A 56,365-nucleotide genomic window follows, 5' to 3' on the forward strand; every position below is an offset into this window, starting at 1 on the left:
TACAAGTTTTTTAAGACGTTTGGCGTCCTATGAGGTTGCCGGGAATTTCGCGACGCTCCGGCAGTAGCTTGGACCGTGCGCGTCAACGGCGCTGGCAAGAGGTGACCTGAAATGTCATCGGCAACCGTCAATCTGTTCGCGTCGTTCGCACTTGCTGGCCTCGGTGCCGCTGGACTTGCCTATACGCTCTCGCACCCTTCCCTCATCGCCGAATTTTTCGAGGACGGTAGACGCCCCTCGGCGATCGCTTCCGGCGCTGAGAATGCAACTAAGATCGACGACCAGGACGCGGATGCCGCGGCCCGTGTTCAACCTGGAACAATAACCCTGCCAGCAGGTCATAACGGCCACTTTTTCACTGCTGCTGAGATCAATGGCCGAGATATCGATGTCATGGTCGATACGGGGGCAACGCTCGTCGCGCTGACCTACGATGATGCGGCGAGAGCAGGAATCTTTGTCAAGCCGTCCGACTTCACCCAAACCGCCCAGACCGCCAATGGCATCACTCGGGTGGCGCCTGTGACCATTTCCCAGGTTCGAATTGGCGACATACTTGTGCGCAACGTGAGCGCCGTGGTGTCACATCGCGGGGCCTCGGAGCGCACACTTCTCGGCATGTCGTTTCTGGGCCGGCTGTCGCGAGTCGAAATGCGCGGCACTACGCTCGTTCTAGAAGAGTGACTATTCCACTTTTCCGCCCCGAACATTGCTGATAGAGCGGCGCCTGGAACCCCGCGCTTATGTGAGCGCGTTAGGTCCCCGAATGAACAAAGTTCGAGGAGAACCGCATGCTGCCTAAGCCGCGCGCCGACCTGAAGCCAAATACTGCAGACTTCGAGCGCTTCCCGCTCGTCAAGCCGACCGGTTTCCGTGAATACGACGCGCGCTGGCTGTTCCCCCAGGAAATCAACCTGATGGGGCTCAATGCGGTTGGTCTCGGAATGGCAACGCTCTTTGCGCGCCGGGGGGTGCCCAAGCGTATCGTCGTCGGGCACGACTATCGTTCCTACTCGGCGGCCGTGAAGCAGGCGCTGATGACCGGGCTGCTCGCCGGTGGATGCGAGGTGCACGATATCGGCCTCGCCCTGTCGCCAATGGCGTACTTCGCGCAGTTCGAACTCGATGTTGAAGGCGTCGCGATGGTGACAGCCAGCCACAATGACAACGGCTGGACCGGCATCAAGATGGGGTTATCGCGACCGCTGACGTTCGGGCCGGACGATATGTCGGAATTGAAGTCGATTGTTCTCAACGGCGACTTCGAGGCGAAGACGGGCGGCCGCTACATTTTTGTTCCCGATCTCGCCGAACGCTACGTGAAGGCCCTGACCAATCGCCCGAAGCTCAAGCGGCACCTCAAGGTCGTGGCCGCGTGCGGGAACGGTACGGCCGGCGCGTTCGCGCAGCAGGTGCTGGAAGGAATCGGTTGCGAAGTCATTCCGCTCAACACCGACCTCGATTACACCTTCCCGAACCATAATCCGAACCCTGAAGACATGAAGATGCTGCACGCGGTGTCCGCCAAGGTTCTCGAATCCGGCGCCGACGTCGGATTGGCATTCGACGGCGATGGCGATCGATGTGGCGTGGTAGCCAATGATGGGCACGAAATCTTCGCCGATAAGGTCGGCGTGATGCTGGCGCGCGATATATCAGCAATCCACAAGAAGGCGAAGTTTGTTGTCGACGTGAAGTCCACTGGTCTTTTTTCGACGGACCCGGTGCTGATCGCGAACGGCGCAACGACGAGCTACTGGAAGACGGGGCACAGCTATATCAAGCGTTACAACTTCGAGCACAAAACGCTTGTCGGCTTCGAGAAGTCGGGACACTTCTTCTTCAACGAGCCGCTCGGCCGAGGCTATGACGACGGCTTGGTGTCTGCCATAGCAGTGTGCGACATGCTCGATCGCAGCCCGGGCAAATCCGTCGCCGAGTTGCGTGATGCGTTACCCAAGACGTACGGCTCGCCAACGATGTCGCCGCACTGCGACGACGAGAAGAAGTATGGCGTTGTCGATCGCATCACCGAGCATTATCAGCGTCAGAAGGATACCGGCGGACTCGTCGCAGGCCAGGCCATTCGCGACCTGATCACCGTCAACGGCGTGCGTGTGATGCTGGAAGACGGCACCTGGGGTCTCGTGCGCGCGTCGTCAAACAAGCCCGAGCTCGTGGTCGTGGTGGAAAGCCCGACTTCGGAAGCCAACATGAAGGCGATCTTCAAGGACATCGATCAGCAGCTTTCGCGCTTCCCCGAGGTCGGTGAATACAATCAGAAAATCGCCGTCTAGACGCTCTAGGCCGGCGATGCTGCTGATGCCGTCGCCGGCATCTGGTTACGCGAGCAGGGTCCAAAGAAATCGGGCCACAACGGTCGTGATGAAGACTGCGAACGCGAGTTCGAGCGTGCGCTTCGACAAGACATGCGCCAGCTTCACCCCATAAGGCGCGGCGAGCACGGCAATGGGCGCAACGACGAGCGCGCCAAGATTGACGTAACCAACCGAGAGCGGTGGTAAGCCGTGCTCACCCCATCCAGAGATTATGTAGCCCGCAAGCCCAGGAATAGCGATCACGGCGCCTATGCCGGTCGCCGTGCCGACCGCTCTCAACAGCGTCATGCCGTGCAGCGTCAGCAACGGGACCGTGAATGTCGCGCCGCCGATACCCATGAGCGTGGAGATCAAACCAATCACAAATGCGGCCATCTCAAGCCACGGCGGCCTTGGAAGCACACTCGAGATTTTCCAGTCGTCACGGCCGAGAAACATCTTCAACGCGAGTGCCGTGCCGAAGAAGACCCAGATCCATCGCAGGAACTCGCTGCTTGCATAAGACGCGATCACGATGCCTGCGACGACGCCCAGGAAGATCCAAGGGCCCATGCGCTTCACGACGTCGATATCGACGGTTCCGCGGGCGCGAAACGCCGAGAAGGACCGAAACACGGTCGGTGCAATGACGCCAAGCGTTGTTCCAAGCGTGACGTGCATGCGGATGTCTTCCGATACGCCCGCCGCGCCGAAGACCTCATAGAGGACAGGCACCAACACGCCGCCGCCCCCAATTCCGAGGAGACCGGACAGAAAGCCGGCGAGCGCTCCAGCGGTTGCCAGAAACGCGAGCAGCTCAATCAAATACTGAGTGGAGATACCCGACACCGTCATCAGCGGGCTCAAGCGGCGTCAGGCTGATCTTGAGGAAGTCCGCCATTCTCGGCCAAAGCGATCGCTTCTTCGAGGACGTTCGCTCCCGCATCCGGTCGCGTGGCCCTTTCACTCAGCAGACGGCGAAAGGCGCGGCCGCGCGGGCGGCCGTGATAAAGTCCGAGCACATGCCGCGTGATATTCGATAAGCGGCCGCCGCTTGCGATATGACGGCTCGCATAGGGAAGCAATTGCGTGAGAGCATCGCCGCGCGTGGTTCCGCTCCCAGCCTCGCCGAATATCTCAGAGTCCACATCAGCAAGCAGGTAGGGGTTTTGATATGCGGCCCGCCCCAACATGACACCGTCCACATGCTCCAGATGCTTTTGAGCATCCGCGATCGTCTCGATACCGCCGTTGATGATGATCGTGAGTTCGGAGCGGCGCGCCTTCAGACGATACACGCGATCGTAGTCGAGCGGGGGGATCTCGCGGTTTTCTTTCGGAGAGAGCCCTTTCAGCCAGGCTTTGCGTGCGTGCACGACGAAGGTGCTGCAGCCCGCGGCCGCAACGGTATCGATGAAACGCGATAGATCCGCTTCGGCATCCTGATCGTCGATGCCAATGCGACACTTGACGGTGACCGGCAGCGGCTGGCTCTGAAGCATCGCGGAAACGCATTCAGCGACAAGGTCCGGCTCTGCCATGAGACAGGCGCCGAAGCGCCCTTCCTGGACACGATCGGAAGGGCAGCCGACGTTCAGGTTGATTTCGTCATATCCGAACGCGGCTGCGATGCGCGAGGCCTCTGCCAGCTTATCCGGAGCTGAACCTCCGAGTTGTAGAGCAATCGGGTGTTCCTCACCCGAGAAACCAATGAGCCGCTCGCGATCGCCATGAATCACGGCGTCGGCGGTAACCATCTCCGTATAGAGCAGCGCGCGCTTGGTAAGCGTGCGATGGAAGACGCGGCAGTGCCGGTCCGTCCAATCCATCATGGGGGCAACGCTGAATCTATGGGATTGATAATTCATTCAAAAACTCAGGATCTCGTGTCCGTCGGGACGTCGACACGCCGTTACGCAGCCCCTTTTAGCTGTTTTGGGCGGCGTTGAATTGGATATTAATGTCGCCACAAAAGGGCGCATCGGCGCATAAACTTCGATTCCTCCCGCAGGCAGGAACGAGCGAGGAAATGTTGAGACGGGCTCTTCGGCTACTACAGCGTCTGATCGTTTTCGCCGTCGGCCTCGTGAGCGTCTGGCTCATCGTCGATGTCTTCAGGTTTGTCGATCATCGCGTGCCGACAATCCTAGCGGTGAGCCTCACGTATGCGATCGGCGCTTACGTCATTCTTCCGAACGCCGTGCGCATGGGCCTCAAGATCCTTCAGCAGCGGCACGTGCCAAGCTTCACGATCACGGGCGACGGACTGCCGGGCGATCCGGTCAACATCGCGCTCGCTGGGACGCTCGACCAGCTTCGCTCCGCCTTCGCCACTGCCGGATGGGTCGAAGCTGATCGTCTCACGCTCGTGAGTTCCTGGAAAATGGCGCGCGCTTTTGTCTTAAACCAACCTTATCCTACGGCTCCGTTCAGCACGCTTTATCTGTTCGGGCGTGGACAAGACATCGGCTTTCAGAAAGCGATCGATAACAGCCCGCGTAAGCGTCACCACGTTCGGTTTTGGGCGCAGAACCTCGCCGCGGCCCAGTCGGGTGCCAACACCCTGGAGTTTTGGCTGAACACTGACCGGCCGAACGAGGATGACCACGTTCTGTGGGTCGGAGCAGGAACGCGCGACACCGGGTTTTCTCTGACGCGACTTACTTTCCAGATCACCCATGCGACGGCATCGGATACCGATCTGGAACGAAGCTTCATCGTGGAGGAGCTTACCCGTTGCGGGGCGATTTCTGGCGCCACCCTTTACAAGGAGGGCGAGCAACTTCGGTCGGGACGGGTCAACCATTACGTCACGGATGGAGAGGTTGCGATTGCCGAGATCGCATCGACACCTCAAACGCGAAATACCGCTTTGCTAACCTCCTAAATCTTGCGATCACTGCGCAATTGCTCCGTACAGAAATCGGATTGGCAGATGTCGCTTTACCTTTCAACGCTCCCGCTATGGCTTTCGGCACTAATCCTCGTCGTCATTCCTACCGCGGTTGCGATGTCCGGTCCTGTGATCATCCGGCGGCGCATCAGTCTCGAGCGGCTGACGACCAACAACGAGATCGCCGGATTTAAATTTGCGACGGTTGGCGTGATCTATGCGGTTCTGATCGCCTTTGCGGTCATCGTCGTGTGGGAAAGGTTCAGTGACGGTGAAAGCGCGGTTCTGCAGGAGGCAGGCGCCGCCGCCACGTTCTACCGCCTCACGGCAGCGCCGGCTCCCGATGTCGCTTCGACCCGGGAAGCACTCAGCAACTATCTAAAGCTCGCCATTGAACGCGACTGGCCGCAAATGGCGGAAGAACGGGAGAGTTCGGACGTCACGCGGGCGCTGAATGACCTCTATGCAGCGACCGTTCGTCTAGCTGACAAAGGTGTTCTCGCGCCCGCTGTCCTCAACGAAATGTTCCGACAGCTCGACACGATCACCCAGGCACGCCGAACGCGTCTGCACCTCGCGTCCGGGATCGTTCCCGACATTCTATGGATTGTCTTGTTCGTCGGTGCGTTCCTGACGATTGGGTTCACGTTCTTCTTCGCTACCGAGAATTTATCCGCGCAGATCCTGATGACGGGTGTACTTTCCGTCCTTGTGCTGATGGGACTGCTGGTGATCGTTTCCATCGACCATCCCTTCTCAGGCCCCGTTCACATCGAGAGCGAACCTTTAGAGCGCGTGATGCAAGATTTCGGCGGACGGTCTTGAAGACGGCTATGGGTGTTGCTCATCCCCAGTTTTGGCGGAGCGGCCGGTCGTGGAGTAAAGCGGCAGCGTGCCGGTCTGGAATGCGCGCGCATCGTAGTCGCGTAACTCCATCGCGAACGAGACTTGAGCCGGCCCATGGCGGAAGAATTTATCCAGAGGTCCAAAGTCGTCGACCTCGGCCTGATCCAGCACGAGGCGAAAATTATAGACGCCGGGCTCCCGGATGATCTGGTCGGGCTTTTGCTTCGGGCCGTTGGTATAGAAGAGCACAGTTGCAGTCTTGCTGGCCTTCCCGGCCAATGGCATCGGCGCAAAAGGCTCAAACCCGTTGGATCGCGCCTTTTCCATCGTCCAGCGACCAAGGTCGGCGGCGTAGAAACGCTTCGTGTCGCCCGTTTTCGGATTGCTGACCTCAAGGTCCATGGAGAGGACAGTTCCGGTCCTGCCGCCCTCGTTGAGAAGCGTGACGGGAACCTCCACGACTTCAAAATTGGTATTGTTGTAAGGCGCGCTAAACTGAATGACGGGAGGCACAAAGACCTTGAGGTCCGGTGCTTTCAGCGAGCTGTCCCACAGGCTGTAGCCGGAGAATACCAAGGCCAGAACGGAAATGATCGCAGAAAGAGATCCGCGGCCGTGCCCCACCGCGTGTTCGGCGGAAGCGCCCTCCACACCCTCGGCTCCCAGTTCCTGTCGAGGCTTAGCCATGTCTTGTTTCCCCTACCCCATCGGCGGCGGCAAGCAACCAGTGCGACGGCTGGACGTCAATACAGGAGAAAGTGCTTACCGCCTTTCTTGAAAGATGTGTTGTGTTGTCGAAATACTTCTTTCGCTCGCCGTCATAATGGAGATTTTCGTCTAGCCACGGAAATCCAAGGAGGACTCGCCGATGAATGATAGCCGCCGAACGGCCTTGATCGTGGGAGCCTCCCGCGGGCTCGGGCTTGCTCTCGCCAAAGAATACGCCCGCCGTGGTTGGCAAGTCATCGGAACAGTCCGCGCCGAAGCGGGCACCGGGCTCCATGACTTCGCGGCGGAACACAACGACGGCCTCGAAATTGAAAGGCTAGATATTGCTGCTCCTGGCGAAGTCAAAGCGCTGCGCGCGGGTCTTGAGGGACGAAAGATCGACCTGTTGTTCGTCAACGCTGGCGTCGCGAACGATCCGGACGAGACAATTGCCGAAGTCTCGACCGAGGAATTCAATCGCGTGATGGTGACGAATGCTCTGAGCCCGATGCGGGTCATCGAAACGTTGGGCGACCTCGTGACGCCGGATGGCACGATCGCAGTGATGTCCTCGGGATTAGGCAGCGTGGCTGATAACGCGCACGGCGGCTGGGAGGTTTATCGGGCCAGTAAAGCCGCTCTCAATACTCTCATGCGCAGTTATGCCGCGAGACATCGAAACGGACGCCGCTCCCTGCTCATCATCGCTCCAGGCTGGGTTCGCACCGATATGGGTGGTCCGCATGCGACGCTCGGCGTTGATGAGAGTATTCCGCGCGTGGTCGATACCATTACTGCGCAAACGGGAAAGCCCGGCGTGCAGTATCTCGACTATCTCGGGAGGACCGTTCGCTGGTGAGGCGGGTTATGGTGTCGCCTTCACCGTGGAACCCACGACTGCGGCCACCGCCTTGGAGTCCTGAGGTGTAGGCTCGCGGTCGCTCGGCTCGTCGGTCGTGGTTGGTCCCTTCTCGATCGCATCAAGCCATTCTGAGGTGCGCGCGTAATCGGGATCGGCGCGAAAGCGCTCGCTCGGCACAAACCCTTCGGCGCGGCTGATCGCTTGCGCGATCAATTTGCGAAATTCGGGGACGTCGAAATATGACGCGTGGACCAGTTCCTTCCACGTAAAATATGTGCTGATGGCGGTTTCGGCGCTGTGCGTTGGCACGGCAAAACGGATTTGGCCGATCGCTTGGCGAAATTTCGCGATCGACAGGCTTGCCGCCGAATTGCTGTAGTCCGTGATGAGCCCCGCTAGCGGAGCAGGCAGACGCGGCAGCGATTTCTCCACCCAGGTTGGTCGGTCCAGTGCTCCAATCGCCACCTCGCCTTCCGTATCGTTGCCGTAAGCAGCGCGCTTCACTTCCGAATTGGTGATGGCGTTGAGAATTTTCGCTGCGATCGCGCTGATGAATGTCGCCAGGCCCTGAATGAAAACCATCAGAACGAGGGCGAAGGCTCCCAGAATGATGGGAACGATGACGGCGGGCACGAACAATGACCAGAACCATTGCTTCCTGCGGTCGGCAAAATCAGCCGCGCCCAGCGCCCAAGACAGCTCGTCCGTGACGACGTGGAGAAGGAGAGCGCTGTTAACGGCCAGATCATGCCCTGCTCCGCACAATACTTCGCCGTCGCAAGGTTTCCCGCCTCTTTCAAAGAAGCGATGCTTGAAACGAATTCCACGCTCGATGGCGTCCAGGTTCGGGTAGGTCTGCTCAAGCTCCTGCCGCTTGGCCCTATATTCACGCCATGCGGCGCGGCGATCGGGAGGCGTTTGAACCGCACCACCGCTTTCGCTCTTCACGTCTTCGCCCTCTGCCTTGCGCGCCGCCATCAGCTGACTTCGTAGCTTGGTCAATGCTGCTTCCGCGTCCGGTGACGCATTGGCGTCGTAGATTTCCGTTTTCAGCCAATGCGCGATGCTGACCATCGTCGGCGGCGAGAGGAGGATCGCGAAATAAATAATCGGGAGAGCGATGACCGACAAAAGCGTAATCGAGGAAACCGCGAACGACCTGTCGAAGAAGTCCAGCCGCGCATCTGGCAGAAGTGAAAGACCTTGGATTGCCTCGTCATCCGGGTGCGATAGAGGCAGCCACCGCGCCGAGAAGTTCGAACTCGCCCGCCGTGTCGTTCGTCGATGATAACTCAGCATGCTGCGGCTATCGAGCCAGCTCAGCACAATGTAAAACACGAGCGCGGGAAGGCTTGCCAGCAACCCGGTGAAGATCCAGACCCTCGGAAAGGTCGTCCCGAAGATCGAGCGTTCAGCGCCCAGCTGCGTTGCGGTCAGATAGACGATGAACATCAGCAGCAACATCATCGACGCGACGAAGATTACTTTTCGCATGAGGCTCAATCGCGTGAGCAGCCAGAGTTCTTTCCTGAGCTTCAGGAACGGCGTCCCGACGGTGATCCAGCGTTTCAGATTGGCGAGCGGGCGACGGCGAGCGGCGCTGGCCAGCAGCGCATCGCCAATTATGGACCCACCGTGGCTGTGCCCGACGATGCAGTACGGCTCGCTTTTGGTTTCAAGCTCGCGCACGAGCTTTGTCAGCCGTTCACCCGCATCACGGCGCTCGGTCTCGCTGTTGTTGCCACCCCAAGGAAAAGGCACGAAGTTGAGTTCGCCGTCGCGAGCTTCCACGAACTGGTGCATGTCCTTCTCGAAGGCGCTCCCGCTCTCCCACCATTGCAACTCGGGCATGACGCCGTCCGCCCCCGCCGCCGTCGGCGCGGCAAATGTGCCATGAACGGTGATGATCGTTGCCATGAGGCCTTCCCTGCTCGGTCATGTTTTGCGACGCCGACGCGACCGCGTTTGTCCGCCAGGCAAGGCTGCGCGGCTGCGGAAAACCATCGGATCGGCGGTGGATGATGGCTTATCCCTTTGAAGGTGACATCGCGGCAAAGCTGAATTTCGGCGCGAATGCGTCAGCCTGTGGCTACGAATCACCGGTCCAAGCCGTCACGCGGATCTTGGTGCCTAGCCGTCGGTCAATCGATGCCGGTTTGTTCTCGCCGCGAGGACAAATCCCGGCCGCCCGCCAAATTTCAAAATCTCCCTCACGTCCGATTTTTACCCCCGGATCAGAAGAGAACGGGTCGGCGTTTTATTGTTTTCTCCACTGAGTATTCGCGTGCTGATCAAAAAGTCAGTCGTTCATGTGAAGGGACCATTCAACAATGAGCCAGCAACCGGCCCCCCATCTTCAGCGATCGGTCATTCATCTTCTCCGCCGCGTCGATCAATGCGCCACGCAGCTTTATTCGACCGAGACGGCAGACACCGACCTGACGTTGCGGCAGCTTGCCATCCTTACGGCAATTTCACGTCAGGAAAACTTGAGCCAGACGGATCTCGTGACGATCACGGGCATCGATCGCTCTACAGTTGCGGGTATCGTCAGCCGTCTTCTTCGCAAGGGTTTGCTTGAACGCAAGCGGTCGCCTCTCGACGGCCGAGCGTATTGCGTCCGCCTTTCAAAGAAAGGCCAGAAGGCGATTGCGGGCGCGGACCGCATCTACTCCCGTGTCGAAAAGAAACTGCTCGCGGGCGTTCCGGCGTCGGAAGCAAACCAATTTGCCTCAACCCTGCGTACGATCCTCTCCGCGCATGTCGACGAGGCGATGACCTCCGCATAACAGGGTTATGATAACTCTGATCGCCGCCGAAGGTTCCATCTCCACGCGCATCAGCGGTTCATCTTTCTTTGCGTTTGACCTCGCGCCCTCTCCACGTATCATCGATGCGCGGGGAGGGAATGAGTTCGATGTTGCGCGCGCTTAGTGCTCCGGTTCGAGTAGCCGGAGATGATCTTATAGATTGGTCGATTTCGACAACGGATGTTCATCCGCGAGATCGGTTCGACTACTGGTTCGAGACGAGCCGACAGGTTCTTGGCCCGTACGAAACGCGCCCCGATCACCCGGCACGTTTTGAAGGCGACCTCCGCTATCTTCGCGTTCCGGGGATGGCGTTTTCAATCTTCCGCTGCAATGGCATGCGCTCGTGGCGCACAAAGCACCAGGCAGCTTTGCTGTCCGACCTCGTCCATATCGTCATTCAGCTCAGCGGCACCTTGAAAATCGATCAGGACGGGCGACAAGCCGAGCTGCGGCCGGAAGACATTTGCCTTCTCGATCTTGGGCGGCACGCTTCATTCGTCCAATCGCGTGATTTCCACTGTCTCGTCATTGAGGTGCCGCGGCGCGATTGTGAAGCAAGGCTTGGGCCGTTGCGGCGTTGGACCGCTCGACCCGTCAACGGCCATTCCGGAAGCGGCGTGCTGGCATCGACCTTTGCCAAGTTGCTGCCGGATCAGATCAGCGTTCTCAGTTCCACCTCACAAGCCCAAGTGAAGCACCAGTTGCTTGAACTGATGGCCATGGCCCTGAAGGACGCTGAGGGCAACACGTGCATTCATTCGTCAACGCGGCTCGCATCGCTGTTGAGGCTCAAGACAGTCGTCGATGCCAACCTCTCGAACCGGGCGGCAACCTGCGAAGACCTAGCGAGCGAGGCCGGCATCTCTGTGCGTTATGCCAATCAGCTGCTCGATGCCGAGCAGACCTCATTGCAGCGGCTATTGTTCAGCCGGCGTATCGAGAAGTGCCAAGCCGCCCTGGCAGATCCGGCTCAGGCACATCGGCAAATCAGCGACATCGCCTACACATGGGGTTTTGGCGACGTGTCCCACTTCGGCCGGCTGTTCAAGTCCGTTGTCGGCATGACGCCGCGCGAGTTCAAGAAGCAGACGCTTGGACGCGTTGACCGAATGTGAAGACATTCCTGTCATAATGCAAAAGGCGGAACCTCACGCCATTCTTAAGGGTTTTACAGGGCCGCTTCCTTGCGCAAGCGGTCGACATTTTGCCTTACGTTTGTGGTGAGGTCGCTGTCGTCAGATCGCGGGGATAATTTCGTTAGACAGCCGACGGCGCGTTAGCCTCGGGGTATCAGCGAGTGGGTCCGGACGTGAGCGCGGAAGAGGAAATTCATGCCCGTCTCTCGGCGCTTTATGCAAGGGCCGCGGTAAGGGCCGATGCGCTGGCGGTACGTGTCTCTGTTCTCCTGTCTAAAACCGTCTTAGCCGGTCTTCTTCTCCTGCCCTTTTGCCAACCTGGCACGTTCTACATCGTGCGGGTCGGGCATCTCACAACGCCGCCGGAAGTCGAGTTGCATGCGCGCGTGGTGATCCCGCCGAGCGCTCCCAGTATTCCGGCTTCACCCGGTTCTTCGAGTGATCACGTCTCGCTGTCGGAAGCTGACGATAAACGCGGGCCGACGATCGCGGCCTCCAACGCGCCGGGCTCGAATGTCCCGGCAACGAGCGCTCCGGGAGCGACAGTTCCCGCGCTCCCGGCCGAAAAGGAGGCTCCTGCGAAGCCGGTACCTCCCGCCCAGCAGACCGCCCCACAGTGGACGCAAGACGAGGTCGCGGCGGCGAAGAAGGATTGCGAAAGCCTGCTCGCCAAGATGGCGGTGGACTCTGAGGAGCTTCCTCCGGCGAGGGAAGGTATTTGCGGTGCGCCGGCGCCGCGACTTCTCAAGAGCGTCGGCGACAGCAAGGTGCGCATCGAGCCGGCCGCCACACTCAATTGCAAGATGATCGCCGGCATGAACAGCTGGATCTTGGACAAGCTGCAGCCGGCCGCGAAAAAGAACTTCGGTTCCCCGATCGTTCGGGTGGTTGCGGAATCCTACTCATGTCGCAACCGGTATGGGCTTGCTCGTGCGCCGATCAGCGAGCACGCGCTTATGAATGCCGTGGATGTCTCCGCGTTCGTTCTGGCAGACGGGAAAATCATCCGCGTATCGAAGAACTGGGGTCCGACGGCAGAGGAGCTGAAGAAGTCGCAGAAGTCGAGCGATGCCGGCGGCGACAAAGCGAAATTCCAAGTCGCCGCTTCGAAACTCGGAGCTCACGACATCGCGAAGAAGAGCGATGATCAAGACAAGGCCGACGACAAGGCAAAAGGCGACGACAAGCACAAGAGCGACGAGAAGGTGAAAGCCAGATCGCCCGAGGCGATCAAGGAGGAACAGGCCAAGCAGGCGATGTCCGCGTTCCTGCACGAAGCGCATGACGGCGCTTGCGACTTATTTGGAACCGTTCTCGGGCCGGACACGAACGAAGCGCACCACGACCACTTTCATCTCGATATGAAGGAAAGAAAGCAGCACCGCGCGCTGTGCGAATGATGCTCTTCCTTTGGACTTGCTAAGCCGGCCCAGTCTTGACCGCGACGACTTCCATGCCACTGCGATGTCCCTGACCGATGTCGTATTCCTGCAGCTTGAAACCTTTGGCCTTCAGCAGCGCCACGAGCCCGGATCGCGTGAAATTGTGATAGCGCTCCAACTCAGCCCAATATGGATTGCTGCGCGTGGCTTCGAGAGCGCGCCAGACGACCGTCTCCATGTTGAGCATGGAGAGCACCAGAATTCCGCCGTCTCGCATGAGCCGGTTAATGGTCGTCAGCGTCTGGCCGGGAAACGGCTCCCGGTCGAGCGCGTCGTACATTGTTACGACGCTGAAGCGATTCTGGCCCGAGACGTCCGATAAGCTGCGGTGCGCCTCATAGCCGAAGCGCTTTAGCCTATCGACGCTTGGTACATGCGACTCCACGCCCACGGGAATGAAGCCCCACTCGGCAGCTGTGAAAAGGAGCGAAGCATTACCGAAGCCGATGTCGAGCCATTCGCCGTCGCCGACGTAACGGGTAATGCGCGAGACAATGCGAGCGGCCGTTTTCCTGTTGTTTTCGGCGTCCTTGCCGACACGCATCTCCGCCGCCGTTCCAGAATGAATCGCTTCCATACCCGCCGGCGTCAGATAGCCTTCCGTGAAGACGTGCGCGCAACTTGTGCAGCGCCGCCATTTGAGAACCGGAGGCAAGATCGGATTGTACAGTCGGTGGTTCGTGATCCGAGCTTCGGTTTCGGCCACCGCTTCGGCGTTGCAGACAGGACAACCCGCATACATCTGACGAAGGACACTTGCCTCCGGCATCGCCGGCGGCATCGATGTGTTTCCGGGTGAAATGGCGGGCGCCGCAGCTTTTGTCTCGATCACCTGAGGCACGTCGGTCTCCGTAATCGCGAATGGACGCGGTGCCTCGCCGGCGCGCATGATCTCGATCATTTTCTCGAACGACCTTTCGAGGTTTCGCGTGTAACGCGTGGAATCAAACAACGGTACCGTCTCACGTTGGGCAATCAGCTTGGCTCGCATAGCGTCGAGCTTCGGCTTGTTCTGCGCGAGTTCCAGCGCCAGCTTGCCGTATTCGTCCAAACTCGTCGTGACCAGCTCCGGCAGACCTGCGGCCGAAAGCAGGCTGCCCGCCACACGGCCTGCAAACGTATCGCCAAGGCAGGTCAAGACCGGCAGGCCTGCCCAGAGCGCGTCGCTCGTCGTCGTATGCGCGTTACAGGGAAGCGCATCGACGAACAGGTCGGCAAGGCGATGCCGCGCGAGATGTTTTGGACTTGACGCTCGCTGGGCGAAAACAAGCCGACTAGGATCCACTCCCCTCGCCTCGGCCTCGCGGCGAAGATTATTGGCGCAGATATCATTGGGCACCAGCAGCCAAAGCACGGATCCCGCGACTTGCTTCAACAGCGGCATCCATACATCGAACATTGCCGCGTTGAGCTTGTAGCTATTATTGAACGAGCAAAAGACGAAGGCGTCTTCAGGCAACCCCGCGTCGGCGCGCGTGACAGGTTCCGGCGAGATCTCGCGCTTGCGATCGTTCGGCTGATAGCTGTTTGGAAGATGCACGATCCGTTCGGAATAATGGTCCTGCGCATCCATCGGCGCGACGATCGAGTCGGCGATGATGTAATCCATGAAGTCGCCGCCCATGGTTCCGGGATAGCCCAGATAGTTCACCTGAATTGGCGCCGGCCGGTAGGCAAAGATCTCAGTGCGGGCGTCGCGCGTATAGCCCTTTAGGTCGACCAGAATATCGATGCAATCGTCTCGGACCATGGTGGCCACGTCGCGATGGCGCATCGGCCCGATTTTTCTGAAGTGATCGAAGGCCGCGATCATTCGCCTTCGCATCAGGCTGTTTTCTTCGGGGCTATGGCAGTAAGCGAATATTTCGAACCGGCTGCGGTCGATCTTCTCAAGAACTTCCGCAAAAAGCATCGCTGTCGCGTGCTCGAAGTAATCGCAGGACACGAATCCGATGCGGATCTTCGCGCCAACACCTTTCCGATTTTTGTACGTCGAGAAGCGCTGCTGCTGCGGCACTTCAAAGGTTTTGATAAAGCCTTCAGCCGCGCGCAACAGATCCGCAGGACTCGCGTTAAGGGAGATCAATTGGAACGGCGCGATCGTCACTTCTTTAGAGCGGAAGACACTGAGACATTCGCGCTCTTCCTCGTCGATGCCCGGCCAATCACAGAGCGTGCGCCGCAGGTTGATGAATTCGAAGCGGCTGACGATGGCGTCCGGCGCGCACTCGATACACTTTTCAAACGCGACCTTTGCTTCCTCGTATTGGTCCCTCATCTTGTAGGTGATGGCAAGGTTGTAGTAGGCGCTCGCCAAATTGGGTTTCTGCTTTATCGCGTGTTCGTAGGCCTGAATTGCGCCATCCAGCATGTTCATGTTGCGAAGCAAGTTGCCGACGCCCGCGTAGGCTTCCGCGCGGTCGGGCTCGATCTCGAAGCCGATTTGATAATTGGAAAGCGCCTCGTCCATCTCGCCCAGCGCCTCCAAGGAGAGGGCTAGATTGAAGTAGTAGTCGGCACCGCCCGGATCAGCTTCGACGGCGCGGCGACACATCTCGGCCGCTTCCGCCAAGCGCCGTTCGCCACGCAGGTAGGTTCCAAGATCGTCGAACTTCTTAGCCTTCTCGACGCCCGTCTTCGATTGCGATTCGATTTCCGCAATCAGCAGATCGAGGGGCCGCGAGGAGAGAGCAAGACGCCGTTCGAGCAGCTGTGCTTCTTCCAAACTCGGGTTGAGTTCGAGAGCACGCTTGCAGTAGTTCGTGGCCGCGTCGTATTCACCCGCGTTGAGCAACAGCTGCCCGAGGCGGGCAATGACAATCGGTTGGTCGGGCTTCAGTTCGAGTGCCTTGACGTAGGCTGTTCTGGCCTCAGCCTCCTGCTTGGCGATGCGCAGGAGATTGCCGAGAATGACATGATGTTCGGACTTTCCCGGCTGGAGATCGACGCACTGCTGGCAAGCGGCAATCGCCTCCTTCAGGTACTTGAGCTCGCCCAGGACGATCGCGAGGTTCAACCAAGCCTCATGATAATCTGGCTGGGCGTCGACGCTCTTGCGGATCAACTCGACGGCGGCGACCGGGTCGTGCCGGTTGATTGCGATCAGACCAAGGTGGTGCAGACTGGGGGCATGGTTCGGAACGAGCGACAGGACGCGTTTGTGCGCGACCTCTGATTCGGCGAAGCGACCGCCTTTCAGATGCATGACCGCTTCCTGGTAGTGTCGCGCGGCTTCCGCATTTTCCATGCGCTGCGGAGCCTTCCGCGAAGTCGCTTCGGCGCGCCGCCGCTCTCTTCTGTTCATGTCTGCCGACCGGTCCCTTCCGCCGCATACAGAAAACGCCGGAGTCGACTTTGACTCCGTCGTCCTGTGCGAGGCTTGCGCGGATCGGAGAGACCCGGCGGGATGCTATCCCTATTCAGCCGGGTGCTGGGGCACTGCGTGCGAATCGGGCGCTGCCGCGCGGCGCCGGCGGGCGAAGCCCGATAGCCAGCGACAAAGCACGTAGAACACTGGCGTGAAGATCAAGCCGAATACCGTGACGCCGATCATGCCGGAAAAGACGGCAGTACCCAGCGCCTGGCGAAGTTCCGCGCCAGCACCGACGGCCCAGACGAGCGGCACGACGCCGAGAATGAAAGCCAGCGACGTCATGAGGATCGGTCGCATTCGAAGGCGCGCAGCTTCGGTTGCGGCTTCGAATCGATTCCTCCCCTGCCCCTCAAGCTGTTCGGCGAACTCGACGATTAGGATGGCATTCTTCGCAGCAAGACCGACGAGCACGATGAAGCCGACCTGGGTCAGGATGTTGTTGTCCATTCCGCGAATGATGACGCCGGAAATCGACGCGATCAAACTCATGGGAACAATCAGAATGACGGCGAGCGGCAGCGTCAGGCTTTCGAACTGGGCTGCAAGCACGAGGAATACGAACGCCACGCCGAGAGCGAAGGCGAAGACAGCCGTGTTGCCGGCCCGGATCTGCTGGTATGCGAGGTCCGTCCACTCGTAACTGAAACCTGGTGGAAGCGTCTCGGCCGCCAGCTTCTGCATCGCCTCGATAGCCTGGCCTTGTGAGTAGCCGGGCGCCGCCGAGCCATCGAGTTCTGCCGCAGGATAGAGATTATAGCGTGGGACGCGTTGCGGACCGGAGATGTCGCTCACAGTCATGAAGGAGGCGAGCGGAACGACGTTTCCAGTCTTGTTGCGGACACGAATTTGCAGCGCGTCCTTCGGCGTCATCCGGAACTTGCCGTCGGACTGCGCGGTCACCCGGAAGGTGCGGCCAAGAATGTTGAAGTCGTTGACGTAGAAGGATCCCAAATACGTCTGGAGAGCCGCAAAGACGTCCGGAATGTTGATGCCCAGCAACTCTGCCTTGACGCGATCGATTTCGAGGTAGAGCTGGGGCGTCGACGTCTCGAACAACGTGAAGACTTGGCGCAGTGCGGGATCTTGCGCCGCCTTGACCATCATGGAGTTCACCGCCTGCTGCAAGGCAGCGGAACCGGCACCGCCACGGTCTTCGACCATCATGCGGAAGCCACCTGCGCTGCCGAGGCCGCGCACGGGAGGCGGAGCGACAACGAGAACGAGCCCTTCCTGAACCGTTGAGAACCTCTTCAGTAATTCAGCGCGAATGGCGGCAGCCGATTGCGCCGGATCTTTCGAACGCTCTTCGAAGGGCTTCAAAACGACAAAGATTGCGCCGGCATTCGATGCGTTGACGCGCGTCGCGCCGGAAAAGCCGACGAGATTGACGGCATGCGCCACGCCTGGAACGTCCAGCGCCATTGCGACCAGACGCTTGTTTACCGCGTCGGTGCGATCGAGCGAGGCAGCAGAAGGTAATTGGACGACGGTGATCAGATAGCCGCCATCCTGATCGGGAATGAAGCCGAGCGGCGTTTTTCGAAACTCGTTGAGGCCGAAGGCGATGAGGCCGAAGTAGAGAATAAGCATCAGCCCCGCAAACCGTACGGCGCGTCCCACAAACCAGCCGTAGCCGTGGGAGAGCTTGTCGAAGCTCCAGTTGAACGCGTTGAAGAACGCGCGAATGGGCCACGTGAGAATGCTGTGGCGTTGATGTTCTTCGTGCGGTTTCAGCAATAGCGCGCAAAGCGCAGGCGAAAGCGTGAGCGAAACGATGAGCGATAGGATTGTTGCGCCGGCGATCGTCAGAGCGAACTGACGATAGAACTGTCCCGAAATGCCGGTGATGAACGCAGTGGGCACGAAGACCGCGCTCAAAACCAATGCAATGGCGATGAGCGCCGTTCCCACTTCTTCCATGGTTCGATAGGCGGCTTCGCGGGGGCTTAGCCCGTTCGCCATGTTGCGTTCGACGTTTTCAACGACGACGATCGCGTCGTCGACGACGATACCGATGGCGAGCACGAGTCCGAACAGCGAGAGATTGTTCAAGGAGAACCCGAACAGCGCCATCAGGAAAAACGTGCCGATGAGCGAGACGGGAATTGCGACGATCGGGATGATCGCCGCACGCCAACTCTGCAGGAACACCACGACAACAAGCACGACGAGGACGATCGCTTCCAAAATCGTGTGTATGACCGCGTCAACCGACTGCTGAATGAATTCGGTCGGATTGTAGACAATCGCGTACTCGATGCCCGGCGGGAAGTTCTTCGAGATTTCCTTCATCTCGTCCTGGATCTTCTTGGCGGTATCGATCGCGTTGGAGCCAGGAAGCTGGAAAATGCCGAGGCCGACGGCGGCCTGCTTATCGAGATAGGAATTGACGCCATAGTCGAGACCGGCCAGTTCGACCCGCGCCACGTCCTTGACGCGGACCACCGAGTTACTGGTCTGCTTGACGATGATGTTCCCGAATTGCGCGGGATCGATCAGTCGCCCGAGCGTCTGCACGGTTATCTGGAACGCCCCGGGGCTGGGTACCGGTGGCTGATTGAGGACGCCGGCCGCGACCTGAACGTTCTGGCCTTGAAGGGCGGTCACGACATCACTGGCCGCGAGGTTCAACGACTGCAAGCGATCGGGGTCGAGCCAGACGCGCATCGAGTAATCGCGGCCACCGAACACCGTCACAGAGCCGACGCCCTGGATACGCGTGAGCTGGTCGATGACGTTGACGTTGGCGTAGTTCGAAATGAAGAGCGTATCGCGAGAGTTGTCTGGCGAGAGCAGATGCACGACCATCATGAGGTCGGGCGAAGCTTTCGCGACCGTGACGCCGATGTTTCGGACGTCCGACGGCAAGCGTGGCAATGCGATGGAGACGCGGTTCTGTACCTGAACCTGCGCGATATCGAGGTTGGTGCCGATGTCAAATGTGACCGAGATGGAAAAGCGCCCATCCGTCGTCGAGTTCGACGAGATGAACAGCATGTGCTCAACGCCGTTGATCTGCTGCTCCAGTGGCGTGGCGACGGTCGCGGCCACGACTTCGGCGCTCGCGCCAGGATACTGCCCGGTCACGTTGACGACCGGAGGCGCGATTTCAGGATACTGGGCGATCGGCAATCGCCCGACGGCGACGGCACCGATGATCACCAATACGATCGAGATGACGGCCGCGAAGATCGGCCGATCGATGAAGAAGTGCGAGAGACGCATCGGACGGTCCGATCTCTAGTTGGTCCGGACCGCCTGGTCCTTCGGATTGGAAGCTTCGAGTTGCTGCGGCGTCACCTTCGCGCCGGGCCGAACGCGCATCAGTCCGTCGACAACAACGGTATCGTCCGGGCTTAGACCAGCCGTGATGACACGCAAGCCGTCAACTACGGGACCAAGGGTGACATACTTGGGCGCGGCGACGTTGTCCTTACTTATGGTATAGACGAACTTGCGGACCTGCTCGGTGCCGATCGCGGTATCCGGCACGAGAAGCGCCTCCGCGGGCTTGTGGGCCGCGAGCCGGATGCGTCCGAACATGCCCGGCGTAAGTCGCCCGTCGGCATTCTTGAAGATGGCTCGGCCTCGGATCGTGCCAGCGTTCGTGTCAATGGCGTTGTCGACGAAGTCGATGCGACCCTGGTGCACGAAATCCTTTTCATCGATCAGCTTCAACTCAGCGGTGAGGCTCAGGCCGCGATCCACGCTGTCAGCGCCCTGCACGGAGGCGGCGTTGAGGTATCGCAGATAAGATGCCTCATCCATCGTGAACTCAAAGCGAATTGGATCGACGGAAACGATCGTGGCGAGCAACGTCGTGCTGCCCGATGTGCCGCCGGTCACGAGGTTGCCGATCGAGACGCGGCGATCGCCGATGCGTCCGGCGATTGGAGCGGTGAGTTCGGTGAACTGCAGGTCGAGATCGGCCTGCCGCGTCGATGCCTCTGCCGCCGTGAGATTGGCTTGCGCGACCCGCTCTGCCTGAACACGCTGATCGAGCGTCTGCTGCGTTATCACTGTGCCAACCGGCAGGTTCTTGCCGCGCTCGAGATCGGCCTGGGTGAATGCGAGGTTGGCCTTCCCCTGCTCGATCGTCGCTTTCGCTTGATCAAGGACCGCTTGGAACGGGCGTCGATCGATCGTGAAGAGCGGATCACCGACCTTGACCATCTGGCCGTCGGTAAAATGGATCTTATCGAGATAGCCCGAGACGCGGGCCCGCACCTCGACGTAATCATAGGCTACGAAGCGGCCGACATACTCGTCGTAGTCAGTCACCACTTTTTTCGTCGGCTTGGAAACGGTGACCTGGGGTGGCGGCGGAGCAGCAGCCTGCGTGCCGGACTTTTGCTCGCTGCAGCCAGCCAGCCCCGCGAGCAGGAGCAGCACAGACGCCGCGGCGGTGGCAAATCGGTGGGTCACGCGGTTTTTCTCCAGCCTGGATGTCTTGACGGAGCCGAAAGTGGACGCTGATGCGTGCAGCAGGCGACCGTTGGTTGGCGGCTCCACACGCAAAACACGACCGCCGTCAGACATAATACTCAGAAGACGGCACCCGGTGGCACGGACCGCGCCAAACGTCGAATGACAGTCCCGGTAAGTCGTGATAGCGATGGCAAGTGGAGTTACCGATCGGTAAGAGTGCTAACGGCCATCAACTTTTTCGTCAAGTGGGCAATGGTCACGACACACGACAGGGAATTGCGCGATCTCAGTAAGTTGCGCGCGGCTATCGCAGGCAAGATCGAAGGAAAATCTCCGCGCGAGCGCATCTTGCTGGCGGCTTGCGAGCTTTTCTATCGCTATGGCGTGCATCCCGTCGGCGTTGAAGCAATTGCCGAGACGGCGCTTACGAACAAGATGACCCTTTATCGGCACTTCAGGTCCAAGGACGACCTGATCGTCGCGTTCGCCGAGCAGCACGCGGCGCAGTACAGCGAAGTGCTTCATCGATTGCTCGGCGGCTCGGGCACACCCGAGCAGAAGCTGAAGTCTTGGGTCGATCACGTCGAAGACGTTCTCACCAACGAGAGAGAACGCGGTTGCGCGCTTGCCAATGCTGCCGTTGAACTCGATCCGAAGCATCCGGCGCGCGCGGTGATCGAAGAATACAAGCAACGCAAGTACGACACCCTCGTCGCGGCATTTCGTGCCGCGCATTACCGCGAGCCGGAACGCCTAGCGGACGAAGTCTTCCTTCTGTTCGAGGGCGCGCGGATAAGCCTGCAGTGCGGCAGCGCCGGACCTGTATCGCGGGTCGTTTCGATGCTGCGAACGCTTCTTGCGACAAGTCCACGCCTCGAAGCAACTGCTCTGCCCACGGAATAGGCGCAGCGCCCAAGCCGAGGGCAACGTCGCCCGAGGCACGTGGAAAAAGCCGTGCAATTGCGGCAAATTCAAAATGGCACAGCTCGTGCAGTGCTTCCTGCATAACGCCTCTAGGGTTCCGGCTTTCACGAGCGCCTGGTCCGAGAGAGGCTCTCCCGCTTCGCTGTCCGCGCGGCGGAGCCACGGCGGGATAAAAGCCCGGGAGACCTACACCGCGAGTTGCTTCGGCTCTCGAACGGACAGGCCTCCCGCTGTGCGCATCTCTCGCGCGGATTGAGGTCTCCCGTTCGCGCCACCGACGCCCCTTGCGGTCCGACAGTGACCAGCACAAGGACAGGGGTTAGCAATGCGCTTTTCCGCGAAGACACTTCTGAAGGGTGTGATCGGCGCCGCGGCTGTGATGGGGTTCGCCCTCTCGCCTGCCAGTGCCGCCGAGAAGAAAGATTTCAAGGTCGCCTGGTCGATCTACGTCGGCTGGATGCCATGGGGCTACGCCGCCGACTCCGGCATCGTGAAGAAGTGGGCCGACAAATACGGCATCAACATCGAGGTCAAGCAGTTCAACGACTACGTTGAATCGATCAACCAGTACACGGCTGGTTCGTTCGACGCCGTGACCGTTACGAACATGGATGCGTTGTCCATTCCGGCGGCGGGCGGCGTCGATACCACCGCTGTCATCGTGGGCGACTTCTCCAACGGCAACGACGCGATCATTCTCAAGAACAAGGACAAGCTCGCGGACATCAAGGGTCAGAACGTCAACCTCGTCGAATTTTCTGTCTCGCATTACCTGCTTGCCCGAGCGCTCCCGTCGGTAGGGCTGTCCGAGAAGGACTTGAAGGTCGTCAACACCTCCGACGCCGACATGGCGGCAGCCTACAAGACCAAGGACGTTACGGCGGTTGTCACGTGGAAGCCGATCGTCTCGACCATTCTCGAATCTCCTGATGCTCATAAGGTCTTCGACAGCTCACAGATTCCTGGCGAGATCATGGACCTCATGGTCGTCAACACGAACGTGCTGAAGGACAATCCGAAGTTTGCGAAGGCGCTCGTCGGTATCTGGTATGAGACGCTTGCGACGATGAAGGACGGCACCAAGTCCAAAGAGGCGATGGCGAAGGCGTCAGGCACCGATCTTAAGGGCTTCGACGAGCAACTCGCGACCACGAAGCTGTTCTCCGATCCCAAGGATGCCGTGGCCTTCACCTCGGGCGATCAGATCAAGAAGACGACCGAGCTCGTGTCGAAATTCTTGTTCGAGAAATCGCTGCTCGGCAAGGACGCCAAATCGCCGGAAGCAATCGGCGTCGAGTTCCCCGACAAGAGCGTCTTCGGCGACAAGGGGAACGTGAAATTCCGTTACGACGCGACCTTCATGAAGGAAGCCGAAGACGGGAAGCTCTGAGCACGCCTTCTCTCATCTCTTAACATCCTGCAGGAAGGCGAACGTCATGCGCGCCATCAATTACCGTCCGGATAGAACGTGGCGCTTTGCGCTTGCCTTCCTGCCCTTCGCACTTCTTTGCCTCGCCTACGTCGTCGGTTCGGGCGTTCGCCTCGCCGAAAACCCCAACGACAAACTTCTTCCAAGCTTCTCGAAAATGGGGGAGGCGATTGATGACTACGCGCTGAAGCCAGACGCGCGAACGGGCGACTACCTGCTCTGGGAAGACACTGGCGCCAGTCTCACGCGTCTTCTCACCGGCCTCGCAATCTCCACCCTCATCGCGCTTGTGCTTGGCATCGTTCTCGGCCTCTTGCCCGTGGCCGGCGCTACGTTTGCACCGGTGATCGCTGTCTTATCGATGGTTCCACCTCTGGCATTGCTTCCGATCCTCTTCATTGTCATGGGGCTTGGCGAAGCATCGAAGATCGCGTTGATCGTGATCGGCACATCGCTCAAGCTCATCCGCGATATCTCGCTTCGCGTGGAGGACATTCCTCGCGAGCAGCTCATCAAGGCGCAGACGCTTGGCGCCTCGAGCCTGCAGATCGCGCTTCGAGTAATTCTGCCGCAGACGCTTCCGAGGCTGATCGACTCGGTCCGTTTCGAGATCGGCCCAGCGTGGCTGTTCCTGATTGCCGCCGAAGCGATCGCGGCCGATTCTGGTCTCGGCTATCGCATCTTCCTCGTGCGCCGATATTTGTCGATGGATGTGATCCTGCCATACGTCGCCTGGATTACTCTCCTCGCCTTCCTTATGGACCTCGGCCTGCGCCTGCTGCAGCGAAAAGCCTTCCCCTGGTTTGCGCAAGCGAGGGCGGCATGAACGCCATCGTCTTCGACAAGGTCTGGAAAGAGTACGGCGATCACGTCGTTCTCGAGCAGATTGATCTCGAGATTGCACCACGTGCGTTCGTGGCGCTCGTCGGCCCATCCGGGTGCGGGAAGACGACGTTCCTGCGGATGCTGCTTGGCGAAGAGAGCCCGACACGCGGCAGAATCTTAGTTGGCGGGGTGCCCTTGAAGCCCGAGCCCGATGCGGATCGCGGCGTCGTGTTCCAGAAATATTCCGTATTTCCGCACCTGACCGTGCTGGGCAACGTAATCATCGGGCGTGAATTCGAACGCGCGGGCGGCCTTGGTCGACTATTCGGATCAAAGAGGAAGCAGGCCGAAGACGAGGGCCGCGAGCTTCTCAAGGAGGTGGGGCTCACGGGACATGAAAGCAAGTATCCTGCGGCGCTATCGGGCGGCATGCAGCAGCGCCTCGCACTTGCTCAGGCCTTGATGCGGCGACCGAAGATACTCCTGCTCGACGAACCCTTCGGTGCGCTCGACCCCGGCATTCGTGCCGATATCCACGTTCTGATGCGCCGCATCTGGAACGAATGCGAGTTGACCGTCGTGATGGTCACCCACGACCTCCGGGAAGCTTTCGCACTGGGCACTCGCATCATCGCCTTCGAGCGTCCGCGCAATCGTCCGGAAGAAGCGGATCGCTACGGTGCGCGGCTGTCCGAGGATCTCACACCCGTCACGAACGGGGTCGCGGTTCCGCAAGGCGGCGCGACCATCACCAAGGATATCGAGATCTGGCCACCCAAGATTGCGGGTTCGCCTGTCTCCCTCGCGCGTAACGGACAGTCATCGTCCCGGGCCTGAGCCGCAATTTTTCCCGCATGGGACGACCCATGTCGGCGCACGTCAACCCGGGACGACCCGGACCGGATCGCGGAGCGAGAGATCGACATCTGCGTTGGGAGTGAACGATGGGGAACTTGGTTTATTCCGATACTCTGCCAGGGGGCAAGCACTGGTCGCTTCTCATGCGGCGAAACATGCGGCTTCGGCTCACGGATGTGGAGGGCGGCGCCAACATTGGCATGCTGTTCTACAATCCGCAGAACTTGCTGGAGCGTTACAACGCGCCCGACACGCTCAAGTGTCAGCACACTTTCAAGCTGACTGCGGGACATTGCCTCTATTCAGACATGGGTCGCATCTTCTGCTCCATCGTCGCCGATACATTCGGCTGGCATGACACGGTGACCGGCAACACGACGAAAGCGATCATCGCCCGCAAGTGGGGCGAGAAGAGCTATCAATCGGCGCGCAACGACTGGCAGCAGAACGGCCACGATAGCTTTCTGGTCGAGGCCGCCAAGTATGGCCTGACGCGGCGCGACCTTGCGGCGAACGTCAACTGGTTCAGCAAAATCGTCGTCGCGGAAAATGGCGCGATGTCGCTCGATTCTGCCGCAGCGAAAGCGGGTGCGCAGGTCGAGTTGCGGTTCGAGATGGACACGCTCGTACTGTTTCACACCTGCCCGCATCCCTTCAATCCCGCGAACAGCTATCCACGCAAACCCGGTCAGTTCGAAATCTTCGAGGGGCCGCCCGCCAACGATGATGATCCTGCGCGCCTCTCTCGTCCGGAGAACGGTCGCGGCTTTGAGAACAACCGGATCTTTCTTGCCGGGTGCTGCGAGGAGGCCCACTGATGATCAAGGAAAGCACCTTTGCCGATGCCGACGCGATCTATCGGCGCATCGTTCCGGCCGGCGATTATTGGATGCATGTCGTCTGCGAAGGCGAAACGTTTCGCATTCTCGATCTTGAAGGCAACCAGGCAGCCGACACGCTCTTTTTCAACGCTGACGATCCCGGCGAGCGCTATTCGGCCTCCGATACCATTCGCGAGCAAGGCAACATCTATCTAACGGCAGGAACGGTTCTGCTGTCGGACCGATGCCGGCCAATGCTGACGATCACGGCCGACACGGTCGGGCGGCACGATACGCTAGGAGGCGCCTGCGCCACCGAGAGCAACACGGTCCGTTATGCGCTCGAAAAAAAGTCGATGCATGCCTGCCGCGACAGCTACATGCTGGCGATCGCCGAGAACGAGCACTACGGGCTTTCGAAACGCGACATCGGCCATAACATCAATTTCTTCATGAACGTGCCCGTGACCCCGGACGGCGGGCTGACGTTCGAAGATGGCCTCTCGGCTCCTGGCAAATACGTCGAGATGACGGCGCACATGAATGTCATCGTGCTGATCTCCAATTGCCCGCAGCTCAACAACCCGTGCAACGCCTACAATCCCACTCCGATTGAGGTCCTCATCTGGGCGAAGGGGGCCTGACGCATGTTCCGGAAAGTCCTGATAGCCAATCGCGGTGCCATCGCCTGCCGCATCATCCGCACCCTCGACCGGATGGGCATCGCCAGCGTCGCCGTCTATTCCGAAGCAGATCGCCATTCCATGCACGTTATGCAGGCGGGTGAAGCCGTGGCGATAGGCCCCTCGCCCGCCGCCGAGAGCTACCTGAAGCAAGACGTCATTCTGGAGGCTGCGAAGAGGACCGGAGCCGAGGCGATCCACCCGGGGTATGGTTTTCTCTCCGAAAATCCCGACTTCGCCGAGGCCTGTGAAAAAGCCGGCATCGCATTTATCGGACCAAAAGCGCAGCACATGCGCGCCTTCGGATTGAAGCACAAGGCTCGCGAGCTGGCGCTGGAATCCAACGTTCCATTGGCGCCGGGATCGGGGCTCATTCGCGACGTCGAGCACGCGCGCAGCGAAGCGCAACGCATCGGCTATCCTGTGATGATAAAGAGCACGGCCGGCGGCGGTGGCATTGGGCTTCAGCTGGTCTCATCGGCGGACGAGATTGCGCCGATGTTCGAACGCGTCGAGCGTTTGGCGCGCAACAACTTCAAGGACGCCGGCATCTTCATAGAGAAGTACGTCGCTCGGGGGCGGCACATCGAGGTGCAGATCTTCGGCGATGGCAAGGGCAACGTCATTTCGCTCGGCGAGCGCGACTGCTCGGCGCAGCGCCGAAATCAGAAGGTCATCGAAGAGACGCCTGCGCCAAACTTACCTGATGCAACGCGCGCAGCGCTGTGGGAAACCGCACGCCGCCTCGGCCAATCGGTGAATTACGAAAGCGCGGGCACCGTCGAGTACCTCTACGATGCAGAGACGAACGAGTTCTACTTCCTCGAGGTCAACACGCGCCTACAGGTCGAGCACGGCGTGACGGAGGAGGTCGTCGGCGTCGATCTCGTCGAATGGATGGTGCGCCAAGCTGCAGGGGCCTTACAGCTGCCGTCGCAGGACTCCATTGTGCCGACGGGTGCTTCAATTCAGGTCCGCCTCTATGCAGAGGATCCGGGGCGAGACTTCCGTCCGAGTTCCGGCCGACTTACCGAGGTTGCATGGCCAGCCGACACACGCATCGAAACGTGGGTGCAAAGCGGATCTGAAGTCTCCCCGTTCTACGATCCGATGATTGCAAAGATCATCGTCAAAGGCGCATCGCGACCTGAGGCGCTATCGCGATTGCAAACTTCGCTTGCCGAGACACGCATCGGCGGCCTGGAGACCAATCTCGACTACCTGCGCCAGCTTTCGCATTCGCAAGTATTTGCCTCGGGGCAGATGCTGACCAGGACGCTTCAGACCTACGCCTATAAGGCTGACACCATCGAGGTTCTGGCTCCGGGAACGCAAACGACGATCCAGGATTGGCCGGGACGCGTGGGTTATTGGGCGGTCGGCGTGCCGCCGTCCGGCCCGATGGACCCGCTGTCACACCGTCTCGTCAACCGGCTGCTTGGAAACGCGAGCGATGCGGCGACGATCGAGACGACGCTGTCCGGTCCGACGCTACGCTTCAACACCGATACGACGGTCTGTCTCGGAGGCGCCGAACTCGTCGCGACGCTCGATGGCGTGCCGGTCGACTATTGGCAGCCCTTCAGCGTACGCGCGGGCCAAGTGCTAAAAGTCGGAGGCGTGAAAGGGCCAGGCACCAGAGCCTACATCGGCATACGCGGCGGTATCGACGTGCCCGCGTATCTTGGAAGCAAGTCGACGTTCACGCTGGGCAAGTTCGGCGGCCACGGAGGCCGCGTGTTGATGACCGGCGACGTGCTGCACATTGGCCGCGATGCCCAGCACGAACAAGCATCAGGGCTGGATAAAGACCTGGAGCCGCGTCTCACCCATGCGTGGGAGATTGGCGTGCTTTATGGTCCGCACGGCGCGCCAGACTTCTTTGCGCCGGAGTACATAGACACATTCTTTTCCGCCGATTGGGAGGTTCACTACAATTCCAATCCGACCGGTATCCGCTTGATCGGACCCAAACCCGTTTGGGCTCGATCCGACGGCGGAGAAGCAGGTCTGCACCCGAGCAACATTCACGACAACGCGTATGCCATAGGCGCGATCGACTTCACCGGCGATATGCCCGTCATTCTCGGGCCTGATGGTCCCTCGCTCGGGGGGTTCGTCTGTCCGGCGACGATCGTCCAGGCCGAACTGTGGAAGATGGGACAGCTGAGGCCCGGCGATAAAGTTCGCTTCGTCCGCCTGACGCCTGCCGCGGCCGCGGCGCAACTTGCGAAGCAAACCGCGGAAATCGCATCCTTGAAGTCCGTTGCCGCACCTTCATTCCCGAACGCGAAATGGGGCGCGGACGATTGCGTCATCGGTGAACGGGCAGCTTCAGAAAGCAATCCGCGCGTTGTCTATCGGCGTGCCGGCGACGCCTATATGCTGATCGAATACGGACCTATCATTCTGGATTTAACGCTGCGCTTTCGCGTGCATGCGCTGATGACTGCGTTCGAAAGGCTCAAGCTTCCAGGCGTGCTCGATCTGACGCCGGGCATCCGATCGCTGCAGTTCCACTACGATCCGGCGATCCTGCCGTTGGAGGATCTTCTTTTCGAGCTTTCACGCCTTGAAGACACTCTAGGCGATCTTGGTGACGTGGAGGTTCCATCACGCATCGTCTATCTGCCGCTCTCCTGGAATGATGCGGCGGTCCAGAAGACCATCGACAAATACATGCAGGGCGTCAGACCTGACGCTCCCTGGTGTCCCTCGAACATCGAGTTCATCCGGCGCATCAACGGCCTCGACTCGATCGACGAGGTCCTTCGCATCGTATTTGACGCGACGTATGTCGTTCTCGGCCTCGGTGACGTCTATCTCGGTGCGCCGGTCGCGACACCGTTCGATCCTCGCCACCGGCTTGTCACAACGAAGTATAATCCCGCGCGAACCTGGACGCCCGACAACGTCGTCGGCATCGGCGGCGCCTACATGTGCATCTACGGCATGGAGGGGCCGGGCGGATACCAGCTTTTCGGCCGAACATGCCAAGTCTGGAACACGTACCGCACGACAGCGGCGTTCGAGGCCGGCTCGCCTTGGCTGTTGCGCTTCTTCGATCAAATCCGCTTTTACCCCGTAACGAGTGAAGAGCTTCTGGACTTCCGAGACAAATTCTTGGAAGGCCAGGCGACGGTGAAAATCGAGCAGACCAAATTTAGCCTCAAGGACTATCAAGCGTTCCTTGCTGCAAACGCGGATACGATCTCGGCGTTCAAGTCACGCCAACAGGCCGCGTTCGAAGCCGAGAGGGCGCGATGGGAGCAAAGCGATCAGGAGGGCAGCGCAGGCGCCGCTGATGACGCTGGCGATGTGCAAAGTGACGGCGCTCTGCCGGCCGGTGCGATTGCTGTGGAGAGCCCCGTTCCCGGAAGCGTTTGGAAAGTTCTCGTCAAGCCTGGCAAAGAGGTTTCGGAAGGTGAAACCCTAATCATCGTTGAGTCCATGAAAATGGAGATGGCCGTTACTTCGCCGGCAAGCGGCATCGTCCATGAAGTCCGATGCGCCGAAGGCAAGCCGGTTTCTCTTGGCCAGACACTTGTCGTGCTGAAGGAAATGGCGGAGGCGACGGCGTGACTCTCTCGCTCGACATCGGCAACCTCGCCAATCTCTATGAAGCCAATAAGATCACGCCGGCGGACGTCATCGATGAAGTTTACGCGCGTATCTCGGCCAAGGGTGTCACTCCAGACTGGATAACGCTTGTCGACAAGGCGGCGGCGAAGGCACAGGCAAGTGAAGCGCCCCGAGGGTCTCTTTACGGCATTCCTTTCGCCGTAAAAGACAATATCGACGTTGCCGGTCTTCCGACCACTTGCGCCTGCCCGGCCTTTGCTTATACGCCCGAGCGCTCCGCAACGGTGGTCGAACGCCTTCTCGCGGCAGGCGCCATTCTGATCGGCAAGACAAACCTCGATCAATTCGCGACCGGCCTCAACGGCACGCGCTCGCCCTATGGCATTCCAACAAGCGTGTTCGATCCAGCGTATATTTCCGGCGGCTCAAGCTCCGGATCCGCCGTCGTCGTCGCTGGCGGTCTGGTGTCGTTTTCGCTTGGCACCGACACGGCCGGGTCTGGGCGCGTGCCCGCTGCCTTCAACAACATCGTCGGATTGAAGCCGACGAAAGGCATTGTTTCGACGCACGGTGTGGTTCCAGCCTGCAAAAGCCAAGATGCGGTCTCGATCTTCGCGCTGACGGTCGCCGATACGGCCAAGGTGGCCGAGGTCGCAATCGCGTTCGACAAGGACGATGGTTTTGCGCGCGCTGATGCTCCACCGTTCGCCGTCGAGACGGTCGCGCGGCCACTGAAGGTCGGAATACCGAACGCGCCGCTATCGTTCTTCGAGGATAACGAGTACCGCCGGCTCTACCACCATACGATCGATCGGCTGGCCGGATTGGGCGTCGAGATCACGCCCTTCAATTTCGCGCCGTTTCGCGACACCGCGTCCATGCTCTACGACGGCCCGTGGGTCGCCGAGCGGCTCTATGCCATCGATGGAATGGAAGAGCATGATCTCAACCCAGTCGTCGCTGACATCGTGCGCGGCGGTACGGCTAAGACGGCGCTTCAGACGTTCGAGAGCTTGTACCGTCTAGCCGAGCTGCGGCGCGCCGCGGATGCGGAATGGAAGCGCATGGATGTGATGGTGCTTCCGACAGCGGGCACGACTTATAAGATCAGCGACATGCTCGCCGATCCCATCCGGCTCAACTCCAATCTTGGTGCGTATACGAACTTCGTGAACCTGCTCGACCTCGCGGCGCTCGCCGTCCCGGCTGGCTTCCGCGATGATGGGATACCTTTCGGGGTGACGCTGATTGGCCCGGCTTTTTCGGACGGCAAGCTCGCAACGATCGGCGACGCGCTTCACCGAGCGTTACCTGGATGCAAGCTCGGCGGGACGGAAACGCAGCTTGAAGAGACGAACCGCGTCAAAGTCCGTCCATCAAACAAGACCGCGATCCAGGTTGCCGTGGTCGGCGCGCATCTGTCGGGTCAGCCGCTCAATAGCCAACTGACCGAACGCAATGCGGTCTATCGGGAAACCTCGCGGACCGCGGCCGGCTACCGCCTCTATGTTCTTCCCGATACCACGCCGCCGAAGCCTGGACTCGTCTACGAGGGCAGCGGCCCCGGAGGTATCGAAGTCGAAATCTGGGAAATGGATGACGCCGCGTTCGGCTCTTTTGTGGCTCTCATCCCGCCTCCTCTGGGTATCGGGACCCTTCTCCTGGAAGACGGGCGTAAAGTGAAAGGCTTCCTGTGTGAAAGCCACGCAACCATCGGGGCGGAGGAGATCACGGCGTTTCGCGGTTGGCGGGCCTGGCTCGGCCGCTCGGCCTTCGCCTGAACCGCTAGGCACGTCAAACGCGTAACGATCAGAACAACTTAAGCGTATACCGCATCTGTGAAGGGATAGCCTTGCGTAGGTGATGCCCTCGACACCATATTGCTGTAGTATTCCATTCCGAATTTGGCAGTTGATGCGCACAATGACCGCCTCAAAGGCGGCGAGCGAGGAAACGATGCGGAGAATTTCGACAGCCCTTTTTGCCTTGGCGGCGATGGTGCTCGCGCCGGGCGCAACCGTATTTGCAGCCGATGGCAGCGCAAGCGTGGCCAATCCCAGCGCCTGGGACGGCATTCGTAAAGACGCGTTCGGCACGCGTGAGATTCTCGACGGAGCAGGCAAGATCAGCCTTGAGGCTCCGAAGCGGGCGGAGGACGCCGCAACGGTGCCGATTTCTGTGACCATGCCGGCGGGCTTCGGAGGCGACGTCAAGGCGTTGACCCTCGTCGTCGACCAAAACCCGTCGCCCGTGGTCGCTACGTTCAAATTCGGTGACGCGGCGGGCTCGGGTGAGCGAATGCTGGCGACGCGGGTGCGCATCGATCAGTACTCGGACGTGCGCGCCATCGCCGAAACGAATGATGGCAAGCTTTATATGACCAGCGTTTTCGTTAAGGCGTCCGGCGGGTGCTCAGCTCCTGCCAGCAAGGACGCCGAAGTCGCCGCCAAGGAAATGGGCAAGATGCGCGTCAAGACTGCCGCCGGCAAAGCGGGAGATGGCAGCGAACTCGCTCAGGTGATGCTCAAGCATCCCAATACCAGCGGCATGGCGATGGACCAGATCACCCATGCCTATCCGCCGGCACGTTTCATCGAGAAGCTTACGGTGTCGACCGCAGGCAAGATGATCTTCTCGATGGAGGGAGGCATTTCGATCAGCGAAGACCCGAACTTCCGCTTCACCTACAAGGGCAATCCGGCGGATGAAATGGATGTGCAGGCTGAAGACTCCATCGGCACGCAATTCAAGGGGCATTCGACCGGTCAATCCTGACGGACGGGGCTCGCGCCATCCGTGGCCCGGAACCTCTCCGAAAATGATTTGAAGCCAGTTGCGGGCGGCGGTCTTCTGGATCGTCGCCTGTTGCTTAAGTCGGGTCTGGTGCTCGCGACGGCGCAGTCGGTTTCGACTTCCGTGGGCGCGGATGAGGTCGACCCCTCGGACCCGCCGTGGCAGCGCAAGACGGGCGGCCCTTTCACGACTTACGGCACGCCGTCGCCATTCGAAAAGTACGTCATCCGCAACATCGGCGGCAATCGCACGCCCGCCGGAGACGGCGTGTCCTGGACGCCGCTGGAAGATCTCGAAGGCATCATCACGCCGAGCGGCCTGCACTTTGAGCGTCACCACGATGGCGTTCCAGCGATTGATCCTGCGCTGCACAGGCTTGTCATTCACGGCCTCGTGCGGCAGCCGCTCGAATTCACCGTCGAAAGCCTTCTGCGCTATCCGATGCAATCCCGGTTTCTATTCATCGAGTGCGGCGGCAACAGCAACGCGGGTTGGCACGAAGAACCCATTCAGCGCCCTGTCGGAGCGTTTCACGGACTGGTTTCGTGTTCAGAGTGGACAGGCGTTCCGCTCGCCATTCTCCTCAATGAGGCTGGCATCGATGCGGGCGCATCCTGGGTTATTGCCGAAGGTGCCGACGCCGGGCTTTTGAACGTCAGCCTGCCGCTCTCGAAGCTCGTCGACGATGCAATGGTTGCGCTCTATCAGAACGGCGAGCGCATACGCCCGGAGAATGGCTACCCATTGCGGCTCATCGTGCCGGGTTGGGAAGGCATAACGAGCGTCAAGTGGCTTCGGCGGTTGCATGTGACCGACACTCCGTCGATGACCCGCAACGAAACGGCGAAATACACGGAACTGCTGCCGAGCGGCAAAGCCCGTATGTTCACCTTCGTCATGGATGCCAAGTCGCTGATTACGTCGCCGTCGCCGGGACAGAAGATGTATGGGGCGGACACCTATGAAATTCGCGGGCTGGCGTGGAGCGGGCGCGGCAGAATCGCAAAGGTCGACGTTTCGGCAGATGGGGGAAAATCCTGGGCCGAGGCCCACCTGCAAGATCCGGTCCTGCCGCAATGCTTCACCCGCTTTCGGATGCCATGGGCGTGGAACGGCAAGCCTGCGGTCCTTAAGAGCCGAGCCACCGACGAGACCGGCTATGTTCAGCCTGAGCGTGAGGTTCTCGTGAAAGAGCGCGGCAGAGATGGCTACTTCCATTACAATGCCATCGTTTCTTGGGCCGTCGACGAGGATGGCGAGATCACCCATGTCTATGCCTAGGCATCTTGCTCTCGCGATTGCTCTAGCCGGCGCGATCGGTCCCGCGAGAGGCGACGTTGCTGCGCTTAAGGCTCCGAAACTCGGCACGCCTTTGAAGCCGGCAGAGGTCAGCAAATGGGATCGGACCATTTTTCCTGATGGTCGCGGACTGCCGCCCGGCCGAGGCACAGCCGAAGAGGGTCGCTCACTCTACGCTGCGAAGTGCGCGAGTTGCCATGGCGCGCGCGGCGAAGGCGCAACGGCGGAGGACTTGATTGGGCCGCCCAAGCCACCGACACCGGACAACCCGAACAAGACCATCGGCGCCTATTGGCCGTTCGCGACCACCGTGTTCGATTTCATTGCGCGCAGTATGCCGCCCGCGGCGCCAGGGTCGCTTTCCGGCGACGAAGTCTATGCCCTGACGGCATTTCTGCTCTCGGCCAACGGCGTCATCAAAGAAGACGAGGTCATGACCGCTGCGACGTTGCCAAAGGTAAAAATGCCAAACCGCGACGGCTTTGTCTGGATCGACGTCGAGGCAAAGTAGAATACGGGGCAACTTCGCCTTCGCTTCAGCATCTGCTGCCCATTAAAACGCGAAGCGGGGCGAGCCGGATGAAAACGGCGGTCATCGGCTGACTGTCATAAAGCGTATTTGACACGATTTTGAGCGACTTGCCTTCGTCGGCCGATCGCAAGTCATCGTATCTATTGAATTAATTCTGCTACTGCCCTATTTCCCGCCCCCAGCGCAAATTTTCGCGCTTGCTGGAGCCGGCATGACCGGCATTTCAACTCTGGGAGCGGCCGTTGGACAACGTACTCATCATCGGGGCAGGCGCTGCGGGTTCGGTCGTCGCAAAGAAATGCGCGATGAACCGCGATGTCTTCAAGAAAATTCATCTTGCGTCCCGGCGCCTCGAGAGCTGCAAGAAGGTCCAGGCCGAATGCAAGACACCGATCGATATCTCGCAGCTCGATGCCGATAACGTCGCCGATACGGTGGAGCTTCTCAAAAAGATCAAGCCCGACCTCGTCATCAACATGGCGCTTCCCTACCAGGATCTCGCGATCATGGACGCGTGCCTCGAGGCAGGCGTCAACTACATGGACACCGCCAACTACGAACCGCGGGAAGAGGCGAAGTTCACCTACAAATATCAGTGGCCCTACCACGACAAGTTCAAAGCCAAAGGCCTGATGGCCGTGCTTGGCTGCGGCTTCGATCCCGGCGTGACGAACGTCTTCTGCGCGTACGCTCAGGAGAACCTCTTCGATGAGATCCACACCATCGACATCATCGACTGCAACGCCGGCAGTCATGGCAAGGCGTTTGCCACGAACTTCAATCCGGAGATCAACCTTCGGGAAGTGACGCAGCGCGGCAAGTATTGGAAGGATGGCGAGTGGATCGAAATCGATCCGCTGTCGATCTCGACAATGATCGACTATCCGGAAGTAGGTCCGGTGAAGTCCTACCTCATCTATCACGAGGAAGAGGAAAGCCTTGTCGAGAACATCAAGGGCCTGAAGCAGATCCGCTTCTGGATGACCTTCTCCGACAACTACATCAAGCACCTCGAAGTGCTCCAGAACGTCGGCATGACGCGCATCGATCCCGTCGACTACAAGGGCACGCCTGTCGTGCCCATGGAGTTCCTGAAGTCGGTGCTGCCGGCCCCTTCCTCCCTTGCTGAAAACTATACCGGGAAGACGTCGATCGGCGTGGTTATCAAGGGCGAGAAGAAGGGCAAGAAGAAGCGCTACATCATCTGGAACGTCTGCGATCACGCCGAGACGAACAAGGAAGTGGGCGCTCAGGCCGTATCCTATACGACCGGCGTTCCGGCTGTCGTGGGTGCGATCATGATGTTCAAGGGCATCTGGAAGGGCCAGGGCGTGTTCAACGTCGAGCAGCTGCCGCCTGAGCCGTTCCTTGAAGAACTCGCCGAACAAGGTCTGCCTTGGCACGCCAAGGAAATCGACAAATCCGACCAGAAGAAACTTTTCGCGGTCGCGACCTGATGAGCGAAGCCGAGATCTTCTCTATCCGCAACGAACTGACGGGCCTCGTGGTGTCCGTCTTTTCCGCAAGCTTCGGGATGATCTCGGCTTACATCGCCGGCCTGTGGCTGTTCCTAAGGGAAGCGCCGGTCTCCTTGCGATTCCTGGCGTTCGCGCTCCTCTCGTGCGGACTTGCCTTCATGGGGGCGCTGACTTGGGGCCTCAACGATCTCCTGGTCGGAACAGATAGAGCCTGGTCAAAGCTACCGAGCCCAGCCTCGGAGATCAGAGGCTTCGGTGATGCGCGTCCGGAATGGCTGCATGGCGCGACGCTTTACGAGGCCTCGGTGTTGCTTGGAACTATCGCGTTCGCAGCCATATACGTGTCGCTCGCCTATCTTACTTTTCTCTACAGATGGCCTGGGGCGACGGCGGCACCGGTCCGCGTCTCACCCTAGCCGCATCCCTCAATCCTTGGTGGCTGGAAGTGTCCGATCTCTCAAAGTTCAATATGCAGTCTTTCGAGTGGGCGAACGCGATCGCGACGCCGGCATATGTGCTCGACATTGCAGCTCTGAAACGCAACCTCGCGCGCGCCGCTGAAGTCAAGCGCGGGGCGGGCTGCAAGATCCTGCTGGCGACCAAGTCCTTCGCCCTTCCGGCGGCCTTCCCGATCATGCGGGAGGTGCTGGACGGGACCACCGCGAGCGGCGAATACGAAGCTCGCCTCGGTCACGAGGAGTTCGGGAAGGAAGTGCACGTCTACTCCCCGGCCTATTCGCCCGGCGAAGTGGAACGCGTCACCAAGCTGGCGCAGCACATCTATTTCAACTCGCCCGAACAGATCGAAAGCAACCTCGCGACCATTCGATCGCATTCGGGCCTCAAAATCGGGATCCGCATTAATCCCGGCTTCTCCAATGCTACCCTCGGCGGCGCATTGTACGATCCCTGCGCGCCGTTTTCACGGTTTGGGGCGACCCGCGATATGCTCGATCGCGTCCCTTGGGATGAAGTCGACATTCTGCATACGCATGCGCTCTGCGAGTCGGGCGACGAAGGGTCCGTAGGTCTCATCGAGCATGTCGGCCGCCATTTTGGCGACTACGTCCGGCGCGTGAAGGTGGTGAACTTCGGAGGCGGACATTTCATCAACCGTCCCGGCTACGACATTCAGAAGCTCATCGCCGCGATCAAGGCTTTCAAAACGGAGTTCAATGTCGAGGTTGTCCTGGAGCCCGGCGCCGGCCTTGTCGTCGACACGGGCTACCTGGTTGGCTCCGTGCTCGGCTTCCACGAAAACGATAAATCGATCGCTATCCTGGATGCTTCCGCTTCGACGCATATGCCCGACGTGCTGGAAGTTCCCTACACGCCTAAGATCGTCGGCGCCGGTGAGCCAGGCGCGAAACCGTACAATTATATCCTTGGCGGCAAGACCTGCATGACCGGAGACATCATCGGCGAATACTCGTTCGATCGGCCTATGCGGATCGGCGATCGGGTGGTTTTCACTGATATGATGCAATATTCTTTCGTGAAGAATAACACGTTCAACGGTGTACCGCTGCCAGACTTGGCAATCCTGGATGAAAGTGGCGGATATCGTGTGATACGTTCTTTCGGCTACGAAGATTTCCGGCATCGACTAGGGTAGTGGCCGGGCGGCCTTGCCGTCTCGGATTACCTTGAGCGCCCCGGAAACATGCCATGGAAGGTTCCGAACGGGGTGCCATGAAGTCAGAGAATTCGAAACCAGTTCTGCTTGCCGACTACCGCGCTCCTGACTTTCTGATCGATACCGTTGACCTCGATATCGCCCTCGCGCCGGCCAAGACGCGGGTCGCATCCAAGCTTGCGATCCGCCGCAATCCCGCGTCGACTGCTACCGGCAAAGTGCCCTTAAAGCTCGACGGCGAGCTCTTGAAGCTCGAGAGCGTGGCTATCGACGGAAAGAAGCTCAAGCCGTCGGCCTATCGGGTGAGCGATACGAACCTTACGATCCCTGCGCCGCCGAAGGAGCCCTTTACGCTCGAAGTGGTGACGACGATCAGCCCGAAGGCGAATACGGCGCTGCAAGGGATCTATCTTTCGCGAGGGATCTATTGTTCGCAATGCGAGGCGCAAGGCTTTCGGCGCATCACATACTTTCTCGATCGTCCCGACGTTCTGGCGAAGTACACCGTTCGCCTCGAGGCCGACGTCAAAACCGCGCCGGTCCTGCTCGCCAACGGCAACCCGGTCGAACGCGGCACGCTGCTGGGCGGCGAGCGCCATTTCGCAGTTTGGGAAGATCCGCATCCCAAGCCATCCTATTTGTTCGCCGTCGTCGGTGGCGACCTGTCGTCCATCGCGTCGACCTTCACGACGCGGTCAGGCCGCGAGGTGGACCTTCGCATCTACGTGGAGCACGGCAAGGAGTCGCGCGCGCATTGGGCAATGGAGTCACTGAAACGCGCGATGCGATGGGACGAGGAACGCTTCGGCCTCGAATATGACCTCGATGTCTTCAACATTGTCGCCGTTTCGGATTTCAACATGGGCGCGATGGAGAACAAGGGTCTCAACATCTTCAACGACCGGCTGATCCTCGCGTCTCCCGACACCGCGACCGACGCAAACTATGAATCGATCGAGAGCGTGGTTGCGCACGAGTACTTCCATAACTGGACAGGAAACCGCATCACCTGCCGTGATTGGTTTCAACTGTGCCTGAAGGAAGGGCTTACCGTCTTTCGCGACCAGGAGTTCTCGGCCGATCAGCGCAGCGCTACCGTGCAGCGCATTTCCGACGTCAGGCAGCTCAAGGCGCTGCAGTTTCCGGAAGACCAAGGTCCGCTGGCGCATCCGGTGCGGCCGGAGAGCTTCGTCGAGATCAATAACTTCTACACCCCGACAGTCTACGAAAAGGGTGCCGAAGTCGTTCGCATGATCAAAACGATCCTGGGGCCAGAGAAATTTCGGGCCGGCATGGATCTCTACTTCGAGCGCCACGATGGTCAGGCCGTGACGATTGAGGATTTCGTCGCGTGTTTCGCCGACGCAAGCGGCGAAGACTTCACCCAGTTCCATCGTTGGTACACACAGGCCGGGACGCCGGAACTCGTCTGCAATCTCACCTACGACAAGCGCAAGAAATCGGCGGAACTGACAGTACACCAGGTGCTGAAGCCGTCGCCAGGGAAAGCGAAGAAGCAGCCTTACTTCATCCCGATCAGCATGGCCCTGCTTGGCAGCAACGGGGAGGAAATGGAGTTTGAAGTCGAGGGCGGCGAGAAAATTCAAGACGGCGTCGTAGCCGTCAAGGAGCGAACGACGAGCCTCAAGTTCAAGGGCATCACGTCCCGCCCCGTCCCCTCACTGCTTCGCGGTTTTTCCGCTCCTGTCATCATCAACATGCCGATGACCGATCAGGATCTTGCGTTTCTGATGCATCACGACGGCGACCTGTTCAATCGCTGGCAATCCAGCAATGCTTACGCGATCCGCAGCATTCTTTCGCTGTTGGATACCAAGCGACCCAAGAGCGTCGCCGGCGCGAAGGCGCATAAATTCACCGAGGCACTCGGATACGCGCTGCGCGATCCCTCCCTCGATGATGCGTATAAGGCCGAACTTCTGAAGCTGCCGTCGGTCGCGGATGTGGCTCGGGAGAAGGCTACAAAGGTCGACCACGCCGCGATCTTTCAGGCACACCGGACATTCACCCGCACGATCGGAGAAAAGCTCAAGGCGGAGCTCGAGGAGATTTATTCATCCGCCTCTTCCAGCGCAGCTTTTTCGCCTGATGCGAAAGACACTGGCCGACGCGCGTTGCGAAATGCGGCTTTGACCCTCCTGACCAGCCGCGAAACCGGGGACGATTTTGCGCGGCTCGAAGCTCACTATCGCAAGGCGACGAACATGACCGACGCCTGCCACGCGATGTTTCTCGTGGCGAGCGTCGACGCTCCGGGGCGAGCAGCCGTGCTCAGCGACTTCTTCGAGCGTTGGAAAGGCGATCACCTCGTCATCGATATGTGGTTTGCGGCTCAGGCCCAGTCGCCCCGCCATGAAACGCTCGATGAGGTCGAAGCCCTCTGCGAGCACCCGCTGTTCCGCTTGACAACCCCGAACAAGGTTCGCGCGCTGATCGGGACGTTCGCACTTGCCAACCCGCTGCAGTTCAACCGGGCAGACGGTGCAGGATATCAATTCCTGGCCGACAAGGTCCTGATGATCGACCCGTTAAATCCGCAGGTCGCTTCGCGGATGCTTGGCGCGTTCAGGAGCTATCGGGCGCTCGAGCCGAAGCGCAGAAGCCTTGCAAAGACCGCTCTGAAACGTGTCGCGGCTGCCCCAAAACTCTCCCGTGACTGCCTGGAGATGGTCACGAGAATGCTCGACGACTAATGGGCGCGACGAGCAAATTCGCAACACAAAAACAATGTTTTGCTCTGTTCGTCGAAATGGCGACAAAATTGATTCCACGGGGATTTTTTCTCCCTCGACAGGTGAGTCGCAAATCGGCGAATGTCGAATCACTGCTGGAGAACATGATCGTTCTCGGCCTCGGTGGGGCGGCACTTAGATCAAAAATTGCAGGGGAATACGGGGATGGCTCGGACTTTGTCCGCACCTCAACGGGGGAGCATTGTCGCGTTTAGCGAGCCGAAATCCGAAAGCGGCGGGGCGGCCTTCGAGCTTCCTGCGTTCGGCGGAAGCGGCGTGCGCGGGCTGTTTCTTTTGCTCGCGGCTCTGCTTACAGGGACAGGCGCCATCATTCCGCATTTCAGCGCTGAATTCGTGTCGACAATGCTCTTCGTAGCTGGCGCGGGGCTGGCGACGCTCGTTGTGATCTTGCCTTGGCACGTGCTCGCCCGAAGTGAAACCGAAGTCGATATCCCCGTTAAGCTGGGCGCGAGCGCTGCTGTTCTGTCCGATTCAACACATCAGAGACACTTTCCCGAACTGCTCGCTGGGCGGCCTGATCAGCGCGAACTGGATCGCGCGGTCTGGGCGAAGCTTACAGCTCACATGAGCCACGAGTTGCGGACGCCGCTCAACGCCGTTCTCGGTTTCTCCGAGATCATGACCAAGGAGATCTTTGGCCCGCTCGGTTCGAGTTACAGCGCCTACGCTCAAGACATTCATTCCAGCGGGCGCATCCTGCTCAAAACGGCTGAAGACGCGCTGGCCATCACGGCTCTTTTGACGGCATCGGAACGCAAGAGCGCGGAAACCTGCAATCTCAAGGCCGTGGTCGACGACGCATCCTCGTTTGCCTCGGCGGATTTCGCCGGGCGCTCGTTCCTGGTCGATATCGCACGCGATGCCAACGCCGAAATCCTGCTTGATCAGCAAGCGCTGCGGCAGCTGCTGGTCAACCTCATTGCGGAGGCAAATCGCAATTCCGGGCCTGAGAGTACTCTGCGCATCGAGACCAACGCAGTTTCTGAAGCCATCGACGTCCGCATCGCACTCACGACCAACGGTTTCTTCACGCCGCTGGATGAAGGCTTTCCCATCATCCTTGCGAGAACGCTGTGCGAACTCTGCGGCGCAGAGCTGACAATCGGTGGCGCATGCGAGCGTGGAGAATGGGCGTGGACGGTGCGCCTTCCGCGAGCGGTCCAGCCAGATCTCTTTGCTTCAGCCTGACTCGCGGGGAAGGCTAAGGTCTACACCGCGTCAGGGCTTCGCATTGTTTGAGGCTTCGCCGGGTGGAGGCTGGATCAGAATCCTGGCGTGGCGCTTCTCGCGCCACTCCTGCAAAAGCTTGCGCTCATCAGGCGTCAGCGTTTCAGCCGTATCCGCGACGCTGGTATAGATGGCGTTCTTGAAATTATCTTCGGCCGTGCGAAGTTTCATGAGGGCTGCGAGGAACTTGGCCTTATCGAAAGGTTCCGCCGTCAACAGGTCGTTCGCTTCGATCCAAGTCTTGCGCATATTCGCGCGCAAGTCCTTCATTGCGGCGCGGTCGGACATGACCTTCGCCTTTATGATCGGCTGTCGATCCGGTGCGAGCTTATTGACGAACCCAAGAAAACCCATGTCGCGACGGGGCTGTTCCTCTTCCTGGTGGTGATGCCAGACGACGGCGGCACTCAAGCCGACAAACAGCAAGTTGACCGCGAGCGAAGCGATGAAACCCATGTAGAGGTAACGCGAGCGATCAGCGGGACTCGAACGATTGGCTTCTACCGTCACAGCAGATCCTCATCCAAAAAGCTTTCGCCGTCATCGGAAAGGGCAACCTGCTTGCTGCTCGCGGGAGCTGCCTTATCGCCCAGCAAGACATCGGCCGTCGAATTGAACATGTTGAGCTGACCGGCGAAAACACCAATCACTAGTGAAGCCGCCAGGGCGGAGGCTGCAAAGCCATGATGGCGGCGGACGCCGGACCATAAGGAGCCGGTGTTTTTCGTGGGCGCCTTGCCGCTCGCCACCAGACGGGGCTGGCGTTCGGCTGCCGCCACGATGCGTTCGCTGAGCTTGTTCAAGCGGGCGACATCGTACTGCGGTGCGCTGTCGAGAAGCAGATCGAACGCCTCAGCATCCTTCAGCATCTTCTGAGCTTCGGGATTTCCCGCGATCAAGCCGGACAATGCGAGGCGCAGAGGCGCTGGCCATCGCGTACGGTCTGCTCCGTACGTATCGAGTGCCGCCTCCAGCTTATCAAGCCCCACGGGGCTCAAACCATTGCGTGACATCGTCTTGCCGTCTCCCGCACTTCAGGGCTCGCTATCATGGCGCAGCGACTCCCACTCCGCCTTCAATTCTGTCTTCAACTGACGCCGAGCCCGGCTCAGCAGTGACTCGACTGCCTCGTCCGATACTCCCATCAATTGACCGATCTCGATCTGGCTCAAACCCTCGAAATGAAAGAGGGTCAGCGCCAGCCGTTGCCGGTCCGGCAGTTTCTGCATCGCCGCTTCGACGCGGCGCTGCGTATCCTTGCTCTCGAGGCCGGCGAGTTGCTTTGCAGGCTCGGGAACCTCGGGCAATTCATCAACCACCGTCACCCGCCCCTGACCGCGCATGCGGTCGAGACAGAGATTTGAAACCACGCGGCGCAGCCAAGGCCGGACCCCGGCGGGGCCAATCTCCAGCGTTCCGCTCGATCGCCAGAGCCGCAAGAACGCTTCCTGCGCGACATCTTCCGCCTCCGCGTCGTCCCGCAGCATGCGCCGCGCCACTGAGACAATTCCTCCCAAATGGCGCGCCATCAGCAGCCGGAACGCGGCAGCGTCGCCCGTGCCAACGGCACCGACAAGCGCGGCCTCGTCGGCGCGGCTTTCGGCTGCCGGCCGGGGCGCGGCAGAGCTGCCATCGGTCCTCGTCGCCGCCACTAGTCCCCTCGACATCTGTTCGCCTGCCTCGCGCTGCACGCCTCGGAGGCTCGCCGTATCGAGGCTTGCTTTCCGTGTCGGTCAACACAAGAACGCGCACCCTGCCACAATCCGTCGGGGGTGCGCAAAGTCACGCGATGATAAGGCGGTTAAACGCGTCCAGGACGCCCGCAAGCGTGCGCTTAAGCCTGATTTCCAGGTCATTGAAGGAGTTTTCGCCGGCCGACCGTACCAGCAGCGATTTCATGCCCTTGGGAGCGGACGCCGGATCAAAAGGCCCCTCGATCGTCAGCCGCAAGACCTGGGTCAGATTGTGTAGGAGCCGGCCCGCGTCAGCTAGCTGACGATCGTCTTCCGGTCGGATCAAGCCCACTGCGGCCGCCTTTGAAAGTGCGTTCACAGTCGTCTGGCTCAAAGCTTCGGGGTGGTCGTGCCCATGAACGAGTTGCAGATACTGGGCGATGAACTCGAGGTCCACCAGGCCGCCGCGGACTTGCTTCAAATCCCAGATGTCAGCGGTGGCTTTTTCGGCCTCGATCCGCCGCCGCATATCGAGGACATCTGCTGCGATTTTGGCGCGATCGCGCTTCGAAGTGAGGACACTGCGAATTTCATCTTCGACCTTGGATTTGAGAGCGACGTTCCCGGCAATGACCCGCGCGCGCGTCAGCGCCATGTGTTCCCAAGTCCAAGCCTCGCTCGCTTGATAGTTTGTGAAACTGGATAGACGAGTTGCGACGGGACCTTTTTGGCCTGAGGGCCGCAGCCGCATGTCAACGTCATAGAGTGCACCTTCAGCCGTGCGCGCCGAGATCGCCGTGATCAGGCGTTGCGTGAGGCGCGCATAATACTGGGGCGGCGAGAGAGGTTTAGCGCCATCCGATTGCTCGACTGTGGGGTCGAAGTCATAAATGAGAATGAGATCGACGTCCGAGGTCGCGGTCATCTCGCGGCCGCCCAGCTTGCCCATGGCGACGACGACGGCCTCGCCGCCCGCGACGCGCCCGTGGTCTTCCTCCATTTCGCGGGTCACTTCGGCAAAGAGAGCTGCAATCAGACGCTCGGCGATTGTCGCGTAGGCCATGCCGGCATCGGTCGCGGAAATGCTGCCCGCCAGGATTCTAACGCCGACCAGGAACGCCAGCTCGCTCCCGATCCGCCGAGCCGTGTCGAGTATTTCCTGGATCGGATCGCCGAACCCTGTCGCCCGCGCCGCGGCGAAAGCATTGGCCACAAGTTCATCGATCGCAGCGCCGCTGAGTTCGCCGCCCATCACTTGCGGATCAAGCACCGCGTCGAGAAGGCGACGGCGGCGGGAAAGAATATGCGCCAGTCTCGGTGCCGATCCCATGATATTGGCAAACAGCCGGATCAGTCCGGGCTGCGCCCTGAGCAGCGAAAAGAGCTGAACGCCGGACGGCAGTTCGGCGAGGAAACGGTCGAAACTCGCGATCGCGCCGTCGGGATCGACAGTATCGGCCAAGGCCTCGATCAGAAGCGGCTGAACTTCCGTCAGTCTCTCTCTGGCGTGCGGCGAACGCACGACGGGCGCGCGGCCGTGGTGCCAACCCCGAACGATTGCCAGCACTTGTGTCGGCTGCGAATAGCCAAGGCGCTTTAGCTCTCCGAGCGTTCGCGGATCATCCTCTGCGCCAGCAAAGACGAGGTTCGACCCGGCTTCGGAGGGCTGCGGCGCCTCTTCGAACAAACCTTGATAGTGCTTCTCGACCGTTTCCAGAACCGGCATGAGATGGGCCGAAAAATCGGCAACGTCGGCGTAGCCTGCAAAGCGGGAGAACGCGTCGAGCGCATTCGGCTGGGAAGGAACCTCGTGCGTTTGCTCGTCCGCCACCATTTGCACCCGATGTTCCAAACGGCGAAGGTAGCGGTAGGCGTGATCGAGCTCAGCACGGACCTCCGGCCTCACCCATCCGCGATGCTGCAACGCCGCCAGCGCATCCAGCGTAGCGCAAACTCGCAGGTCCGGCTGACGGCCGCCCGCGATCAGCTGTTGGGTCTGGACGAAGAATTCGATTTCGCGGATACCGCCTCGGCCAAGTTTCAAGTTCTGGCCCGCGACCGAAATCGGCCCGATGTCGTTGTGCGCGTGGATCTGCCGTTTCATGGCATGAATGTCGGCAATAGACGCGAAGTCCAGGTATCTGCGCCAGATGAAGGGGGAAAGCTCGGACAGGAACTCCGCGCCTGCGTCGATATCGCCGGCCACCGGCCGCGCCTTGATCATCGCGGCGCGCTCCCAATTCTGGCCAACCGTTTCGTAGTAGCCGTGCGCGGCGACGGTCGAGAGCGCGATCTGGGTCGCACCTGCGTCCGGCCTGAGGCGCAGATCCGTGCGGAACACGTAGCCGTCCGGCGTGCGCTCATCGAGAAGAAGCACGAGGTCGCGGGTCAGGCGAACGAAGAACGATTGCAGGTCGCCATCGCCTGCGAGACGCGATTTTTCGCGGTCGAAAAAGACGATGATATCGACGTCGCTGGAGTAGTTGAGCTCGAAGGCGCCATGCTTGCCCATGGCAAGAACGAAGTAGCCCGATCGCTCTTCCGGTCGTTCCGGATCGAATGGGGACCATTGTCCGCGCGCCGAAGCGAGGCGAAAGAGAAAACGGACCGCGCTGCCGACGGCTGCGTCCGCGCATTCCGACAGCGTGCGAGTCACGTTCATCACCGGCCAAACGCCCGCGAGATCGGCCAGCGCCGTCAACAGCGCGACCTCCGACTTGTAGAGACGAAGAACACGCTTCGCCGCCACCATGTCGGCGGCCCCACGCATCGAGGCCCACAGCGCTTCGGTGAGAGCGGCGAAGCGGGCCTCGGGAGCATCGGCGAGAATTCTTGCAAGACGCGCATGGTCGCGATCGGCGAGCGCCGTAAGATAAGGCGAGCCTTCGAACACGCCCGTCAGGAGCTTCTCGACCTTGGGGTTTTCGAGCAGTTCGGCCAGAGGCGGCGCTGCCTCGGCCTTTAGCGCTGCATATCGTTCCGCACCGCGCCCATTGGGAAGCGCTTTGGGCCATTCCGCGATGCGATCGGCGAGGCTTTGAATCGAGGGTTGGTCCATGTCCTCATTGTGCAGCAAGACCGGGCTCGGCGTCATCAAGTCCGTTGGGCGCCGCAACGAGACATCTGCCTGAGAGCAGCAGAACCACCTTCAGTCCGGGATGATTATCCTCGAGCCGCACTTCGCCTTGATGAAGGCGAGCGACCGCCGCCACGAGGCTCAGCCCGAGGCCCGTGCCCGGCTTCGTCCGGCTCTGCTCCAATCGCACGAAGCGTTTGAGAACCCTCTCCCGGTCAGCGGCGCTGATGCCTGGACCATGATCGCCCACCGAGATCGCCGGTTGGCCGCCGACGCGATAGGCGTTGACCGTGATCGTGCTGCCGGGTTCACCGCCACGCGAATACTTGATGGCGTTGTCGATGAGATTGGCGATGGCTTGGCCGATCAGCTGCCTGTTGCCGCGTACGAAGACCGTCTGCTCGACTTCGACGGCGAGCGCGAAGCCCGCCTCTTCCGCCGCAGGCGTGTATAGCTCGCTGACGTCGGCGACGAACTTGCCCAGGTCGAAGGTTTCGGTGCTCTCCTCCAGCGGCCCGGCTTCCAGGCGCGCGATCAGCAGAAGGGCGTTGAAGGTCTTGATGAGTTCATCGGCCTTTTCGATCGTCCGCTCGAGCCCCTCGCGATAGGCTTCCTCGCCACGCGGATCGCGAAGAGCCGCTTCCGCCGAATTCCGCAGCCGATTAAGAGGCGTCTTTAAATCGTGAGCGATGTTGTCGGAGACTTCGCGCAAGCCGTTCATCAGGCTCTCGATCCGATCGAGCATCTCGTTGAGACTGTTGGCCAGTCCATCGAGTTCGCCGCCCCGGCCGGTCGTCGGGATGCGGCGCGAGAGATCACCTTCCATGATCTGGCGGCTTGTCGACGTGATCTGGTCCATCCGATTGACGATCAACCGGCTGACGGCAAGCCCGCCGAGCAGGCCGATGATCGACAATATGCCGAAGCCAAGCAGGAAGGCGAAGCGGATCGAATTGGCGAATGCGCGCTGATCCTCGACGTCGCGGCCGACGATGAGCCGGAGATCAGCGCCGACGTCGACAGGAATGGCAACCGCAAGATGCGTTGCGCCGCCGTCTTCCGTGGGCTGATAGCTGAAGACGCCTCCCCTTCCCTCTACTTCGAGTTCGGGCGGAATGCGATTGAGATTGCCGGCGATCTTCGAGCCCGTGCCGTCGGCGAGGTAATAGAGGCCGAGGCCGCCTTGCGGGCGCGACAGCGCTGTGACTGTTTCAACGAGCTTGTTCTGCCCTCCAACCCTCATCTCGGACGTCAGAATGCGCGACTCCGCCGTCAGGGTCGCGATCACCTGATCGGTGAAAAGCTTGTTGGTCTGCCAGAAAAGAAAGCCGACGACGATCGCCGCGGCGAAGAGAAAGGACGCTACGGCGAGCGCGCTCAGTCCGAAGGCTGTGGTCGATGCCGCTTTCGCGACGCGATCAAGCAGGGCCGTCACGGATTGTATATCCCGAGCCCCGAACCGTGTGCAGCAGCGGCTTCTCGAAGTTCTTGTCGATCTTCGCGCGCAGACGGGAGACGTGCACGTCGATCACGTTGGTTTGCGGATCGAAGTGATAGTCCCAGACATGCTCCAACAGCATCGTGCGGGTGACGACCTGCCCGGCGTGCTGCATGAGATACTCGAGGAGCCGATATTCGCGCGGCTGCAGCAAGATGTGTTCGCCGCCGCGCGTCACGCGGTGGGAGAGGCGATCGAGCACGAGATCGCCAACCGAATAGCGGGTTTGCTGCTCTTCCGGCGCTGTACGGCGGCCGAGTGCTTCGACGCGCGCGAGAAGTTCGGAATAGGCGTAGGGCTTCGTCAGATAATCGTCGCCGCCGGCGCGCAAGCCTTTGACCCGATCATCCACCTCGCCGAGAGCGGATAAAATCAGCACCGGCGTCCGGTTGCCTTCGCTACGAAGCGACTTGATGAGAGAGAGCCCGTCGAGCCGCGGCAGCATCCGGTCAACGATGAGAACGTCGTACACGCCGTCGTTCGCGAGTGACAATCCGGCCTCGCCGTCATGGGCAAGGTCTGCCGTGTGGCCGTTCTCTTTCAGGGATTTTTGTAGGAAGAGCGCGGTTTCTTTATCGTCTTCAATCACGAGCACGCGCATGGTGTGGGTCCGACCTTCGTCATCTCTCCGCTCACTGTTTAACCGGCTGTCCCCCAGACGTCGAGGCAGCCCCGCCGCTGGTAGGACGGAGCTGCCCAGATTCGTCATGGTAGGTTAACCTCAGCCTTTTTTGGTCAACTGAACGGCGACGAGGCGGTTCTGCTCGGCAGATTTGATGTGGAGCAGGACTGCCGTGCGCTTCATGTCTTGAGCCTTCTTGATGCCGGAGAGGACATCGTTCGGCGAGCTGACAGCCTGTCCGGACACCTCCAGGATGACATCGCCAGGCTTCAGGCCCTTTTCAGCAGCATCCGACGCCGGATCAACTTCGGCGATGGCGACGCCTTCAGCATTCTTGCCGGCGCGAGCAGGCATCAGGGTGATGCCGAGCTGGCTCAGGTCGACAGACTTGCTCTCCTGATCGTCGTTGTTCTTGTTGCCGTTGTTGTTGTCGTCGTCGTTGTTGTCGCCGCTCATGGCAGCTTCGGCGTTTTTCGGGAAGAGCCCGAGCTTCACCTTGACCGACTCTTCGGCGTTGTTGCGCCAAACCTTGACGTCGACGTTGGAGTTCGGCGGCAGCTCGGCGATCTTGCGAGCGAGGTCGCGGCTGTCGGCGATCTTGTCACCGTTGACCTGGATGATCGCATCCTGGGTCTTGATGCCCGACTTCGCGGCCGGACCGTTTGGTGTCACTTCGCTGACAAGAGCGCCATGCGGATCAGTCAGACCAATGCTGGCGGCCGTGTCTTCGTCGACGTTCTGGATCTTCACGCCGAGCCAACCGCGGTTCACCGTGCCGCCGGCCTTCAGCTGCTTCACGACCTCGTTGACGGTTTTTGCCGGGACGGCGAAGGCGATGCCGACGTTTCCGCCGGACGGAGAGAAGATCGCCGTGTTCACGCCGATGACGTCGCCGTCGATGTTGACAGTCGGGCCACCGGAGTTGCCGCGGTTCACGGCGGCATCGATCTGCAGGTAGTCGTACGGACCCGAGCCAATGTCACGCGCGAGTGCGGAGACGATGCCGGCCGTGACGGTACCGCCAAGACCGAAGGGGTTACCGACGGCGAGAGCCCAATCGCCAACGCGCGGCTCCTTGTCGGCGAGCTTGATGGTCGGGAACGTCTTGTTGCTCTCGATCTTGATCAGAGCAACGTCGGTGCGGGGGTCGGTGCCGACGAGCTTGGCGTCGTACTTCGTCTCGTCATTGTCGAAGGTGACCTGGATCTTCGTCGCGCCGTCGATGACGTGATTGTTGGTCACGACGTAGCCATCGGACGAAATGACGAAGCCCGATCCCTGGCCTTGGACGATCTTCGGCTTCTGCTCCTGCTGGCCGAACTCCTTCGGGAGATTCTTGAAGAAGTCGTGCAGCGGGTGATCGGGCGGCAAATCGGGCAGTGTGAAGTTCTTATCGCCCTTCTTGTCCTTCTCGTTCGATGCGAGCTTGGATGCGCCGCCGTCGTTGACGACAGAGACCGACACGACAGCAGGCTTAACCCTGTCGACGATATCGGCGAAGGTCAGCGGCGCGCGGCCGAAAGGCGTTTGGATGGTCTGGGCGCCGGATTCAGCGCGCACAGGATGCGACGGCACAAGAAGCCCTAATCCCACCACAGCAACGGCCGCCATGGCCACGGAGGCCGGCGCGATCTTAGAAGTCATTTTTGAAAAAGAGGTCGTCGAGCGGTGCGGAAATCGCATCCCAGGGTCTCCAGCTGAAAGGCAGGCTTCGCGAGCCTTACTATGACGCGTAGAGGAGACGGGGTTACGGCAGCATGTCAGGGACGTTAACTGTTGGTAATCTGCGGTGCCGCAGAGTTAACGATCCGCTACTGATCCTTGCTGGCAAGGATCTCTTCGAGCTTGGCTTTTTCATTTTCGCTGAGAGGCGCGCCCGCCGCGTTCAAGGACGGCTTCGTCGCCCTGATGACCAAAACAATTCCGCCGAAGAGAACGAGGATCGGGGTCAGCCACAGCAGCAGGGTCGAAACTTCGAAGCGGGGCTTCAACAAAACGAACTCGCCATAGCGCGCAACGATGTAGTCGAGAACCTGGGCGTCGTTGTCGTGCGCCATGATGCGCTCGCGGACCAGGCGGCGGAGGTCTCCCGCGAGCGGCGCATCGCTGTCGTCGATCGATTGATTCTGGCAGACCAGACAGCGCAGCTCCGCGGAGATCGTACGCGCCCGCTTCTCAAGAGCGGGATCGGGTAGAATCTCTCCGGGCTGGACGGCATTGGCCAAAGGCATGGCCAGGAAAATTGCCCAGATGGCCAACACTGAGGCTGTCAGGAGTTTCCGCACGCCCCTACTCCGCCGGAACGGGGAGCGCTTGCCTCGTTCGCGACGGAGCGCCGATCCGCAAGCGCCGGTCGGAAAGCGAGATGCCGCCGCCGAGGAACATGATCAAGGCGCCAAGCCAGATGAACCGGACGAGCGGGTTGAAGTAGGCGCGAACGGCGTAGCCGCCACCCGGCTGCGCGTCGCCGATGACGACATAGAGGTCACCACGCCAGGAGGCATGGATGCCAGCCTCGGTGGTCGGCTGCGGCGGCGCATCGTAGAGACGCTTCGCGGGCTGCAAGCGCGTCACCGGCGAGCCGTCGCGCGTGACGGCAAAGTCAGCGATATCTTCGGTGTAATTCGGCCCGCGGCCACGTTCGACGCCGGTAAATGTCACTTCGAAGCCGCCGACAGCGACCTTCTCGCCGGGTTTCATCGCCAGGATGTGCTCCTCGCGATAGGCGCTGGTCGCGATGATGCCGACGACGAGCATGCCGATGCCGAAATGGGCGAAAAGCGTGCCGTACGCTGAGCGCGGCAGGTTCGTTGCGCGACGGGCAACCTCCTCGAACGAAGCGGAACCGACTTTGACCCGGTTCGCCCATTCGATGATCGCTCCTGCCATCACGTAGACGCCAAGCGCGATGCCGAACGGCGCGAGCCAAGGCCCGCGATGCTCGACGGCGAATGCTGCGACAATCGTCACGAGCGCTGCAAGGAATGCGAACGACAACCGCTGCATGGCGCCAAGGAAGTCACCTCGCTTCCACGCCAAGAGAGGCCCCACGGGCAATGCGATCAGGAGCGGGATCATCAACGGGCCGAACGTCATGTTGAAGAACGGCGGTCCGACGGAAATCTTTTCGCCCGTCAATCCTTCGAGCGCCATCGGGTAGAGCGTGCCGACGAGCACAGTCGCAGCGGCGGTGACAAGCAGAAGATTGTTAAGGACGAGCGAGCCTTCCCGGCTGATCGGCTGAAACAGCCCGCCGGCCTGCATGTCCTTGGCGCGCAGAGCGAACAGCGCAAGGCCGCCTCCCGTGAACAGGACGAGGATCGCCAGAATGAAGACGCCGCGCGCCGGATCGACCGCGAACGAGTGCACCGAGGTCAGCACGCCGGAGCGGACGATGAACGTTCCCATCAACGACAAGGAGAACGTCAGGATCGCGAGCAGCACGGTCCAGATTTTCAGCGCTTCACGCTTCTCCATGACGAGCGCGGAGTGCAAGAGCGCCGTGCCCGCCAGCCATGGCATGAAGGACGCGTTCTCGACGGGATCCCAGAACCACCAGCCGCCCCAGCCGAGTTCGTAGTAGGCCCACCACGATCCCATGGCGATGCCGATCGTCAGGAACATCCAGGCGGCGAGCGTCCAGGGGCGAACCCAGCGCGCCCACGCGGCATCGATGCGCCCTTCGATCAGGGCTGCAATGGCAAAAGAAAACGCGATCGAGAAGCCGACATAGCCGGTGTAGAGGAACGGCGGATGGAAAGCGAGCGCCGGATCCTGGAGGATCGGGTTGAGGCCGCGCCCGTCGGATGGAGCAGGATCGAGACGAAGAAACGGGTTCGACGTCAGCAGCGAAAAGAGAAGAAACGCGACGGCGATCGATGCCTGCACCGACAGCACGCGCGCCTTCAAGGTGGGGGGAAGATTATTGCCGAAGACCGCAACGGCCGCACCGAAAAGCGCGAGGATCAGCACCCACAGCAACATCGAGCCTTCGTGATTGCCCCAGACGCCGGCCATCTTGTAGATCAGCGGCTTGGTGGAGTGCGAATTCTCGGCGACGTTCAAGACCGAGAAGTCCGACGTCACGTACGCGTGCATCAGCGCCAGGAATGCGAGCGCGATCAGCAGAAACTGGGAGAGAGCCGCGGGCTCGGCAACGCGCATCATGCGTTCGTCGCGTACGGCCGCACCGAACATCGGCACGACGACCTGCACGACGGCGACAAGCAGCGCCAGAATGAGAGCAAAGTGTCCGAGTTCGACGATCACGGCTTTGTCCTTCTAAGGCATCTCTGCCTTGAGCTGCCCTGGATGGGCGCTCGTTCCGAGCTTCACGCCCTTCGCTTCTAGCGCCTTCGCCACGTCGCGGGGCATGTAATTTTCATCATGTTTGGCGAGGACGGTATCAGCCTTGAAGCCGCCGCTGCCGTCGAGCACGCCCTCGGCGACGACGCCCTGGCCTTCCTTGAACAAATCCGGCAGCACGCCCGTAAAGGTCACGGGGATGTCTTTCAGCGTGTCCGTCACCTTGAACGTGATCGTCGTGCCCTGACCACGAACGACCGAGCCCTGTTCGACGAGGCCGCCTAGGCGAATGCGCTGGCCCGGCTGCACGCCCTTTTCAGCGATGTCGCTCGGGGTGTGGAAGAAGACGATGCTGTCCTTCAACGCGAAGAGGACGAGGATGAGCGCGAGCCCGAGAACCGCGACACCTCCGCCGATCAGCACTCCTCGCTTCTGCTTCCGTGTCATTGGAAAATCCCGAGCATTCTTTGCATCTCGTCAGCTCCCCAGTCCCAGCTGCCGCGCCAGATCTTCAACCTGAGCGAGCCCGACCTGGTTATCCTTCAAGTTCGTGCGCGCATCATTCAAGGCTTTGACGGCGTCGTCATGGCGACCGAGCACTTGATAGGCGCGGATGAGCTTCACCCAGCCGGCGGCGTCGCTGCCATCGGCCTTGAGGCGCGCGGCGAGCCCCTCGACCATGTTGGTGATGAAGGCCTGCCGCTGCTCGGGGTTCATCGACATCACGGCGGACGCGTCAGGACCGGACGGCGCGCCGCTCGCGGCGGGTGCGCTCTCAGTTGCCTTATTCTCTTTTGCCACCGAAGCTGCGGCGGCGGGATCGATATTGGCGAGGCGTTCTTCCAGAACTTTTCGCCACGGCGCGTCGGCGGGAGACTGCTCAATCAAGCTCTTGTAGTCGGCGGCGGCCTCCGCAAGGTGACCGTCCTGCTCTTTGGCGAGAGCCAGCCAGATGCGAGGTTCGATGGTCTGCGGGGCGAGAACGATAACCCGCTGAAGTGCCTTGCGGGCGTCGTCGGGGACGATGCCGTTCTCGAGGCGAATGCGGGCGTTGGCGAAGCCTTGCAGGCGTTTTGGGTTTTCGCCGAGGAGCTGGATCGCCTGGCGATAGGCTTGCGCCGCATCCTCGTAGCGCCCCATGGCGTAATAGACTGGCGCGATGACATCCCAGCCAACGCCATCTTCCGGATGGTCGCGAAGCCGCTGCTCGACCTTGGCGACAAGGTCGTTCGGCTTGCTGGCTTCGGAAGCGTCGGCGATGCGCTCGCTCAACGGCTGGGCAGGCATCCCCGGCGCGCCATAGGCAAGGTAGATCCCGAGGCTCGCCACCGGCAGCGCGATCGAGGTGAAGATCGTGACCGGCGTAATGAAACGGCTGCGCGTTTTCTCATCGCCCGCCGTTTCAATTTTAGGATGGTCCTGCGTTACGCGCAGGAGCCGGCGCGCGATCTCGGCTTTGGCGCTCTCCGCTTCGTCGACGCCGATCGCGCCGCGTGCGGCGTCGGAGGCGATTTCCTTCAATTGATCTTTGTAGACGGCAATGTCCGCGTCGGCGATGCCGCCTGCGGGTCTCGCAGGCACCATCAGCGGCCGCATGATGGCGAGCGTCACGCCCGCCACAAGCACAGCCACTAGAATCCAGAAAACCATTGCCTCGCGATCCTCGATCTTTGTGGAGGGAATAGGATCGCGCGCCCGTCCAGGCAAGCAGACAAAGCTCGTGGCAGCCGTTCTGTCGCGGACCGGTTAAATTCCGGAAATGTTTCCGGCCGCTTTTTGCGGTGCGTTAGCCTACGCTCTGCCAGCCACCGTCGGTGCTTCGGCAGGCGGTGCCCCGCATCTGCTTGGGCTTACCGTCAATATATACGGTGTGGGTGTAATCGCGGCAGTCCGCAACGCCCCGCTTGTAAGGACGGCTCGGCACCACTTCCCCGTAGTTACCGGTATCGGGATCGCGCCACTGGCGGGAAACACCCGACTGGCCGCGTTCGAGAGCGTCGTATTCGGCTTCCTGGGCATAGCGCCTGTCACGGTCGTCCATGCTCTTGCCGATCTGGCTGCCGACGATGCCGCCGACTACGGCACCCGCGATCGTGGTGGCGACCTTACCGTCGCCCTTGCCGACTGCGTTGCCGAGAAGGCCGCCGGTGATGCTGCCGATCACGAGGCCGGTATTCTGATTGTCGACCCCACCTTGACCGTTGCTGCATCCCCCCAGCAAGGCGACTGCCATGAACGGCAGTAAAAAGCGCGCGCTGCGCATGGTAAACCCCATTGTCGGTTCATCCCCTCGCGCCGCTTTTGCCCCAACCGGCGCATAGTCCCGACTATTGGCTAGACCGATATTGTGCCTTCGACAAGGCGGAAATCCACCACAATTCGGGCAAATCCCCACCCCATTGGAATGGTGCACCGCGAAAGCATCAGACTGCTGTCTTTAGGCCGCCGGCAGTTCCAGAACAGCTTTCAGACCGCCGTGCTGGGAGGCATCGAGCCTCAGTTTGCCCCTGTATGATGAGGCGAGATCGCTGACGATGGAGAGGCCGAGGCCGGAACCGGGCTTTGTCTCGTCAAGACGTAAACCGCGCTTGCCGATCTTGGCGCGCTGCTCGGGCGAGAGGCCGGGGCCATCGTCCTCGACAGTGATCCTCAGCTTCCGCAACAGGGGCGGATCCTGTGGATTGACGCCCGCTGCCAGGAACACCCGGCTCTTCCCCCACTTGCAGGCGTTGTCGAGCAGGTTGCCGAGCATCTCCTCGAGGTCTTGCTTTTCGCCTTGGAATTTCACGCCGGGCTGAACGGTGAAATCGATCGCGATCCCTTTGTCCTGATGGATGCGCTCCAGCGCGCGGACAAGGGGTTCTGCCGTGGCCTCCACGGGCGTCACGCGGCCGATCGTGTTCGACCGCGCGGCAATGCGGGCCCGATCGAGGTAATGCGTGATCTGATCGCGCATCAGATCGGCTTGCTGTGCCACCTTCGAGCCGAAGGCGCTCTCTTCCTCGCGCGCTTCATTGGTGATTACGGCGAGTGGCGTCTTCAGCGCATGCGCGAGGTTGCCGACCTGGGTCCGCGCACGATCGATGATGTCCTGATTAGAATCGATCAGCGCGTTGAGTTCCGCTTGCAGCGGCTCGATCTCGGCGGGGAGATTGCCTTCCAGCCGCTCGGCCTCGCCCGAGCGAATACCGGCGAGGCTTTTTTCAACCCGGCGCAACGGCAAAAGACCGAAGCGCACCTGAAACACCGTGGCGGCCAGCAGCCCCAAACCAACCAACGCCAGCGCGCTCGTCAGACGCGTGCGGAACTTGGCGACGGTGGCCTCGAACCAATCCATCGGACCGGCGACGATGATCGAATACTTGGTCTTATCGGGATCGTGACCGGGGGAATCGATGAATTCCAGGATGCGGATCGTCGTCCCGGTCGGGCCCGGGACGTTCATCCAGCGCGTTCCCGTGTCGTCGGTCGGGAACTTGCGGTCATAGGGCGACGGCAGCACCGCTGTCGC

The 56,365-nt window shown here is 60.4% G+C and carries 45 protein-coding genes and 1 riboswitch (1 of these 46 only partly in view); of the genes, 25 read left to right on the forward strand and 20 right to left on the reverse strand.

Going from position 1 to position 56,365, the window contains the following annotated elements; all coding sequences use genetic code 11:
• From EKK30_RS07900 to EKK30_RS07910, 3 genes are all read left to right on the forward strand, one after another.
• A protein-coding gene (locus EKK30_RS07900; RefSeq protein ID WP_290982880.1) for a TIGR02281 family clan AA aspartic protease crosses the window boundary here: on the forward strand, positions 1-67 show its end. Its footprint begins 629 nt before the window's first position; 67 of the gene's 696 nt are visible here — the last part of the coding sequence; the start codon falls outside the window, past its left edge; the stop codon is at positions 65-67.
• A 44-nt stretch (positions 68-111) separates the two neighbouring features.
• Complete coding sequence (locus EKK30_RS07905) at positions 112-684, forward strand: TIGR02281 family clan AA aspartic protease (RefSeq protein ID WP_290982883.1); 573 nt, start codon at positions 112-114, stop codon at positions 682-684.
• 107 nt (positions 685-791) lie between these two features.
• Complete coding sequence (locus tag EKK30_RS07910) at positions 792-2,297, forward strand: phosphomannomutase/phosphoglucomutase (RefSeq protein ID WP_290982886.1); 1,506 nt, start codon at positions 792-794, stop codon at positions 2,295-2,297.
• Positions 2,298-2,342: 45 nt separating this feature from the next.
• On the opposite strand, the gene EKK30_RS07915 is transcribed toward EKK30_RS07910, so the two are convergent.
• Positions 2,343-3,173, reverse strand: a complete 831-nt coding sequence (locus EKK30_RS07915; protein WP_290982888.1) for a sulfite exporter TauE/SafE family protein — start codon at positions 3,171-3,173, stop codon at positions 2,343-2,345.
• 8 nt (positions 3,174-3,181) lie between these two features.
• The gene (dusA, locus tag EKK30_RS07920) at positions 3,182-4,186 is read right to left on the reverse strand and encodes a tRNA dihydrouridine(20/20a) synthase DusA (protein WP_290982891.1); all 1,005 of its coding nucleotides are present in this window, start codon (positions 4,184-4,186) and stop codon (positions 3,182-3,184) included.
• A gap of 164 nt (positions 4,187-4,350) precedes the next feature.
• On the opposite strand from dusA, the gene EKK30_RS07925 reads away from it, so the two are divergent.
• Positions 4,351-5,205, forward strand: coding sequence for an LssY C-terminal domain-containing protein (locus tag EKK30_RS07925; protein WP_290983335.1), 855 nt, complete (start codon positions 4,351-4,353; stop codon positions 5,203-5,205).
• A gap of 48 nt (positions 5,206-5,253) precedes the next feature.
• The gene (locus EKK30_RS07930) at positions 5,254-6,036 is read left to right on the forward strand and encodes a DUF4239 domain-containing protein (RefSeq protein ID WP_290982894.1); all 783 of its coding nucleotides are present in this window, start codon (positions 5,254-5,256) and stop codon (positions 6,034-6,036) included.
• 6 nt (positions 6,037-6,042) lie between these two features.
• Here EKK30_RS07930 and EKK30_RS07935 read toward each other — a convergent pair whose 3' ends face one another.
• Positions 6,043-6,744, reverse strand: coding sequence for a hypothetical protein (locus EKK30_RS07935; RefSeq protein WP_290982898.1), 702 nt, complete (start codon positions 6,742-6,744; stop codon positions 6,043-6,045).
• Positions 6,745-6,925: 181 nt separating this feature from the next.
• On the opposite strand from EKK30_RS07935, the gene EKK30_RS07940 reads away from it, so the two are divergent.
• Positions 6,926-7,624 (forward strand): SDR family NAD(P)-dependent oxidoreductase, encoded by a 699-nt coding sequence (locus tag EKK30_RS07940; RefSeq protein WP_290982900.1) that lies wholly within the window; start codon positions 6,926-6,928, stop codon positions 7,622-7,624.
• Positions 7,625-7,630: 6 nt separating this feature from the next.
• Here EKK30_RS07940 and EKK30_RS07945 read toward each other — a convergent pair whose 3' ends face one another.
• Complete coding sequence (locus EKK30_RS07945) at positions 7,631-9,544, reverse strand: hypothetical protein (RefSeq protein ID WP_290982903.1); 1,914 nt, start codon at positions 9,542-9,544, stop codon at positions 7,631-7,633.
• Positions 9,545-9,957: 413 nt separating this feature from the next.
• On the opposite strand from EKK30_RS07945, the gene EKK30_RS07950 reads away from it, so the two are divergent.
• From EKK30_RS07950 to EKK30_RS07960, 3 genes are all read left to right on the forward strand, one after another.
• The gene (locus EKK30_RS07950; RefSeq protein ID WP_290982905.1) at positions 9,958-10,416 is read left to right on the forward strand and encodes a MarR family transcriptional regulator; all 459 of its coding nucleotides are present in this window, start codon (positions 9,958-9,960) and stop codon (positions 10,414-10,416) included.
• 128 nt (positions 10,417-10,544) lie between these two features.
• Positions 10,545-11,555 (forward strand): helix-turn-helix domain-containing protein, encoded by a 1,011-nt coding sequence (locus EKK30_RS07955; RefSeq protein WP_290982907.1) that lies wholly within the window; start codon positions 10,545-10,547, stop codon positions 11,553-11,555.
• Between the two features lie 182 nt (positions 11,556-11,737).
• Entirely contained in the window at positions 11,738-12,976 is a 1,239-nt protein-coding gene (locus tag EKK30_RS07960) for an extensin family protein (protein ID WP_290982909.1), read from the forward strand.
• A 19-nt stretch (positions 12,977-12,995) separates the two neighbouring features.
• Here EKK30_RS07960 and EKK30_RS07965 read toward each other — a convergent pair whose 3' ends face one another.
• From EKK30_RS07965 to EKK30_RS07975, 3 genes are all read right to left on the reverse strand, one after another.
• Positions 12,996-16,322, reverse strand: a complete 3,327-nt coding sequence (locus EKK30_RS07965) for a tetratricopeptide repeat protein (protein ID WP_290982911.1) — start codon at positions 16,320-16,322, stop codon at positions 12,996-12,998.
• Between the two features lie 111 nt (positions 16,323-16,433).
• Positions 16,434-19,616, reverse strand: coding sequence for an efflux RND transporter permease subunit (locus EKK30_RS07970; RefSeq protein WP_290982913.1), 3,183 nt, complete (start codon positions 19,614-19,616; stop codon positions 16,434-16,436).
• Positions 19,617-19,631: 15 nt separating this feature from the next.
• Positions 19,632-20,816: an efflux RND transporter periplasmic adaptor subunit gene (locus tag EKK30_RS07975; RefSeq protein ID WP_290982915.1), complete on the reverse strand. Its 1,185-nt coding sequence runs from the start codon at positions 20,814-20,816 to the stop codon at positions 19,632-19,634.
• Positions 20,817-21,035: 219 nt separating this feature from the next.
• Between EKK30_RS07975 and EKK30_RS07980 the strand changes: the two genes are divergently transcribed.
• The 16 genes from EKK30_RS07980 (at position 21,036) to EKK30_RS08055 (ending at position 41,641) form a co-directional block, all read left to right on the forward strand.
• The gene (locus EKK30_RS07980) at positions 21,036-21,722 is read left to right on the forward strand and encodes a TetR/AcrR family transcriptional regulator (RefSeq protein ID WP_290982917.1); all 687 of its coding nucleotides are present in this window, start codon (positions 21,036-21,038) and stop codon (positions 21,720-21,722) included.
• Positions 21,723-21,821: 99 nt separating this feature from the next.
• Positions 21,822-21,929, forward strand: a riboswitch (guanidine-I (ykkC/yxkD leader).
• 139 nt (positions 21,930-22,068) lie between these two features.
• The gene (locus EKK30_RS07985; protein ID WP_290982919.1) at positions 22,069-23,133 is read left to right on the forward strand and encodes a putative urea ABC transporter substrate-binding protein; all 1,065 of its coding nucleotides are present in this window, start codon (positions 22,069-22,071) and stop codon (positions 23,131-23,133) included.
• Between the two features lie 46 nt (positions 23,134-23,179).
• A complete protein-coding gene (locus EKK30_RS07990; protein ID WP_290982921.1) occupies positions 23,180-23,998 on the forward strand; it encodes an ABC transporter permease in 819 nt (272 codons plus the stop codon).
• Complete coding sequence (locus EKK30_RS07995; RefSeq protein ID WP_290982923.1) at positions 23,995-24,834, forward strand: ABC transporter ATP-binding protein; 840 nt, start codon at positions 23,995-23,997, stop codon at positions 24,832-24,834. The genes EKK30_RS07990 and EKK30_RS07995 overlap by 4 nt, the downstream gene beginning before the upstream one ends.
• 107 nt (positions 24,835-24,941) lie before the next feature.
• On the forward strand, positions 24,942-25,673 hold the full coding sequence (locus EKK30_RS08000; RefSeq protein ID WP_290982925.1) for an urea amidolyase associated protein UAAP1: 732 nt from the start codon (positions 24,942-24,944) through the stop codon (positions 25,671-25,673).
• Complete coding sequence (locus EKK30_RS08005; RefSeq protein WP_290982927.1) at positions 25,673-26,320, forward strand: urea amidolyase associated protein UAAP2; 648 nt, start codon at positions 25,673-25,675, stop codon at positions 26,318-26,320. Before EKK30_RS08000 ends, EKK30_RS08005 begins: the two co-directional genes overlap by 1 nt.
• Before the next feature lie 3 nt (positions 26,321-26,323).
• Entirely contained in the window at positions 26,324-29,941 is a 3,618-nt protein-coding gene (gene uca / locus EKK30_RS08010) for an urea carboxylase (RefSeq protein WP_290982929.1), read from the forward strand.
• Complete coding sequence (gene atzF / locus EKK30_RS08015) at positions 29,938-31,722, forward strand: allophanate hydrolase (RefSeq protein WP_290982931.1); 1,785 nt, start codon at positions 29,938-29,940, stop codon at positions 31,720-31,722. The genes uca and atzF overlap by 4 nt, the downstream gene beginning before the upstream one ends.
• Before the next feature lie 142 nt (positions 31,723-31,864).
• Positions 31,865-32,716: a quinoprotein dehydrogenase-associated SoxYZ-like carrier gene (locus EKK30_RS08020; RefSeq protein WP_290982933.1), complete on the forward strand. Its 852-nt coding sequence runs from the start codon at positions 31,865-31,867 to the stop codon at positions 32,714-32,716.
• A 48-nt stretch (positions 32,717-32,764) separates the two neighbouring features.
• Positions 32,765-34,015 (forward strand): sulfite dehydrogenase, encoded by a 1,251-nt coding sequence (gene soxC, locus EKK30_RS08025; RefSeq protein WP_290982935.1) that lies wholly within the window; start codon positions 32,765-32,767, stop codon positions 34,013-34,015.
• Positions 34,002-34,544, forward strand: coding sequence for a cytochrome c (locus tag EKK30_RS08030; RefSeq protein WP_290982937.1), 543 nt, complete (start codon positions 34,002-34,004; stop codon positions 34,542-34,544). The genes soxC and EKK30_RS08030 overlap by 14 nt, the downstream gene beginning before the upstream one ends.
• A 263-nt stretch (positions 34,545-34,807) precedes the next feature.
• Positions 34,808-36,022: a saccharopine dehydrogenase family protein gene (locus EKK30_RS08035; RefSeq protein ID WP_290982939.1), complete on the forward strand. Its 1,215-nt coding sequence runs from the start codon at positions 34,808-34,810 to the stop codon at positions 36,020-36,022.
• A complete protein-coding gene (locus tag EKK30_RS08040) occupies positions 36,022-36,459 on the forward strand; it encodes a hypothetical protein (RefSeq protein WP_290982942.1) in 438 nt (145 codons plus the stop codon). Before EKK30_RS08035 ends, EKK30_RS08040 begins: the two co-directional genes overlap by 1 nt.
• 29 nt (positions 36,460-36,488) lie before the next feature.
• A complete protein-coding gene (nspC, locus tag EKK30_RS08045) occupies positions 36,489-37,658 on the forward strand; it encodes a carboxynorspermidine decarboxylase (RefSeq protein WP_290982945.1) in 1,170 nt (389 codons plus the stop codon).
• A gap of 77 nt (positions 37,659-37,735) precedes the next feature.
• The gene (gene pepN / locus EKK30_RS08050) at positions 37,736-40,393 is read left to right on the forward strand and encodes an aminopeptidase N (protein ID WP_290982948.1); all 2,658 of its coding nucleotides are present in this window, start codon (positions 37,736-37,738) and stop codon (positions 40,391-40,393) included.
• A 204-nt stretch (positions 40,394-40,597) separates the two neighbouring features.
• On the forward strand, positions 40,598-41,641 hold the full coding sequence (locus EKK30_RS08055) for a HAMP domain-containing sensor histidine kinase (RefSeq protein WP_290982951.1): 1,044 nt from the start codon (positions 40,598-40,600) through the stop codon (positions 41,639-41,641).
• Positions 41,642-41,671: 30 nt separating this feature from the next.
• Here the strand turns inward: EKK30_RS08055 and EKK30_RS08060 are convergent, their stop codons facing one another.
• The 13 genes from EKK30_RS08060 to EKK30_RS08120 form a co-directional block, all read right to left on the reverse strand.
• Positions 41,672-42,190, reverse strand: coding sequence for a periplasmic heavy metal sensor (locus EKK30_RS08060; RefSeq protein WP_290982954.1), 519 nt, complete (start codon positions 42,188-42,190; stop codon positions 41,672-41,674).
• On the reverse strand, positions 42,187-42,693 hold the full coding sequence (locus EKK30_RS08065; RefSeq protein WP_290982957.1) for a hypothetical protein: 507 nt from the start codon (positions 42,691-42,693) through the stop codon (positions 42,187-42,189). Before EKK30_RS08065 ends, EKK30_RS08060 begins: the two co-directional genes overlap by 4 nt.
• 21 nt (positions 42,694-42,714) lie before the next feature.
• On the reverse strand, positions 42,715-43,347 hold the full coding sequence (locus tag EKK30_RS08070) for a sigma-70 family RNA polymerase sigma factor (protein WP_290982961.1): 633 nt from the start codon (positions 43,345-43,347) through the stop codon (positions 42,715-42,717).
• A gap of 115 nt (positions 43,348-43,462) precedes the next feature.
• A complete protein-coding gene (locus EKK30_RS08075; protein WP_290982962.1) occupies positions 43,463-46,411 on the reverse strand; it encodes a bifunctional [glutamine synthetase] adenylyltransferase/[glutamine synthetase]-adenylyl-L-tyrosine phosphorylase in 2,949 nt (982 codons plus the stop codon).
• 4 nt (positions 46,412-46,415) lie between these two features.
• Positions 46,416-47,864 carry an ATP-binding protein gene (locus tag EKK30_RS08080; protein ID WP_290982964.1) on the reverse strand — a complete coding sequence of 483 codons (1,449 nt, stop codon included), beginning with the start codon at positions 47,862-47,864 and terminating at the stop codon, positions 46,416-46,418.
• Positions 47,848-48,528, reverse strand: coding sequence for a response regulator transcription factor (locus EKK30_RS08085; protein ID WP_290982966.1), 681 nt, complete (start codon positions 48,526-48,528; stop codon positions 47,848-47,850). Before EKK30_RS08085 ends, EKK30_RS08080 begins: the two co-directional genes overlap by 17 nt.
• A 120-nt stretch (positions 48,529-48,648) precedes the next feature.
• Positions 48,649-50,232: a Do family serine endopeptidase gene (locus tag EKK30_RS08090; protein ID WP_290982969.1), complete on the reverse strand. Its 1,584-nt coding sequence runs from the start codon at positions 50,230-50,232 to the stop codon at positions 48,649-48,651.
• A gap of 128 nt (positions 50,233-50,360) precedes the next feature.
• Positions 50,361-50,834, reverse strand: a complete 474-nt coding sequence (locus EKK30_RS08095; protein ID WP_290982972.1) for a cytochrome c-type biogenesis protein — start codon at positions 50,832-50,834, stop codon at positions 50,361-50,363.
• Positions 50,835-50,838: 4 nt separating this feature from the next.
• Complete coding sequence (locus tag EKK30_RS08100; RefSeq protein ID WP_290982974.1) at positions 50,839-52,818, reverse strand: heme lyase CcmF/NrfE family subunit; 1,980 nt, start codon at positions 52,816-52,818, stop codon at positions 50,839-50,841.
• Positions 52,819-52,830: 12 nt separating this feature from the next.
• Positions 52,831-53,301 (reverse strand): cytochrome c maturation protein CcmE, encoded by a 471-nt coding sequence (gene ccmE, locus EKK30_RS08105; RefSeq protein WP_290982977.1) that lies wholly within the window; start codon positions 53,299-53,301, stop codon positions 52,831-52,833.
• Positions 53,302-53,331: 30 nt separating this feature from the next.
• Positions 53,332-54,504 (reverse strand): c-type cytochrome biogenesis protein CcmI, encoded by a 1,173-nt coding sequence (gene ccmI, locus EKK30_RS08110; protein ID WP_290982980.1) that lies wholly within the window; start codon positions 54,502-54,504, stop codon positions 53,332-53,334.
• Between the two features lie 136 nt (positions 54,505-54,640).
• Complete coding sequence (locus EKK30_RS08115) at positions 54,641-55,129, reverse strand: RT0821/Lpp0805 family surface protein (protein WP_290982983.1); 489 nt, start codon at positions 55,127-55,129, stop codon at positions 54,641-54,643.
• A gap of 162 nt (positions 55,130-55,291) precedes the next feature.
• On the reverse strand, positions 55,292-56,365 hold a 1,074-nt coding region (locus EKK30_RS08120), incomplete at its 5' end, for an ATP-binding protein (protein WP_290982986.1).

The sequence above is a fragment of the Hyphomicrobium sp. genome, assembly GCF_003987855.1.
Classification (GTDB): Bacteria; Pseudomonadota; Alphaproteobacteria; order Rhizobiales; family Hyphomicrobiaceae; genus Hyphomicrobium_B.

Excerpts from the sequence above, each read along its gene's own strand:
- EKK30_RS07940 (WP_290982900.1), top strand. The coding sequence starts at position 6,926 with ATGAATGATAGCCGCCGAACGGCCTTGATCGTGGGAGCCTCCCGCGGG.
- EKK30_RS07985 (WP_290982919.1), top strand. The coding sequence starts at position 22,069 with ATGCGCTTTTCCGCGAAGACACTTCTGAAGGGTGTGATCGGCGCCGCG.
- EKK30_RS07970 (WP_290982913.1), bottom strand. The coding sequence starts at position 19,616 with ATGCGTCTCTCGCACTTCTTCATCGATCGGCCGATCTTCGCGGCCGTC.
- EKK30_RS08070 (WP_290982961.1), bottom strand. The coding sequence starts at position 43,347 with ATGTCGAGGGGACTAGTGGCGGCGACGAGGACCGATGGCAGCTCTGCC.
- EKK30_RS08030 (WP_290982937.1), top strand. The coding sequence starts at position 34,002 with ATGTCTATGCCTAGGCATCTTGCTCTCGCGATTGCTCTAGCCGGCGCG.
- EKK30_RS08090 (WP_290982969.1), bottom strand. The coding sequence starts at position 50,232 with ATGCGATTTCCGCACCGCTCGACGACCTCTTTTTCAAAAATGACTTCT.
- EKK30_RS08005 (WP_290982927.1), top strand. The coding sequence starts at position 25,673 with ATGATCAAGGAAAGCACCTTTGCCGATGCCGACGCGATCTATCGGCGC.
- uca (WP_290982929.1), top strand. The coding sequence starts at position 26,324 with ATGTTCCGGAAAGTCCTGATAGCCAATCGCGGTGCCATCGCCTGCCGC.
- ccmE (WP_290982977.1), bottom strand. The coding sequence starts at position 53,301 with ATGACACGGAAGCAGAAGCGAGGAGTGCTGATCGGCGGAGGTGTCGCG.
- EKK30_RS07915 (WP_290982888.1), bottom strand. The coding sequence starts at position 3,173 with ATGACGGTGTCGGGTATCTCCACTCAGTATTTGATTGAGCTGCTCGCG.
- pepN (WP_290982948.1), top strand. The coding sequence starts at position 37,736 with ATGAAGTCAGAGAATTCGAAACCAGTTCTGCTTGCCGACTACCGCGCT.
- ccmI (WP_290982980.1), bottom strand. The coding sequence starts at position 54,504 with ATGGTTTTCTGGATTCTAGTGGCTGTGCTTGTGGCGGGCGTGACGCTC.
- EKK30_RS07935 (WP_290982898.1), bottom strand. The coding sequence starts at position 6,744 with ATGGCTAAGCCTCGACAGGAACTGGGAGCCGAGGGTGTGGAGGGCGCT.
- EKK30_RS07945 (WP_290982903.1), bottom strand. The coding sequence starts at position 9,544 with ATGGCAACGATCATCACCGTTCATGGCACATTTGCCGCGCCGACGGCG.
- EKK30_RS07930 (WP_290982894.1), top strand. The coding sequence starts at position 5,254 with ATGTCGCTTTACCTTTCAACGCTCCCGCTATGGCTTTCGGCACTAATC.
- EKK30_RS07950 (WP_290982905.1), top strand. The coding sequence starts at position 9,958 with ATGAGCCAGCAACCGGCCCCCCATCTTCAGCGATCGGTCATTCATCTT.
- EKK30_RS08085 (WP_290982966.1), bottom strand. The coding sequence starts at position 48,528 with ATGCGCGTGCTCGTGATTGAAGACGATAAAGAAACCGCGCTCTTCCTA.
- EKK30_RS08065 (WP_290982957.1), bottom strand. The coding sequence starts at position 42,693 with ATGTCACGCAATGGTTTGAGCCCCGTGGGGCTTGATAAGCTGGAGGCG.
- EKK30_RS08115 (WP_290982983.1), bottom strand. The coding sequence starts at position 55,129 with ATGGGGTTTACCATGCGCAGCGCGCGCTTTTTACTGCCGTTCATGGCA.
- EKK30_RS08040 (WP_290982942.1), top strand. The coding sequence starts at position 36,022 with ATGAGCGAAGCCGAGATCTTCTCTATCCGCAACGAACTGACGGGCCTC.
- dusA (WP_290982891.1), bottom strand. The coding sequence starts at position 4,186 with ATGAATTATCAATCCCATAGATTCAGCGTTGCCCCCATGATGGATTGG.
- EKK30_RS07955 (WP_290982907.1), top strand. The coding sequence starts at position 10,545 with ATGTTGCGCGCGCTTAGTGCTCCGGTTCGAGTAGCCGGAGATGATCTT.
- EKK30_RS08000 (WP_290982925.1), top strand. The coding sequence starts at position 24,942 with ATGGGGAACTTGGTTTATTCCGATACTCTGCCAGGGGGCAAGCACTGG.
- EKK30_RS07910 (WP_290982886.1), top strand. The coding sequence starts at position 792 with ATGCTGCCTAAGCCGCGCGCCGACCTGAAGCCAAATACTGCAGACTTC.
- EKK30_RS08055 (WP_290982951.1), top strand. The coding sequence starts at position 40,598 with ATGGCTCGGACTTTGTCCGCACCTCAACGGGGGAGCATTGTCGCGTTT.
- EKK30_RS07965 (WP_290982911.1), bottom strand. The coding sequence starts at position 16,322 with ATGAACAGAAGAGAGCGGCGGCGCGCCGAAGCGACTTCGCGGAAGGCT.
- EKK30_RS07995 (WP_290982923.1), top strand. The coding sequence starts at position 23,995 with ATGAACGCCATCGTCTTCGACAAGGTCTGGAAAGAGTACGGCGATCAC.
- EKK30_RS08075 (WP_290982962.1), bottom strand. The coding sequence starts at position 46,411 with ATGGACCAACCCTCGATTCAAAGCCTCGCCGATCGCATCGCGGAATGG.
- EKK30_RS07990 (WP_290982921.1), top strand. The coding sequence starts at position 23,180 with ATGCGCGCCATCAATTACCGTCCGGATAGAACGTGGCGCTTTGCGCTT.
- EKK30_RS08020 (WP_290982933.1), top strand. The coding sequence starts at position 31,865 with ATGACCGCCTCAAAGGCGGCGAGCGAGGAAACGATGCGGAGAATTTCG.
- EKK30_RS07905 (WP_290982883.1), top strand. The coding sequence starts at position 112 with ATGTCATCGGCAACCGTCAATCTGTTCGCGTCGTTCGCACTTGCTGGC.